44 protein-coding genes and 3 tRNA genes (1 of these 47 only partly in view) are annotated in these 57,671 nt (G+C 72.2%); 18 read left to right on the forward strand and 29 right to left on the reverse strand.

Going from position 1 to position 57,671, the window contains the following annotated elements; translation table 11 throughout:
• From ACFO4E_RS13375 to ACFO4E_RS13405, 7 genes are all read left to right on the forward strand, one after another.
• Nucleotides 1-317: the final stretch of a TIGR04141 family sporadically distributed protein gene (locus ACFO4E_RS13375; protein ID WP_378574397.1), read on the forward strand. It extends 1,363 nt beyond the left edge of the window; 317 of the gene's 1,680 nt are visible here — the last part of the coding sequence; the start codon falls outside the window, past its left edge; the stop codon is at nucleotides 315-317.
• A gap of 152 nt (nucleotides 318-469) precedes the next feature.
• Nucleotides 470-2,587 carry an AAA family ATPase gene (locus ACFO4E_RS13380; protein WP_378574399.1) on the forward strand — a complete coding sequence of 706 codons (2,118 nt, stop codon included), beginning with the start codon at nucleotides 470-472 and terminating at the stop codon, nucleotides 2,585-2,587.
• Nucleotides 2,584-3,816: an McrC family protein gene (locus ACFO4E_RS13385; protein WP_378574400.1), complete on the forward strand. Its 1,233-nt coding sequence runs from the start codon at nucleotides 2,584-2,586 to the stop codon at nucleotides 3,814-3,816. The genes ACFO4E_RS13380 and ACFO4E_RS13385 overlap by 4 nt, the downstream gene beginning before the upstream one ends.
• A 259-nt stretch (nucleotides 3,817-4,075) precedes the next feature.
• Complete coding sequence (locus tag ACFO4E_RS13390) at nucleotides 4,076-5,599, forward strand: TIGR02677 family protein (protein ID WP_378574403.1); 1,524 nt, start codon at nucleotides 4,076-4,078, stop codon at nucleotides 5,597-5,599.
• Nucleotides 5,596-6,840 carry a TIGR02678 family protein gene (locus ACFO4E_RS13395; RefSeq protein WP_378574405.1) on the forward strand — a complete coding sequence of 415 codons (1,245 nt, stop codon included), beginning with the start codon at nucleotides 5,596-5,598 and terminating at the stop codon, nucleotides 6,838-6,840. Before ACFO4E_RS13390 ends, ACFO4E_RS13395 begins: the two co-directional genes overlap by 4 nt.
• On the forward strand, nucleotides 6,837-10,880 hold the full coding sequence (locus tag ACFO4E_RS13400; protein WP_378574406.1) for a TIGR02680 family protein: 4,044 nt from the start codon (nucleotides 6,837-6,839) through the stop codon (nucleotides 10,878-10,880). The genes ACFO4E_RS13395 and ACFO4E_RS13400 overlap by 4 nt, the downstream gene beginning before the upstream one ends.
• Nucleotides 10,877-12,193, forward strand: coding sequence for a TIGR02679 family protein (locus ACFO4E_RS13405; protein ID WP_378574408.1), 1,317 nt, complete (start codon nucleotides 10,877-10,879; stop codon nucleotides 12,191-12,193). Before ACFO4E_RS13400 ends, ACFO4E_RS13405 begins: the two co-directional genes overlap by 4 nt.
• On the opposite strand, the gene ACFO4E_RS13410 is transcribed toward ACFO4E_RS13405, so the two are convergent.
• Both ACFO4E_RS13410 and ACFO4E_RS13415 read right to left on the reverse strand, forming a co-directional pair.
• On the reverse strand, nucleotides 12,142-12,546 hold the full coding sequence (locus tag ACFO4E_RS13410; RefSeq protein ID WP_378574409.1) for a hypothetical protein: 405 nt from the start codon (nucleotides 12,544-12,546) through the stop codon (nucleotides 12,142-12,144). The genes ACFO4E_RS13405 and ACFO4E_RS13410 overlap by 52 nt on opposite strands.
• Before the next feature lie 192 nt (nucleotides 12,547-12,738).
• Nucleotides 12,739-13,794 (reverse strand): type IV toxin-antitoxin system AbiEi family antitoxin domain-containing protein, encoded by a 1,056-nt coding sequence (locus tag ACFO4E_RS13415; RefSeq protein ID WP_378574411.1) that lies wholly within the window; start codon nucleotides 13,792-13,794, stop codon nucleotides 12,739-12,741.
• Nucleotides 13,795-14,056: 262 nt separating this feature from the next.
• Here ACFO4E_RS13415 and ACFO4E_RS13420 point away from each other — a divergent pair, with 262 nt between their 5' ends.
• The gene (locus ACFO4E_RS13420) at nucleotides 14,057-15,055 is read left to right on the forward strand and encodes an EI24 domain-containing protein (protein WP_378574413.1); all 999 of its coding nucleotides are present in this window, start codon (nucleotides 14,057-14,059) and stop codon (nucleotides 15,053-15,055) included.
• A 62-nt stretch (nucleotides 15,056-15,117) separates the two neighbouring features.
• Here ACFO4E_RS13420 and ACFO4E_RS13425 read toward each other — a convergent pair whose 3' ends face one another.
• The 4 genes from ACFO4E_RS13425 to ACFO4E_RS13440 form a co-directional block, all read right to left on the reverse strand.
• Nucleotides 15,118-16,236, reverse strand: a complete 1,119-nt coding sequence (locus ACFO4E_RS13425) for a D-alanine--D-alanine ligase family protein (protein WP_378574415.1) — start codon at nucleotides 16,234-16,236, stop codon at nucleotides 15,118-15,120.
• A gap of 65 nt (nucleotides 16,237-16,301) precedes the next feature.
• Nucleotides 16,302-17,576, reverse strand: coding sequence for a trans-sulfuration enzyme family protein (locus ACFO4E_RS13430; protein WP_378574417.1), 1,275 nt, complete (start codon nucleotides 17,574-17,576; stop codon nucleotides 16,302-16,304).
• A 108-nt stretch (nucleotides 17,577-17,684) separates the two neighbouring features.
• Nucleotides 17,685-18,677, reverse strand: a complete 993-nt coding sequence (locus tag ACFO4E_RS13435) for an NAD(P)H-dependent glycerol-3-phosphate dehydrogenase (protein WP_378574551.1) — start codon at nucleotides 18,675-18,677, stop codon at nucleotides 17,685-17,687.
• A gap of 142 nt (nucleotides 18,678-18,819) precedes the next feature.
• A complete protein-coding gene (locus ACFO4E_RS13440; protein WP_378574419.1) occupies nucleotides 18,820-19,629 on the reverse strand; it encodes a lysophospholipid acyltransferase family protein in 810 nt (269 codons plus the stop codon).
• 285 nt (nucleotides 19,630-19,914) lie between these two features.
• Between ACFO4E_RS13440 and cofC the strand changes: the two genes are divergently transcribed.
• Entirely contained in the window at nucleotides 19,915-20,565 is a 651-nt protein-coding gene (cofC, locus tag ACFO4E_RS13445; protein WP_378574421.1) for a 2-phospho-L-lactate guanylyltransferase, read from the forward strand.
• Between the two features lie 177 nt (nucleotides 20,566-20,742).
• On the opposite strand, the gene ACFO4E_RS13450 is transcribed toward cofC, so the two are convergent.
• The 4 genes from ACFO4E_RS13450 to leuC form a co-directional block, all read right to left on the reverse strand.
• Nucleotides 20,743-21,024 (reverse strand): HU family DNA-binding protein, encoded by a 282-nt coding sequence (locus ACFO4E_RS13450; protein ID WP_378574423.1) that lies wholly within the window; start codon nucleotides 21,022-21,024, stop codon nucleotides 20,743-20,745.
• A gap of 79 nt (nucleotides 21,025-21,103) precedes the next feature.
• A complete protein-coding gene (locus ACFO4E_RS30175) occupies nucleotides 21,104-21,430 on the reverse strand; it encodes an SCO5555 family protein (RefSeq protein ID WP_465263132.1) in 327 nt (108 codons plus the stop codon).
• A complete protein-coding gene (leuD, locus tag ACFO4E_RS13455; RefSeq protein ID WP_378574425.1) occupies nucleotides 21,322-21,912 on the reverse strand; it encodes a 3-isopropylmalate dehydratase small subunit in 591 nt (196 codons plus the stop codon). The genes ACFO4E_RS30175 and leuD overlap by 109 nt, the downstream gene beginning before the upstream one ends.
• A 30-nt stretch (nucleotides 21,913-21,942) precedes the next feature.
• Nucleotides 21,943-23,340: a 3-isopropylmalate dehydratase large subunit gene (gene leuC, locus ACFO4E_RS13460; RefSeq protein WP_378574427.1), complete on the reverse strand. Its 1,398-nt coding sequence runs from the start codon at nucleotides 23,338-23,340 to the stop codon at nucleotides 21,943-21,945.
• A 246-nt stretch (nucleotides 23,341-23,586) separates the two neighbouring features.
• Here leuC and ACFO4E_RS13465 point away from each other — a divergent pair, with 246 nt between their 5' ends.
• On the forward strand, nucleotides 23,587-24,270 hold the full coding sequence (locus ACFO4E_RS13465) for an IclR family transcriptional regulator (RefSeq protein ID WP_378574553.1): 684 nt from the start codon (nucleotides 23,587-23,589) through the stop codon (nucleotides 24,268-24,270).
• A 141-nt stretch (nucleotides 24,271-24,411) separates the two neighbouring features.
• Here the strand turns inward: ACFO4E_RS13465 and ACFO4E_RS13470 are convergent, their stop codons facing one another.
• The 6 genes from ACFO4E_RS13470 to ACFO4E_RS13495 all read right to left on the reverse strand — a co-directional run bounded on the left by ACFO4E_RS13470 (nucleotide 24,412) and on the right by ACFO4E_RS13495 (nucleotide 28,552).
• Nucleotides 24,412-25,539, reverse strand: coding sequence for a PQQ-dependent sugar dehydrogenase (locus ACFO4E_RS13470; protein ID WP_378574428.1), 1,128 nt, complete (start codon nucleotides 25,537-25,539; stop codon nucleotides 24,412-24,414).
• A 144-nt stretch (nucleotides 25,540-25,683) separates the two neighbouring features.
• Nucleotides 25,684-25,756: transfer RNA gene (locus ACFO4E_RS13475), tRNA-Glu, on the reverse strand.
• 126 nt (nucleotides 25,757-25,882) lie between these two features.
• A tRNA-Glu gene (locus ACFO4E_RS13480) sits at nucleotides 25,883-25,955 on the reverse strand.
• 66 nt (nucleotides 25,956-26,021) lie between these two features.
• Nucleotides 26,022-26,096, reverse strand: a tRNA-Gln gene (locus ACFO4E_RS13485).
• Nucleotides 26,097-26,223: 127 nt separating this feature from the next.
• A complete protein-coding gene (gene gltX / locus ACFO4E_RS13490) occupies nucleotides 26,224-27,675 on the reverse strand; it encodes a glutamate--tRNA ligase (protein WP_378574430.1) in 1,452 nt (483 codons plus the stop codon).
• Nucleotides 27,676-27,751: 76 nt separating this feature from the next.
• Nucleotides 27,752-28,552, reverse strand: coding sequence for a fumarylacetoacetate hydrolase family protein (locus tag ACFO4E_RS13495; RefSeq protein ID WP_378574432.1), 801 nt, complete (start codon nucleotides 28,550-28,552; stop codon nucleotides 27,752-27,754).
• 485 nt (nucleotides 28,553-29,037) lie between these two features.
• Between ACFO4E_RS13495 and ACFO4E_RS13500 the strand changes: the two genes are divergently transcribed.
• From ACFO4E_RS13500 to ACFO4E_RS13515, 4 genes are all read left to right on the forward strand, one after another.
• Complete coding sequence (locus ACFO4E_RS13500) at nucleotides 29,038-29,469, forward strand: SRPBCC family protein (RefSeq protein ID WP_378574434.1); 432 nt, start codon at nucleotides 29,038-29,040, stop codon at nucleotides 29,467-29,469.
• 137 nt (nucleotides 29,470-29,606) lie between these two features.
• Nucleotides 29,607-30,035 (forward strand): SRPBCC family protein, encoded by a 429-nt coding sequence (locus ACFO4E_RS13505; protein WP_378574436.1) that lies wholly within the window; start codon nucleotides 29,607-29,609, stop codon nucleotides 30,033-30,035.
• Between the two features lie 244 nt (nucleotides 30,036-30,279).
• Entirely contained in the window at nucleotides 30,280-30,741 is a 462-nt protein-coding gene (locus ACFO4E_RS13510; protein WP_378574437.1) for an SRPBCC family protein, read from the forward strand.
• Between the two features lie 47 nt (nucleotides 30,742-30,788).
• Complete coding sequence (locus tag ACFO4E_RS13515) at nucleotides 30,789-31,160, forward strand: antibiotic biosynthesis monooxygenase family protein (protein WP_378574439.1); 372 nt, start codon at nucleotides 30,789-30,791, stop codon at nucleotides 31,158-31,160.
• A 63-nt stretch (nucleotides 31,161-31,223) separates the two neighbouring features.
• Here the strand turns inward: ACFO4E_RS13515 and ACFO4E_RS13520 are convergent, their stop codons facing one another.
• Complete coding sequence (locus tag ACFO4E_RS13520) at nucleotides 31,224-31,694, reverse strand: hypothetical protein (RefSeq protein WP_378574440.1); 471 nt, start codon at nucleotides 31,692-31,694, stop codon at nucleotides 31,224-31,226.
• A 5-nt stretch (nucleotides 31,695-31,699) separates the two neighbouring features.
• Between ACFO4E_RS13520 and ACFO4E_RS13525 the strand changes: the two genes are divergently transcribed.
• On the forward strand, nucleotides 31,700-32,473 hold the full coding sequence (locus ACFO4E_RS13525; RefSeq protein ID WP_378574442.1) for a DUF3152 domain-containing protein: 774 nt from the start codon (nucleotides 31,700-31,702) through the stop codon (nucleotides 32,471-32,473).
• Nucleotides 32,474-32,501: 28 nt separating this feature from the next.
• On the opposite strand, the gene cimA is transcribed toward ACFO4E_RS13525, so the two are convergent.
• The 9 genes from cimA to gatB form a co-directional block, all read right to left on the reverse strand.
• Nucleotides 32,502-34,085 carry a citramalate synthase gene (gene cimA / locus ACFO4E_RS13530; RefSeq protein ID WP_378574444.1) on the reverse strand — a complete coding sequence of 528 codons (1,584 nt, stop codon included), beginning with the start codon at nucleotides 34,083-34,085 and terminating at the stop codon, nucleotides 32,502-32,504.
• A 349-nt stretch (nucleotides 34,086-34,434) separates the two neighbouring features.
• A complete protein-coding gene (locus ACFO4E_RS13535; RefSeq protein WP_378574445.1) occupies nucleotides 34,435-35,553 on the reverse strand; it encodes a branched-chain amino acid aminotransferase in 1,119 nt (372 codons plus the stop codon).
• A gap of 269 nt (nucleotides 35,554-35,822) precedes the next feature.
• On the reverse strand, nucleotides 35,823-36,887 hold the full coding sequence (locus tag ACFO4E_RS13540) for a 3-isopropylmalate dehydrogenase (RefSeq protein WP_378574447.1): 1,065 nt from the start codon (nucleotides 36,885-36,887) through the stop codon (nucleotides 35,823-35,825).
• A gap of 734 nt (nucleotides 36,888-37,621) precedes the next feature.
• Nucleotides 37,622-39,208 carry a phosphoglycerate dehydrogenase gene (gene serA / locus ACFO4E_RS13545; RefSeq protein ID WP_378574449.1) on the reverse strand — a complete coding sequence of 529 codons (1,587 nt, stop codon included), beginning with the start codon at nucleotides 39,206-39,208 and terminating at the stop codon, nucleotides 37,622-37,624.
• A 196-nt stretch (nucleotides 39,209-39,404) separates the two neighbouring features.
• A complete protein-coding gene (gene ilvC, locus ACFO4E_RS13550; RefSeq protein ID WP_378574451.1) occupies nucleotides 39,405-40,400 on the reverse strand; it encodes a ketol-acid reductoisomerase in 996 nt (331 codons plus the stop codon).
• Between the two features lie 99 nt (nucleotides 40,401-40,499).
• On the reverse strand, nucleotides 40,500-41,024 hold the full coding sequence (gene ilvN / locus ACFO4E_RS13555; RefSeq protein ID WP_378574453.1) for an acetolactate synthase small subunit: 525 nt from the start codon (nucleotides 41,022-41,024) through the stop codon (nucleotides 40,500-40,502).
• Between the two features lie 32 nt (nucleotides 41,025-41,056).
• Nucleotides 41,057-42,817 carry an acetolactate synthase large subunit gene (locus tag ACFO4E_RS13560; RefSeq protein ID WP_378574455.1) on the reverse strand — a complete coding sequence of 587 codons (1,761 nt, stop codon included), beginning with the start codon at nucleotides 42,815-42,817 and terminating at the stop codon, nucleotides 41,057-41,059.
• Nucleotides 42,818-43,236: 419 nt separating this feature from the next.
• Nucleotides 43,237-45,939: a putative bifunctional diguanylate cyclase/phosphodiesterase gene (locus tag ACFO4E_RS13565; protein ID WP_378574457.1), complete on the reverse strand. Its 2,703-nt coding sequence runs from the start codon at nucleotides 45,937-45,939 to the stop codon at nucleotides 43,237-43,239.
• Between the two features lie 929 nt (nucleotides 45,940-46,868).
• Complete coding sequence (gene gatB, locus ACFO4E_RS13570) at nucleotides 46,869-48,416, reverse strand: Asp-tRNA(Asn)/Glu-tRNA(Gln) amidotransferase subunit GatB (protein WP_378574459.1); 1,548 nt, start codon at nucleotides 48,414-48,416, stop codon at nucleotides 46,869-46,871.
• A gap of 341 nt (nucleotides 48,417-48,757) precedes the next feature.
• On the opposite strand from gatB, the gene ACFO4E_RS13575 reads away from it, so the two are divergent.
• Together ACFO4E_RS13575 and ACFO4E_RS13580 are read left to right on the forward strand one after the other, a co-directional pair.
• The gene (locus ACFO4E_RS13575; protein WP_378574460.1) at nucleotides 48,758-49,927 is read left to right on the forward strand and encodes a thioester domain-containing protein; all 1,170 of its coding nucleotides are present in this window, start codon (nucleotides 48,758-48,760) and stop codon (nucleotides 49,925-49,927) included.
• Between the two features lie 457 nt (nucleotides 49,928-50,384).
• Complete coding sequence (locus ACFO4E_RS13580) at nucleotides 50,385-51,593, forward strand: thioester domain-containing protein (RefSeq protein WP_378574462.1); 1,209 nt, start codon at nucleotides 50,385-50,387, stop codon at nucleotides 51,591-51,593.
• A 251-nt stretch (nucleotides 51,594-51,844) separates the two neighbouring features.
• Here the strand turns inward: ACFO4E_RS13580 and gatA are convergent, their stop codons facing one another.
• Together gatA and gatC are read right to left on the reverse strand one after the other, a co-directional pair.
• Complete coding sequence (gene gatA, locus ACFO4E_RS13585) at nucleotides 51,845-53,347, reverse strand: Asp-tRNA(Asn)/Glu-tRNA(Gln) amidotransferase subunit GatA (protein WP_378574464.1); 1,503 nt, start codon at nucleotides 53,345-53,347, stop codon at nucleotides 51,845-51,847.
• A complete protein-coding gene (gatC, locus tag ACFO4E_RS13590) occupies nucleotides 53,344-53,643 on the reverse strand; it encodes an Asp-tRNA(Asn)/Glu-tRNA(Gln) amidotransferase subunit GatC (RefSeq protein WP_378574466.1) in 300 nt (99 codons plus the stop codon). Before gatC ends, gatA begins: the two co-directional genes overlap by 4 nt.
• Before the next feature lie 334 nt (nucleotides 53,644-53,977).
• On the opposite strand from gatC, the gene ACFO4E_RS13595 reads away from it, so the two are divergent.
• Complete coding sequence (locus ACFO4E_RS13595; protein ID WP_378574468.1) at nucleotides 53,978-55,513, forward strand: FAD-binding oxidoreductase; 1,536 nt, start codon at nucleotides 53,978-53,980, stop codon at nucleotides 55,511-55,513.
• A gap of 48 nt (nucleotides 55,514-55,561) precedes the next feature.
• On the opposite strand, the gene ACFO4E_RS13600 is transcribed toward ACFO4E_RS13595, so the two are convergent.
• Entirely contained in the window at nucleotides 55,562-57,628 is a 2,067-nt protein-coding gene (locus tag ACFO4E_RS13600) for a putative bifunctional diguanylate cyclase/phosphodiesterase (RefSeq protein ID WP_378574470.1), read from the reverse strand.
• Nucleotides 57,629-57,671: the final 43 nt, after the last annotated feature.

Below are 57,671 nucleotides of genomic sequence, written 5' to 3' on the forward strand. Positions count from 1 at the left end.
GCCATCTCTTCAGCCAGGCGCTTGTCGCCATTCAGACCCTCCAGTACTCCTCAGAGGGCATGAAGCTGTTCGCCGAGAAGGTAGCCGAGGTCCGCAAGGGACATGGGCTACCCGAAGGCTTCCAGCCCGCCAAGGTCGTCTTCGCGATCTTGCTGAAGGAGGGCGCCGAACTTACCGCCGACACCCTCTTTCCCTTCTCCCAGGTGACCTTGGTGCATGCCGCCAAAACTCTCGAACAATGGCGTGTCGAGGTCGAGGTCGTCGGTGTCGACGCCGTACCCGCCGTTCACACCGGTAGCCGTGGCCTGGCTGCCTAATCAGAGCCCCCTTCCTTACCCGCTATCGTCGCCGTAATTCGTCCACCCTGGAACCGCCGCGTCGGCCACGGGCACTTCCGCCGCAAAAAGTCGCTACTCGCAGGCATCATGGTGGTAGCGGAGTCCCCCACACCTCAAGGAGAATCCCCGGCATGCCCACGCGTAAAGAACTCAGCCGCCAGAGCCTCTACACGGGGGCGACGATCTTGGCGCGCCACCCCAAGGGCATGCACATCAAAAAGCTGTGGTATGAGGTCACCCGAGATCTGCCTTCCCTGACGGAAGAGTGGGCGATCCATGTCAACGACAAGCTCGGGCCAGAGCGTCATTTTCGCTGGCGGTCGGCGGAACTGGTGAAAATCGGCTGGTTGCGCAAGGACGGCAATGGCATCTGGTACCTGACCGGTCCCGGCTATTGGTCGCTTACCGCCTACCCCGAAATGGGCGAGTGGTTCGATCGAGGAACGAAGCGATACGCGTTCCTCTACCGCCGGTCCGCGCAGGTCGAGCAAGCTACCAAGGTTCTGGCCTTGATGCCTGAGGCTGCCTGGGTGAAGGACGACGACCTCGCCGAAGCGGTGGAGCTGCCCACCGACTTCATCGTGCAGCATCTGTACGGGACCCGCCCGGAGGGATGGTACCGGGTGCTCGACGGCACGGGCGCTCCTTCGCGTCATGCTCATCTCACCAATGAAGAACGCGCGCAGTTGGAGGGGCTGCTGGAGCAGGAGGGCATCCTCGGTCCCGACGGGCGGGGTCTCCCGGCGAACCGGATCACCTCCGATGACCTCACGGACTACCTCGCTGACGCCGTTCCGACCGACGACGAGGAGGAGGACGACTCCCAACGCCGGGCCTGGCTGGTCCGCGGATCCAACGTGCACGGCGAGAACCTGGTGCGCTCGTTCTGGCTCCCGAGCGGGATGTGCTCGCTCGACGCCGCCCGGCTGCCGGAAATGGAGCCTGGAGCGCCCCGGGGCGCCGTGGGTGCGGCGGTCGCCGCCGGATACGACCACTTGGGCCCCCTGGAACGGGGGCGGATCACCCGCGAGTTCCACGCCTTCCTGAGCCGGATGCGGGTCGGGGACATCGTCCTCACCAACGACGGCACCTCGGTCTACATCGGTGTGGTCGACGGCCCCGCCGCCTTCACGGCGAGCAGCGGCGGCCGGGCCAACATGCAGCGACGCGTGCGCTGGCACAACCCCGCCGCCCCGCTGGACTACGTCGACGATCTGCCCCCCGAAGCCGCCAATCGCCTCGCCAACCCCGACGCAGCGCTGATCGACCTGACCGAGTTCGCCGGCGACCTGGAACGGCTCCTCGGCGACGAGCCGGAACAGCCGGTGACCGCGCGTTCCTTCGAACTGCCCGATGCCGACGCCCGCCTCGCGGACAAGGTCCACTTCGAGGTCGACTGGCTCCAGGAATGCGTCGAACTCCTGCGCGACCGGCCCCAACTCATCTTCCACGGGCCGCCCGGCACCGGGAAGACCTACGTGGCACAGGCCCTGGCCGACCATCTCACCGGGGGCAAGCCGGAGAACGTGCAGCTGGTGCAGTTTCATCCGGCCTACTCCTACGAGGACTTCTTCGAAGGGTTCCGGCCGCGGCGCAGCGACGCCACGGGCGGCGTCGGATTCGAGCTCACCCCCGGTCCGCTGCGCAAGCTCGCCGACGCCGCCCGCAAGCGGCTCGACGAGCGCTTCGTCCTCATCATCGATGAGATCAACCGGGGCAATCTGGCCAAGATCTTCGGTGAGCTCTACTTCCTGCTGGAGTACCGGGACCGGTCGGTGGAGCTGCTCTACAGGTCCGAGTCCGGGATCAGTTTCACCCTCCCCAAGAACCTCGTTCTGCTCGCGACCATGAACACCGCCGACCGGTCCATCGCGCTCATGGACGCCGCCATGCGCCGGCGATTCTGGTTCGTCGCCCTGCGCCCCAGCGCGTCCGTGGACGGTTCCGTTCTCCAACGCTGGCTGGAGAACGGCGGGTTCCCCGACGATGCCGCCCGTCTGCTCACCGAACTGAACACGCGGATCGGCGACCCCGAGTTCGAGATCGGCCACTCCTACCTCATGCGGGAGGCTCTGTACGAGAAGGACGCGAAGGGGTTGGAACGGGTGTGGCAACACCAGATCCTGCCCCTCTTGGAGGAGCACCACTACGGCGACGGTACGGACGCGGCCGAGCGCTACGGGCTGGCGTCGCTACGCGCGCACCTCGGGCTGGTCGCTCCCTCTGAAGCGGATGAGGCCGCCCAGTGAGAAGGGTCGAACTCATCGAGTACGGCGAGGCCGAAGAGTGCCCCGGACTCAGTGAGGCACAGTGGGCGACCCTTCGCGACTGCCGACTCGTCAAAGTCGAGCAGAAGGGGAAGGCACTGCGGCGGGTCAAAGCCTCCACCAGCCGTATCGGTGCGACCGTGGTCGGCTCCGGGGCAGGCGCGGTCGAACTGCGCATCAGGCCGAAGCTGCCGATCAAGCGCATCCTGTTCATGGCCGGCTACGCCTACAGCCGGCTCCGGTGGCAGGACCACGAACTCCATGTCGAGGAGCACGAGGAGCTGCTGCCGGCACTCGCCGACGTCTTCGCTCGCATGGCGGAACGGACGCTGGCGAGGAACGTCCTCATGGGCTATCGCACCGTCGAACAGGCGCTTCCGGTGGTACGCGGTCAGATCCGAACATCGGACCAGGTCAACCGGCATTTCGGCATGGCCCTGCCGGTCGAGGTGAGTTATAGCGACCCCACGATCGACACACCGGAGAACCGCATCCTCCTCACGGCGGCGGAACGTCTGCTCGCCCTTCCCGACGTCGACACCACGACGAGGCGGCTCCTGCACCGTGTCGTCGGGCGGCTGCCGGGCGTCGCCCGGCTCCACCCCGGCGCCGCCGCTCCCAGGTGGATCGCCACGCGGCTGAACGCCGGCTACTGGTCGGTCCTGGGGCTCGCGGAGGTCGTGCTGCGCGGCAACTCCTTTGAAACGGCCGATGGGCAGATCCATTCGGTCGACGGGCTGCTCATGATCATGCACGACGTCTTCGAGGATTTCGTGACCAAAGCGCTCGCCGACGCGCTGCGCCCGTACGGCGGGAGCTGTCACCCCCAGGACACGCGCACCTACCTCGACCATGCACGGACCGTCCAGCTCATACCCGACCTCGTCTACGACGCCCCCGGCCCCAACGGCACCGAGTACCCCCGGGCCGTCGTGGACGCCAAGTACAAGGTCGGACGCGACTCCGGCGGGAACCCGACCGACCTCTATCAAGCCCTCGCCTACTGCACCGCGCTGGACCTCCGCTCAGGACACCTCGTCTACGCGTCCGGCGCGGGGGTGAGGGCGAAGGAGCACCGCTTCAACGGCAAGGAGGGCGTCGTGATCCACCAGCACGAGCTCGAGCTCGACCGGCCTCCCGCGGCGGTCCTGGCCCAGATCGACGTGATCGCGAAGATGATCGTCGCGCAGCCGCATTCACAGATGTCGTGAGCCGCGCACCGTCCCTCACCGAGGACCTTGTCCGGATTCGGCCATCACGGGGTTTCCAGGACCGGGGGGCATGCGGGGTGATGGCATACCGGTGAGGCGCACGCCTCTCACCTTGTGGCGGCCTCAGGCAGAGACCAGTGAGCGAAGGTATTCCGGTCTCCGGAGGATGCGGGACGGATGATCTCGTCGTCGTAGGCGGTGCCTGAAGCGGCGGCTACCGTGGCCGGTACGGCGAGAGAGGGGAGGGGCATCGGTCTCTATGGGCGACTTCGAGCGGCTACCGGGCGATGCGTTCCAGTTCAACGCCGGGTCGCGGCGTGATCTCTACTTCGCGGTTCTGCATGTGTTCAATGCTGCGAATGAACGCCTGGAAACGGCGTTGGTGGCCGAAGATGTGCACCGGCGGCTGGCCGATGTCGGGTTCCTCGACGTCGTCGGTGAGGACGACGTGGAAGCCGCGCTGCGGCACCTGAGCGGACATCTGCACCTGCTGGAGGCGTCCCAGAACTACGGCGCCTCCCACGGGACCGCGGTGGATTTCGAACGCAAGAACGTGCAGTACTCCCTCACCCCCCGCGGCGAGGCGGAGTTCGCCGGCGCCGTGCACATGCTGGCCCGGCTGAAGGAGAGCGGCGCGCTGCAGACCGCTGTCCTCGACGCGATCGCCGACCGCCTCGACGGACTGCACGCTCTTCTGAAGCGAGCCGACCCCACCGAAGACCCCCAGGTGTTCACTGCACTGCTCGAACTCGAAGGCCACCTCGACTCGCTGCGCGACAACACCAAGCGCTTCAACAATGAACTCCAGCGGCTGCTGCGCGTCGACAAGGTCGACTTCGCCACCTTCCACTCGGTGAAGGACTCCACGGTCGGCTATCTGAAGGAGTTCTTGGAGAACCTCGAAATGCGCGCCGGCAGGATCGGCGATGCGCTGGACCGCGTGGAGTCCCAGAGCACTCTCTCGCTGCGCATGCGTGCCCTGAACGGCGCGAACTTCCCGCCGGGGGCGTCGGAGCAGACGCGCACCGACTGGCTGGCCGCGCGGGGCAACAAGTGGGAGGGTCTGCGTTCCTGGTTCGCGGCCTCGCCCGATGGCCAGACCGGCGTGCGGCGGCTGCACGAGGTCGCACGTCAGGCGATCGTCTCGCTGCTCGAGACCCTGGACCGGATCGTCGATGCGCGGCGGCGCTCCTCCAGCGCCGCGGAGGACTTCCGGACCGCCGCCCGCTGGTTCGCCACCGCCGAGAGCGAAAGCGACCTGCACCGGCTGTGGGCGGCGGCCTTCGGGCTTTCCCCGGCACGGCACGCGCACCTCGGCCACGACGACGCCGAACTGATCGCCCCCGGCACGGAATGGGCCAAGGCCGACCCTGTCCACGTGTCGCCGAAGCTGCGCACGTCCGGTCGCGCCGAGCACATCGGGCGCACAGCGCGGGTGCGCGACGTCGGAGCGGTCCGGGCGGCGCGGCGCGCCGCCGCGCTGGAGGAGCGACGCCAGATCGAGGCCGCCTGGCGCTCACTGGCGACGGACGGCCCTGTGCGGTTGTCGACGTTCGCGACCCTGGAGCACACGCTCTTCGAACGGCTGCTCGACCTGCTCGGCCTCGCCCTCGCGGAACCACCCGCCTCCGATGGCATGCGGCGCGCCGGCACATCGGACGGGCGCTTCGAGATCGTCCTGTATCCGCCGCGCGACGAGAGCGAGGCGACCCTGCGCACCCCGCGCGGCACGTTCACCGGCCCCGACTATGTGGTGTCGGTCTCCGGGGGGATGCCTGCGTGAAGACCGCCAACCGCAAGGTCATCGATACCCATGACGACATGGCGAGGGCGATCCGGACGCTGCTGATCGTCCCGTTGCTGACACGGGAGGTCGACGACGCGGCGTTCACCCTCGTCCGGCGCAGGCGCACCGAACTCACCAGGTGGTTCGACTACTTCTGCGGCTGGCGGCTGACCGTCGAGCCGCGCCAGGGGTACGCGCGCCTGGCGAAGGTGCGCGCCGCGGATTCGCACCTGGACGTGCCGCGCCCCGCGCGGCGGGTCCGAGGGGCCAGGGAGGCGTTCGACCGGCGCCGCTACACGCTCCTGTGCCTGGCGGCGGCCGAACTCCTGACCGTCGGCCGCACGACCATCGGCCTGCTGGCCGAGCGGGTCGCACACGCCTGCGCCGCCGACGACGCCGTTCCCGGCTTCGATCCGTCGAGCCGCGCCGAGCGCTCCGCCTACGTCGACGCGCTCCTCTTGCTGGAGCGCTACGGCGCGATCACGGCCCTCGACGGAGTGACCGAGTCCTACCTCACCGAGACCGACGCCAAGGTGCTCTACCGCGCCGACGCCGTGCGGCTGACCCGTCTCCTCTGCGCCCCGGTGCCGCCCTCACGCGTTGCGTCGAACGGGCTCCAGGCCCCTGACCTGACGGCGCTGGTGCATGAGGAGCGCTACGGCCCGGCAAGGGCCGGCTCCGACGAGACCCAGGCGTCGCTGAACCAGCGCAACCTGTGGGCGCGGCACTCGGTGATGCGCCGCCTCCTCGACGACCCCGTGGTCTACCGTTCCGACCTCTCACCCGCCGAGGCGGAGTACGCCGCGACGGTGACCGGGAGATCGCTGATCCACCGCATGGCCCAAGAGGCGGGGTTCAGCCTGGAGGAGCGAGCGGAGGGCTACCTGCTCGTCGACACGGCGGCGGTCGCGACGGACACCCGGTTCCCCGGCGAGGGCGACACCGCTAAGCAGACCGCCCTTCTGCTCCTCGATGTGCTGCTGCACGCCGTCGAGCCCGTGCCCGCGACGGAGCTCGCCGCCGAAGTGGCGCGGCTGATGGAGCGCAGGCCCTCGTGGGCGAAGTCCTACCGGTCCGCCGGGGGCGCCACCGAGCTGGCCGACTCGGCCTCGGCCGTCCTGGTGGGCTTCGGCCTGGCCGCCTGGAGCGCCGGTCCGGGCGATCCGGCGCGCTTGTACGCCCTGCCAGCGGCCCATCGCTACGCCGTGGACGGCACGGCCTTCGAGGAGGAACCGTGATCACCGAGGCCCCCGAGCAGACACGCGACGGCCGCTGGATACCGACACGGGCGGGCATCCTCAACGTATGGCGCTACTACGACGAGGTCTTCACCTTCCATAACGGGCGACTGCTGCTGCGCGGACGCAACGGCACCGGGAAGTCGAAGGCGCTGGAGCTGCTGCTGCCGTTCCTCTTGGACGCCAGCCTGCGACCCAACCGGTTGTCCACGTTCGGCGGGAACGAACGGGTCATGCACTGGAACATGATCGGGCACGGCTATCCGGGCGCGAGCCGGGTCGGCTATGTGTGGCTGGAGTTCAAGCGCGTGGAGAACGGGGCGGAGCACTGGTTCACGTGTGGTGCGCGCCTCCAGGCGACTCGCGATACCCGGCAGGTGCATGCCGCCTACTTCACCTGTTCCGGCCGGGTCGGGCACGGTATCTCCCTGGTCACCGGCGACGGCGCCCCGCTCACGAGGGACGCGCTGCGCAAGGCCCTGGGCACGGCCGGCACCGTCCACTCGGGTCCGGACGACTACCGCGCCCGTGTACGCGGCATGCTCTACCCCTCGCTGAGCGAGGCCCGCTACGACTCGCTGATCACCGCGCTGCTCCAGCTACGCACGCCGAAGCTGTCGGAACGGCTGGACCCGGCCCTGCTGTCCGACCTGCTCTCCAGCGCCCTGCCTCCGCTGGGACGCGGGGAACTCGCCGATATCGCCGACGGCTTCGAGCGGTTGGACCGCCAGCGCGAAGAGCTCGCCGATCTCGCGGCGCAAGTGGAGGTGGCCGAGCGCCTCGCCGCACGGCAGCGCACCTACGCACGGCATGTCCTCCGCGCCGGTGCCGCACGGCTCATCTCGGCCACCACCGAGATGGACCGCCGCACCCGCGAAGAGACCGCCGCGAACGAGCAGAGGGCCGCCGCCACCACCGAGCTCGACGAACTGCAACGGCGCCAGGCGGCGCTGAAGCGGGAGACCGCGCAGGTCTCGGGGGAGATTTCGGGGCTGCGCGAAAGCGAAGCCTTCAAGGCGGGAGCGGACATCGACCGGCTGCGTGAGCAGGCCGAAGGCGCCCGCATCCGCGCGGAGTCTCTGCGCAGCGGGGCGACCAGGCGGAGCCGCCAGGCGGCCGGGCGCCGAACGACGGCCGACGAACTGCGCACCCACGCGCGGAGCCAGGAGCAGGCGGCGGTCGGCGCCTACGGGGCCGCGGCCCGTGCTGCCGAACGGATCGGGATGGACAACCGGCTCGCCCAAGCGCGCGATCATGCAGTCGGCGATGAGCAGGGCGTCCCACGCGCAAGGCGCTCGTTCCGTGCCGCGCTGGACAGCCGGTCGGTGCAGATCGCGGAGGTGCGCCAAGCGGTGGCCGACCACCGGGCCGAGTCGGTCCGCCTTGCGGATCTGGAGTCCGACCTCGCCGACGCATCCGACTCCATCGATGCGCTGGACGGCCAGAGGGAGGAGGCGGGCTCGGCCCTGGAGGCCGTCCGCACAAGGGTGTCCGAGTCGCTGGAGGCGTGGGCGCTGTCGTGCGTCGAGCTGCAACCGCTCGACACCGAGGCCCTGGAGTCGTCGATCGACGGGGACGCAGTGGGCGACCTCGTCGCCACCGCGCGCATGCGGGCGGCGGAGCGGCTCACCGCCGAGAGGACAGAACGGGCAAGGGACGTCACGGTCCTGAGGGCGGAACGCGACGAGCTGGCGGGGCGGCTCGCCGGTCTGCGCGACCAGGCCGAGGTGCTGCCGCCCGTGCCGTATGCGCGCGGAACGCACCGGGACTCCCTTCCCGGCGCCCCGTTGTGGCGCCTCGTCCGGTTCACGGATGGCGTGCAGGCCACGGCGCAGGCAGGGCTGGAGGCCGCCCTGGAAGCGTCGGGCCTGCTCGACGCCTGGATACTGCCCGATGGCACCGTCCGCGTCGCGGACGATGTCCACGACGTGTTCGGCGCCCCCACCGCAAGGGTTGCTCGCGGCCGCAGCCTGCTGGATGTGCTGGAGGTGGAGGACGACGCCGCCGTCCCCACCGCGGCGACCGCCGCGCTCCTCGCGTCGGTCGCGGTCCACGACACGATCCGCGACGCCGGCACGGACAGCGGTGACGTCGTCATCTGCCTGGACGGGGGGTGGCGCACGGGTCCGCTGTGGGGCCGCTGGGCCAAACCCGAGCCGAGCTATGTCGGCGCCGCCGCGCGCGAACGCGCCCGCCGCGCGGCGATCGGCGAACTGACCGCGGACATCGGCCGGGTGGAGAGCCGTATCGGCGAGCAGCAGGCGGCCCTCTCCGTGCTCGACGGCCGACGCGACGACTTGGCCGAAGAGGTGCGTCGCCGCCCGTCGACCACCCCGCTCGCCGAGGCGCGGCGCGCGGTGGAGCAGGCGGAGCGCGCTCTCGCGATCCTGCGCGACTCCGCGGCCCGATTGCGCACGCGGGTGCAGGAGCAGTCGCGGACCGCTAAGGCGGCGGCCGACACGTGCGATTCCCTGGCCTCCCACCACAGGCTGCCCGTCGAGGACTCCGCACTGAGCGGCCTGGCGTCCGAGCTGGACTCCGTGCGCGCGCTCGCCGACACCTGGCTGGACCGTGTCACCGAATCGCGCAGCCTGACACGGCAGGCCGAAGACGCCGAAGCACTGGCACGCGAGAGCGAGGAGGAGGCACACGAGAGCGCCGAAGCAGCCGTGGCCGGGGAGAACGAAGCCGCGCTCCTCGCCGAGAGGTTCTCCGCGGTCGAAAGCACCCTCGGGGTGGAGCATCGGGAGGTCGTCGAGCGGATCGGTGCGGCCGAGGCCCGGCTGCGCGCGCACCAGGACGAGGCGGGCTCCTTGCACACCGGGGAGGCGGAGATCCAGAGGCGGATCGGAAAACTGGAGCAGTCGGTCATCAGTCTCGGAGAGGCGCGGGCCGGCGCGGTCGAGCGACGTGACACCGAGGCGGAGCGGCTGCGCACCCTCATGGCGAAGTCCCTGCGCGACGACGCCGGAATCGCGGCGGAGCTCGCCGCTGAGGCGCCTGTGCGCGCGACACAGGAGGCTGCGCGCGCCATCGCCGCAGAGATTCACCAAGACACCACCGAGGAGAGGATCCGAGCCGCCTTCGGCAGGCTCAGCGGGGCCGTGTACGACGCACGGCAAACGCTGGCGGGGATCGAGTTGGAGCTGGACGCCTTCGAGGACGTCCACGTCCTGAGCGCCCGCGTGAACGGCCTGCGCATGGGAGCGGCCCGGCTGCGCGATTCCCTGCATACGGAGCAGCAGCAGCGCGCGACCGACCTGTCGGCCGAAGAGCGGGCACTGTTCGACCGGACCCTCACCGGCGATACCCGGCGCCACCTCGCCGACCGCATCCGCCAGGCCGACGCCCTCGTGGAGGGGATGAACCGCCGCCTCCAGCAGGTGCGTACCGCCTCGCGTATCTCGGTGCGCCTGCGCTGGCGCGTCGCACCCGACGCTCCCGAGGGCACTGCGCAGGTACGCGACCTCCTGCTGCGCAGCCCTCAGACGCTGGACGACGACGACCGCGACGCGCTGCACCGCTTCTTCCGCGATCGCATCGACGATGCCCGCTCGGCGGATACCACCACCGGGTGGGAGGAGCACCTCATGGAGGTCCTCGACTACACGAGGTGGCACCGCTTCACCGTCGAACTCGACAAGGCCGACGGCCGGGGATGGCAAGAGCTCACCCGGCGGGCTCACGGGCAGCTCTCGGGCGGGGAGAAGGCCATTGCGCTGCACCTCCCACTGTTCGCGGCGGTGGCCGCTCACTACGAGAGCGATCCGGCCGCGCCGAGGTTCATCCTGCTGGACGAGGTGTTCGTGGGAGTGGACACCACCAACCGCGGACAGGTGTTCGCGCTGCTGGGCGCGCTCGGCCTGGATCTGGTGCTGACCAGCGACCACGAGTGGTGCACCTACGCGGAGCTCGACGGTATCGCGATCCACCAGCTCATCCCGGGCGACGATGACGACGCAGTCACCAGCGCGCGATGGGTGTGGACCGGGGCAGATCTGGAAGCGGTCGAGGAGGACACCGGGGAGCGTGTCGCGTGAACGGGCCAGGGCGGCTGGAGAACCTGGATCACCTGCACGACCCCGGGCTGCTGCCGTTGTGGCGGGAGTTGCACCGAAAACTCTCCTCTGGGCGGCCAGTGCGAACGGTCCTCCTCGAAGGGCTGGATCTCCGCTCCCAGCAAGCGCTCGCGGATCTGTTGGGGCTGTCCTCGTATCCGGGGGCCTCGGTGCGCGTGCGCTTGGACCGGCTGGATCAGGCGCTGGCCTCCAGCGGCCTGGACACGCGGGCCGCTGTGGAGGCCCTCGTCGCGCCCATCGGCGACCGCGCCGCGGAGCGTGCGAAGCGGGCCAAGGACACCGATGAGCTTTGGGCCTGGTTGGCCGGGCATCCCGTGGTGACGGCCGAGCCGGCGCTGCACGCATGGGCCGACAAGGTGCGCGCCGATGGCGCGGGCGGCGACCACGAAGCCGTGCGCGCCATGGTGGACCAGGCTCTCGCCATCGTGGCCATGCTCCCGCTGGAGGATGGTCTCCCGCTGCCCGCTCTGGCACAGCGCGCAACGGGCGATCCCCACGCCCTCGACGGGACCGGACGGCTGCCTCTACTGGTACTGCGCGCGTTGGCCGCGCTGCGCGACCAGCCGCCGCCCGAGGATGCCGAGCAGAGGCGTGCGTTGTGGGCCGTATTCGGAGTGGACTGCGATGCCCACTCGACGAATGTGCTGGTGCTCGGGCTGCGCCCCACAGCCGATGATCCGTTGTCGACCACGCTGAGGGCGTGGTCTGCCGCCGGAACCGCCGCCATCGTCACACTCGACCAACTGCGCTCCTCCCCCGGCCCGGTCGTGGATGCGCGTGTGATCCACGTGGTGGAGAACCCATCGGTCCTGGCGCTCGCCCAGCGCCGGTTCGGTCCGAGTTGCCCGCCCTTGGTGTGCGTGTCGGGCTGGCCGAACAGTGCCGCTGTAGCACTGCTGCGCCGCCTGTCATCGAACGGAAGTGAGCTGCGCTACCACGGTGACTTCGACGGTGCCGGTGTGCGTATCGCGGCCTACGTGATGGCGAAGACGGGCGCCCGGCCGTGGCGCATGGCGACCGCGGATTACACAGTCGCGTGCGCTGGTCCGGCACCCGCGACACGGTTGTCGCCTGGTCGCATCACCGATGCTCCTTGGGACCCGGAACTGGCCGGGGCGATGCGCGAACACGCGGAGTCCGTGCCCGAAGAACGCGTGGCCCGGCTACTCCTCGATGATCTGGCCGAAGCGGCCGCCGGGCGTACCGAGGGTCGTTCCCGCACTCAGTCCCATTCGTTGAAGACGAGTGCGGCGAGGTCCGGCGGATCCCAGTAGGCGATCTGGGCGTGTTCGGCCGCGGCGAGGGCCGACAGGTCGATGGACGCCAAAGGGGTGGCGAGTTCGGCCGCCGTCAGGACACGCAGCCGGGAGACCGTGGTGAGGGCGGCGGCGAGGCGGGGTTCTGAGGCCGGGGTGAAAGTGGCGGCCTGCCGTGGGGCATACGACTCGCCGATGGCGGGCAAAGGGACCGTCGCATGGCAGGCGACCACGCGGTAGGTGCCGCGGCGTTCGAGACCGGCGCGATGGAAGCTCGGGGTGACCGATGCGGGGACCCAATCGGTGAGCCGCCACCCGGCCATCCGGGCGGCGGAATGGCAGATGCCGAGGTAGGCGTCTGCTGAGATCACCGGTAGAGGCACCCTCCCGGGGCCGTGGAAGCCGGTGACGGATCGAGGGGCGTGGAACACGGTCCGGCTCCTTGAGACGTCGGGGGCGTACCTGGCCAGCGGACACGGCCTGAAGGGGGGTGGCGGGTCCGGGAGCGAGGGGCGGCATGGTTCGCGCGCCGGAATCGCGGCGGCCCGCGCACGGTCGGGCGGCTACGTGGGGGGTTGGGCCCGACGTGGCGGTTGGGGATGCGGCACAGGCGATCCGCCGAGAGGCAGGGCTTCCTGCGATGGGGGTGGGTCGGCGGAGGACGGTGCCGCGGCAGGTGGGGTGGTTCCGGCCGGTGTGGCGCGGCTGTTCCGGGCATCGAGGATCATGGCGACTATTTCTTTGGGGTGGTGGAGGTCGCTCCAGGTGAAGCGGAGGAGGGTGAGGTGGTCGGGGGTGGTGACGATGGAGTTCTGGCGGCGGCGGTCGGTGTAGAGGGCTCCGGGGAGGCTGTGGGGGCCGTGGCCGTCGGCCTCGGCTACCACGCCCCAGCTGGGCCAGGCGAGGTCGGCGTGGCCGACCACGGTGCCGGTGGAGTCGTGGACCGGGTATTGCAGGGCTTCGGGCGGGATGCCGGCGTCGTGGCAGATGAGGCGGAGGCGGGTTTCCAGGGTGCTCTGGGCGCCGAAGGCGGCCAGCTCCCACCACGGGCGTGAGCGCGGGGCGCGGACGCGGCCGGTGTTGGCGGCGGCGAGGGCCGGGAGGTCGCCGGGGTCGACGAGTCCCTGGCTGAGGGCGGAGTCGATGACGCTGACGGCGGAGTCGCGGTCGGCGAGCAGGACGGTGTCGCGCAGCGTGCGGGCGGGCGTGGTGAGCCGGATCCCCTTGCGCAGGGTGACCTCGCCGGGTTCGACGTTCCAGCCGTGCAGCCGCAGTCCCGTGCTGACCGATCCGCCGCGGTCCGGGACCGTGAGGTGGACGTGGTCGTAGCCCGGGCCGCGCAGCAGCCCCTGCAGTCGCCAGAGCCGCGCGGCCGTGGGTCCGACGGCCACCGCCCGCGGGCCGTGGACGAGCTGGGCCGCCATGACGCGCGCCGCGAGCGCCGGCGGCGCGGGGTCGCGCCGGACGAGGTAGACGCCGGTGCGCAGCCGCCGCCATTCGCGCCGCCGGACGAGCCGGTCGACCTGCCCCGCGCTGAGCCCGCATTCCACCGCCTGCGCACGGGACACCACCCCGTGCTGGGAATCGGCGAGCGCCTGCACATGCGAGAGGTCCGGCATGGATCAAGGACACCGCAGGTGCGCCGGCGGCTGCAACGCGCGTCGTGAGGTTGTGGACAACCCCTCGGGGGCAGGAGTGCTCGGGCTTGAGACCGGCACGGGCTCAGGCGGCTCCCGCGCAGAAGTCATCAGGAGCCGGGGGCGACTCCCTCGCAAAGGCTCTCACGGCTGCACGCAACTCCCGCGTGAAAGGGCGTCAGGGTCAGGGCGACGCCGGTACGAGGGCCGAGAGTAGGCGGGTGATGCCATAGGGTCGGGCGTCGTGAGCACTCCTGTACGTGATGCCTTCTCTGGTGTCGGCATTCTGCTGCGTGGCTTCGGCATGGTCGTGCGACGGCCGAAGCTCTTCTTCCTCGGGGCCATCCCCCCTCTCATCACCTCCATTTTGTTCCTGGTGGCGTTCATCTCGCTGCTGGTGAACATCGAGTCGATCGTCGCGTGGATGACGCCGTTCGCCGACGGCTGGGCCGAAGGGTGGGCGACGACGCTGCGGGTGGCGGCGGGGGTCGTCCTGGTCGCCGCGACCGTGCTGATCATGGTCGTGGGCTTCACGGGGCTCACCCTCGCGCTCGGGTTCCCGCTCTACGACAAGATCGCCGAGGACGTCGAGGACGAGCTCGGCGACGCCCCGCCCGAGATCGACGACCCGATCGCGGCGTCGATCGCGCGCGCGGTGCGCCAATCGGTCACCATCATCCTCATCACGGCCCTGGTGACGCTGCCGATGTTCATCGCGGGGTTCATCCCCGTCGTGGGGCAGACGCTCGTTCCGGTGATCTCGGCGATCTTCGGCGGCTGGATGCTGTCCATGGAGCTGATCGGCACCGCGTTCGACCGGCGCGGGCTGCGCAGGCTGGGCGACCGCCGCAGCCACATGGCCGGCCACCGCATGCTGGTGCTGGGCTTCTCGGTCCCCACCTACCTGCTGCTGGCGATCCCGTTCGTGGCGGTCGTGGTGTTCCCGGCGGCAACGGCGGGGGGCACGATCCTGGCCCGGCGGCTGCTGGACTCTCCGGCTGGCAGGGCCGGGGTCGAGGGGCACTCCACGTCCGGCGCGCTGCCCCCTCCCGGAGGGCAGGGTGTGCCCGGTCATCCCGGTCCCCTAGGGCGTCCCGGCGATCCCGCACATCCCCATCCGGGTCCCCTCGGGCGTCCCGGCGATCCCGGGTATCCCGCACATCCCCATCCCGGTCATCCCGGCACTCCCGGATACCCGTCGCAGCAGGGGTATCCGCCGCCCTCGCCTCCTCCCCGGAGCTGACACCGAACGGCCACCGCGGTCCTCCGCGGTGGCCGTTCGTTCGCGGGTGGCCGCCCGTCCGGCTAGCGCAGCCGGCCCGGCTCGCGGCGCAGAGCCGTCTGGAGGATGCGGTCGATGAGGGACGGGTAGTCCACGCCGCTCGCCGCCCACATCTTCGGGAACGCCGACGTGGGGGTGAAGCCGGGCATGGTGTTGATCTCGTTGACGTAGACCTTGCCGTCGTCGCCGTAGAAGAAGTCCACCCGCGCCAGCCCTTCGCAGCCCACGGCCTCGAAGGTGCGGGCGGCCAGGCGGCGGACCTCCTCGACGGCGGCGGCCGGGAGGTCGGCCGGGATGGTCAGGCTGCTGGTCGAGAGGTACTTGGCCTCGAAGTCGTAGAAGTCGAAGCCGTCGGCGATGTGGATCTCGGCGGGCTGCGACACCTCGGGGGCGCCGCCGTCGAGGGCCTCCAGGACCCCGCACTCGATCTCGCGGCCGACGATGGCCTGCTCCACGATCACCTTGGGGTCGTGCTCGCGGGCCGCTTCCACGGCCGCGATCACGGTGTCGGTGTCGGTGGCGTCGTTCACCTTGGCGACCCCGACGCTGCTGCCGGCCCGGGCCGGCTTGACGAACACGGTGCCGCCCAGTTCGGCGATGTCGTCGAGCACGCGCTTGCGCTCGCGCAGCCACTGGCGGTCGGTGGCGGCCACGAAGCCGCACTGGCGGATGCCGTGCCCGGCGAGCAGGGCCTTGGACACGACCTTGTCCATCGACGCCGCGCTGGCCAGGACCCCGGCCCCGGCGTAGCGGGCGCCCATCATCTCGAAGAGCCCCTGGACCGTGCCGTCCTCGCCGAAGGGGCCGTGCAGCAGCGGGAGGACGACGTCGACCCGGCCGAGCCGTTCGGGGACCGCCCCGGGCTCGACGAGGAGCAGTTCGGAGGGGGCGTCGAAGGGCAGCGCCAGCCCCATGCCGGTGGCGTCGACGACCGGCAGCCGGCCGTCGGTGATCGCCAGGCGTTCGGTGTCGCCCGAGGTGAGGACCCAGTTGCCCTCGCGTGTGATGCCGATGGGCACGATCTCGTAGCGGTCGGTGTCGATCACCGACATCACCCCGCCCGCGGTGACGCAGGAGATCTCGTGCTCGGAACTGCGCCCGCCGAAGACGACGGCGACCCGGGTTTTACGCTGCTCGGCCATGATGCCTGACTTTATCCCGCGCCCTCGCTCCCATCAGGAAGCTGCGCGATCGTGTCCCGAATTCGTCACGGGCTCGTTCCCGGGTCCGCCTCCGCCTCCCTCGCCGACCGCCACTCCTCGGCGCAGCGGTCCAGCGACGCCAGCGCGTCGGCGATGAGGTCGGCCGGGTCCTCGAGGCCGATGGCGAACCGCACCGCCCCGGGCCCGATCCCCGATGTCAGCAGGGTGGCGTCGTCGAGCTGGCGGTGGGTGGTGGAGCCGACGTGGCCGACGAGCGTGTGCGTGCCGCCCAGCGAGGCGGCGATGGTGGCCAGGTGCAGCCCGTCGGCGAAGGCCATACCGGCGTCCCGCCCGCCGTACGGGGTGACCGTCACCGTCCCCCCGAACCGGCCGGAGTCGAACAGCCGGAGCGCCGTCTCGTGCCCCGGGTGGGCGGGCAGCCCCGGGTAGTCGACGCGCTCGACCGCCGGGTGGGCGGCGACGGCGGCCGCGAACTCCGCGGCCGTGGCGCACTGGCGGGCGACCCGCAGCGGCAGCGTCTCCAGCCCGCGGTGCAGCAGGAACGCCTCGTCGGGCGCCAGGCACGGCCCGAGGTCGACGCGGGCCGAGCGGATCGCGGCCACCGTGTCGGGGTCGCCGACGACGACGCCGCCGGTGGCGTCGCTGTGGCCGCCGATGTACTTGGTGGCGGAGTGCAGCACGATGTCGGCGCCGTGCTCCAGCGGCCGGCACACGGCCGGCGACGCGAACGTGGAGTCGACGACGAGCCGGGCGCCGGCCTCCGAGGCGATGCCGGCCAGCGCCGGCAGGTCGGAGACGGTCATCGTCGGGTTGGACAGCGTCTCGGTGAAGATGAGCGCGGTCTCGGGGCGAACCGCGGCGCGCACGGCCTCCAGGTCGGTGATGTCGACGAAGTCCGTCCGCACGCCGAAGCGGCGCAGCAGGCCGTCGAGGAGGGAGTAGGTGTTGCCGTAAATGGCCCGCGAGGCGACGATGTGGGAGCCGGCCGCGGTCAGCGCGAGGAACGTGGTGCTGATCGCCGCCATGCCGGAGGCGAACGCCTGCCCGCGCACCTCGCGGTCGAGGCCGGCCCCCTCCATGGCGGCGAGCGCGTGGGCGAACGCCTGCGCGGTGGGGGTGTCGATACGCGCGTAGGAGTAGCCCCCGCTCACCCCGTCGAGCACGTCGGCGTACTCCTGCGAGGTCGCGAACTCGTAGGTCGTGCTGCGGTGGACCGGGATGCGCACCGGCCGCTCGTTCACCGGGGGCCCGGTCGGCAGCCGCACGGCGCGCGTGTTCTCCCCCTGCTGGTGGCCGTCGTGGCCGTCGTGGCGATCCATCTCGTTCGTCCCCCTCGCATTCTTCCTGACGCCGCGGATCGGTGGCCGCACTCACCGGGTCGCCGCTCCTACTCCCGTCCGCCTTCACGGCGGCACCCCTCTGCGGGCTCAGACCCCGTAGCGCTCGGGCTTTGCCGTGCGGGACATGAAGGCCAGCAGCGCCTCGGCCGGGGAGAGGTCGTGGTGCATCATGCCCACGACCGCCGCGGTGATGGGTACGTCCACCCCGTGGCGCCGGGCCAGGGCGAGGATGGACTCCGAGGACTTCACGCCCTCGGCGGTCTGGCGGGTCTCCGCGATCACCTCGTCCAGGGTCATACCCGACCCGAGCCGTTCGCCGAAGGTGCGGTTGCGCGACAGCGGGGAGCTGCAGGTGGCCACGAGGTCCCCCATGCCGGCGAGCCCGGCCAGGGTGTGCTCGTCGGCGCCCAGGGACACCGCCAGCCGCACGGTCTCGGCCAGCCCGCGGGTGATGAGCGACGCCTTGGCGTTGTCGCCGAAGCCCATGCCCACCGCCACGCCCACGGCCAGTGCGATGACGTTCTTGACCGCACCGCCCAGCTCCGCGCCGATCACGTCGGTGGCGGTGTAGGGGCGGAAGTAGGCGGACTTGCAGATGTGCTGGAGCCGCACGGCGGTGGGCTCGTGGGCGCACGCCACGACGGCGGTGGCCGGCTGGCGCTCGGCGATCTCGCGGGCGAGGTTGGGGCCGGAGACGACCGCGACCTGCTCGGGCGGCAGCCCCAGCACCTCGGCGATCACCTCGCTCATGCGCAGGCAGGTGCCGAGTTCGATGCCCTTCATCAGGCTGACGACGACGGCGTCCGCCGGGATGTGCTCCTTCCACCGCGCGAGGTTGGCGCGCAGCGACTGGGAGGGCACGGCGATGACGATGACGTCGGCGCCCGCCAGCGCCTCGGCGGCGTCGCTCGTGGCGCCGAGGGCCGGGTTGAGCGCGATCCCCGGGAAGTAGTCCGGGTTCTCGTGGCGCTCCCGGACGGCCTCGGCGACGTCGGCGCGGCGGCCCCACATGACGACGTCGGCGGTGCCGGCGTCGGCCACCACGTTGGCGAAGGCCGTACCCCACGACCCGCTGCCCATGACCGCGACACGGCCGCGGCGGCCGGGAGCCGCCCCCGCCTGGTCCGGTCCCGCGCTGCGGTCGCGCCCGTCGGCCTGCGCCGCGTGGCCCATCGTCATCGTCGCCCTTCTCGTGGTGTAGGTCTCGCCGCGGTGCCGGTGGTCACGACGGCCGGCCGGAGCCGGTCCCGTCCCCGTCGCCCGGGCCGTCGGCTTCGGGGTCCGCGGGCGCCGCCGGCTCCGCGGTGAGCTTCTCCTGCCGGGCCTGGCGGGGGTCGAAGGGGACCGCCGGGGGCTCCTCGCCGCGGATGCCCGCCTGGAGCAGGGTGATGTCGCGCATGATGTCGGCGGTGGCGTCCTTGAGCAGCGTGGCCGTGATCGGCCGGTCGCGGTAGGCCGACAGGTCGACGGGCGGCCCGGCGACGATGCGCACGCGCTTGCGCGGGAACGGGCGGAGCCTGGCGGTGCCGTAGCGGAGCAGGTCCTGCTCGCCCCAGTGGGCGAGGGGGATGACGGGCACGCCGGTGGTCAGCGCCAGCCGCGCCACGCCGGTCTTGGCCGTCATGGGCCACAGGCCGGGGTCGCGCGTGCAGGTGCCCTCGGGGTAGATGATGACCGACGACCCGTCGCGGGTGAGCGCCTCCTCGGCGGCGTGCAGCGCCTTGATGGCGTCGGTGCTGCCGCGCTTGACCGGGATCTGCCCGGTGCTGCGGGCGACGGCGCCCACCACCGGGATGCGGAAGACGCCCTCCTTGGCGGTGAAGGTGGGCCAGCGCTTCCCGGCCACGTACAGGTAGTGCGCGATCGACATCGGGTCCGCCATCGACAGGTGGTTGGCGGCGAGGATCACGCCTCCGTCGCGCGGGATGTTCTCCTGCCCGCTCCACTCGGCCTTGGTCACGGCCGTCATGATCGGGCGGACGATGGAGGCCACGACCGCCTTCACCCACCGCGATTCCCGTTGCTGTGCCACTGGCTCCTCCGACTGCTCCCGATGCCGCCCTTGCGGGCGCGCCCGCCGGCCGTGTGCCGGGGGGACCGCGCGCGGTTCCCCCGGCCGCGTGCGGAAGGATCAGTCTAGGCCGAAGCGGTGATCACCGACGTCGCCGCCTCCCGCCGCGGGGCGGCCGGTACCGGCGCGACCGGCGCATTACGATGCTGCGCGGAGGCGCCGCGCGCTCCCGGGAATGCGCGCGTGCGTGCCCGCGCTATCACGTTCGCGCCCCGCGCCGGCGGGGTGGCCGAAAGGGTGGTGAGGGTGGTCGAACCGGATGCCCGGTGGGCGCTGGTGGTCCCGGTCAAGCGGCTCTCGGGGGCGAAGTCGCGGCTGGCGCGCCTGGCCGGCCCGCACCGCGCCGACCTCGCTCTGGCGATCGCCGCCGACACCGTGCTGGCCGCGGCGCGCTCCGCGCGCGTGGCGGCGGTGCTCGTCGTCACCGACGACCCGCGGGCCGCGGGCGCGCTGGGCGGCATGGGGGCGGGCGTCATCGGCGGCGAGCCCGGGACGGGGCTCAACCCCGCTCTCCTGCACGGCGCGGCCGAGGCCGCCCGGCGCCACCCCGGGCTGGGCGTGTGCGCGCTGTCGGCCGACCTGCCCGCTCTGCGTCCGGCCGAACTCGACCTGGTGCTGGCCGCGGCCGCCGGGCATGCCACGTCCTTCCTCGCCGACGCCCCCGGGATCGGCACGACGCTCTACGCCGCGTCGCCCGGTGCGGCGTTCGCGCCGGCGTTCGAGGGGGCGTCGCGGCGCCGGCACGCCGACGGCGGCGCCGCCGAACTGGCGGGGGCGGGGGTACCCAGTGTGCGGCGCGACGTCGACACCCCCGGCGACCTGCGCGAGGCGGTCGCCCTCGGCGTGGGCCCGCACACGGCCGAGCTGCTGCCGCGCCTGGGACCGGCGAAGGTGTGAGGGCGAGGCGGGGCGAAGCCGGGCCGGCGCGCTACGGCGGCCTTCCGCCCCCGCACCCGCCCTGAACGCCGCCACCGTCACGGTGCTCCCGCGTCGGCCGGCCCGCACCCGTCCGTACGCGCGCCGCCCGGGTCCTCTCGGGGGACCCGGGCGGCGTGCGGTGCGGTGTTCGTGCGCCTACTTCTTCTTCGTGTTCACCAGGGCCTTGAAGTCGGCCCCGGGACGGAACTTCGGCACGAAGCTCGCCGGGACGGCGATGCTCGCCCCGGTGGCGGGGTTGCGGGCCGTGCGAGCGGCGCGTTCGGACTTCTCGAACACACCGAACCCGGTGATGGCGACCTTGTCGCCCTTGGCGACGGTCTTCTGGATGGTCTCCAACACTGCGTTGACGGCCTCGGTGGCGGTCTTCTTGTCACCGAGCCGGTCGGAGATGGCGTCGATCAGGTCACGCTTGTTCATGTGGTTCCTCCGGTTCCCCCTTGCTCGCACGAAATTAGGGGACGTGGGTGCTCCTGCACAAACACAAACGCCTGAATCTTCAGCGTGTCGGGGGCTTCTCTACCTGCGGCGGGAGCTCTTCGAGCATCTTGTCGAGACGCTCCGACGCGCGCACAGGATCCCGTTTGACCGCTTCCGTGACCGTCAAAAGCCTACGTATGACGGGAATCCGGACACCCTCGGGGAGAGCGTTGGCGCGGCGGTGCGCGTCCCGCAGACGCCGCGCCAAATCCGAGTAAAATTCCGGGCTTTCCGGTTCTACTGGGTGACCGGAAGCCACGACTTGCGCCGCTGCTCGTAGCCGTCGATGTCCTCCGTGTGGCGGAGGGTGAGGGCGATGTCGTCCAGTCCCTCCATCAGCCGCCACCGCGTGTAGTCGTCCAGCTCGAACCGCTCGGTGACGCCCGGGGCGCGCACCTGGCGCTCGACGAGGTCGACCGTGATCTCCGTCTCAGGGTCGGCCTCGACCATCTCCCACAGCCGCCCGATGACCTCCTGGGGCAGCAGCACGGTCAGCAGCCCGCCCTTGAGCGAGTTGCCGCGGAAGATGTCGCCGAAGCGCGGGGCGAGCACGGCCTTGAACCCGTAGTCCTGGAGCGCCCACACGGCGTGCTCGCGGGAGGACCCGGTGCCGAAGTCGGGGCCGGCGATGAGCACGCTGCCCTCGGCGAACTCCGGCTTGTTCAGCACGAATTCGGGGTCGTTGGCGCGCCACGCGGCGAACAGGCCGTCCTCGAACCCGGTACGGGCGACCCGCTTGAGGTAGACGGCGGGGATGATCTGGTCGGTGTCCACGTTGCTGTGGCGCAGCGGCACGGCGCGGCCGGTGTGGACGGTGAACTTCTCCATGTCGGCGGTTCCCTCGTGGTCTCGGGCGGTCTAGAGGTCGGCGGGCGAGGACAGGGTGCCCCGGACCGCCGTCGCGGCGGCGACCAGCGGCGATACCAGGTGGGTGCGCCCGCCCTTGCCTTGGCGGCCCTCGAAGTTCCGGTTGGAGGTCGAGGCGCTGCGCTGGCCCGGCTTGAGCTGGTCGGGGTTCATCCCCAGGCACATCGAGCAGCCGGCCTCGCGCCACTCGGCGCCCGCGGCGGTGAAGACCTCGCCCAGCCCTTCGGCGTTGGCCTGCTCCTTGACCCGCATGGACCCGGGTACCACCAGCATGCGCACGCCGTCGGCCACCCGGCGGCCGCGGATGACCTCGGCGGCGGCGCGCAGGTCCTCGATCCGGCCGTTGGTGCACGAGCCCAGGAAGACGGTGTCGACCGGGACCTCGCGCAGCGGGGTGCCGGGACGCAGGTCCATGTAGGCCAGCGCCTTCTCGGCGGCGGCCCGCTGGCTGGGGTCGTCGAAGCCGGCGGGGTCGGGAACGGACGCGTCCAGCGGAGCGCCCTGGCCGGGGTTGGTGCCCCAGGTGACGAACGGGCTGAGCGCGTCGGCGTCGAGCACGACCTCCTTGTCGAAGACCGCGCCGTCGTCGCTGCGCAGGCCCTGCCAGTGCGCGACGGCGGCGTCCCATTCGACGCCCTCCGGCGCGTGCGGGCGGCCCTTGATGTAGTCGAAGGTGGTCTCGTCCGGCGCGATCATCCCGGCGCGCGCGCCGGCCTCGATCGACATGTTGCAGACGGTCATGCGGGCTTCCATCGACAGCCGCCGGATCGCCTCGCCGCGGTACTCGATGACGTAGCCCTGGCCGCCGCCGGTGCCGATCTCGGCGATCACCGCGAGGATGATGTCCTTGGCGGTCACACCGGGCTTGAGCTCGCCCTCGACCGTGACGGCCATGGTCTTGAACGGGGCCATGGGCAGCGTCTGGGTGGCGAGCACGTGCTCGACCTGGCTGGTGCCGATTCCGAAGGCCAGCGCCCCGAACGCGCCGTGGGTGCTGGTGTGGCTGTCGCCGCAGACGACGGTCATGCCCGGCTGGGTGAGCCCGAGCTGGGGCCCGACCACGTGCACGATGCCCTGGTCGATGTCGCCCATGGGGAAGAGCCGCACGCCGAACTCCGAGGCGTTCTTGCGCAGCGTCTCGATCTGCGTGCGCGAGACCTGGTCGGCGATCGGCCCGAGGATGTTCTCCGTGGGGACGTTGTGGTCCTCGGTCGCGACGGTGAGGTCGGGGCGGCGGACGGGGCGGCCGGCGAGCCGGAGCCCCTCGAACGCCTGCGGGCTGGTGACCTCGTGCACCAGGTGCAGGTCGATGTAGAGCAGGTCGGGCTCGCCATCCGCACGCCGGACGACGTGCTCCTCCCAGACCTTCTCGGCCATCGTGCGTGCCATGGACGACGCCTCCTCGCGTCTCGACTGCCATGCGGGTTTCTCGCCGCCGCGCACGCGCCACTCCGGTCGGCGGACCCGGTGCCGGCGGGACCGCTCCCGTCCGCCGAACGCGATCCGCGGACGTCCCTGGTGGCGCGCGTCCGCCGTGCGGGGCCGGACGGACTTGCATTCCAAATAGCGAGACGGCAATATCAAGCCATGGACAACTCTAGCTCATCCAGTGGCGTCGGTGTCCTGGACAAGACGATGTCCGTCCTGGACGCCCTGGAATCGGGCCCGGCCTCCCTCGCCCAGCTCGTGCGCATCACCGGCCTGGCGCGGCCGACCGCCCACCGCCTGGCCGTCGCCCTGGAGCGCCACCGCATGGTCACGCGCGACAGCCAGGGCCGCTTCGTCCTCGGCCCCCGCCTGGGCGAGCTGTCCATCGCCACCGGCGAGGACCGGCTGCTCGCCATCGCCACCCCGGTCCTGGTGCAGCTGCGCGACCTCACCGGCGAGAGCGCCCAGCTCTACCGCAGGCAGGGCGACGTCCGCGTCTGCGTGGCCGCGGCCGAGCGCGCCAGCGGGCTCCGCGACACCGTGCCCGTGGGCACCGAACTGCCCATGAACGCCGGGTCGGCCGCGCAGGTCCTGCTGGCCTGGGAGGACACCGACCGCATCCGCCGCTCGCTGCGCGGCGCGCACTTCACCTCCGCCAGCCTGACCCAGGTGCGCCGGCGCCGCTGGGCGCAGAGCGTCGGCGAGCGCGAGCAGGGGGTGGCGTCGGTGTCCGCCCCGATCAATGGGCCGGGCGGGCGCGTCATCGCCGCCGTCTCGGTGTCGGGGCCGCTGGAGCGCCTCACCCGCTCCCCCGGCCGCCTGCACGCCCAGGCCGTCACCTCGGCCGCGGAGAAGATCAACGAGTCCCTGCACAGCGACAACGGGGGCTGATACCGGCCGGCCGGACCCGGCCGGGCCCGCCGTGACCGGGGCGCTCCGCGCGGCTCCCCCGCCCACGCACGGCCCCGCCGCCCCACGCCGGGGACGTCCACCGCACCGCCGACGCGGCTTCGGCCCGCTCCGCCCGCCTGCTCAGTCGCCCATGGGGACGGCGAGGATGCGGTCGTCGCCGTCGCGCGGATCGCCGCGGCCGTCGGTGTTGCTGGTGCCCACCCAGATGGCGGTGCCGCCGGGGACGGCGGCGACCGCGCGCAGGCGGCCGTAGGCCCCGGTGAAGAGCGCCTCGGGCTCGCCCACCGGGTTCGCGGAGTCGCCGGTCAGCGGCACCCGCCACAGGCGTTCGCCGCGCAGTGCCGCCACCCACAGCGAGTCCCCGGCCACGGCCGCGCCGCTCGGCGACGCCTCGTCGGTGGTCCAGGTGACCACCGGGTCGATGTAGCCCGCGCGGTCGCCCACCCCTTCGACTTCGGGCCAGCCGTAGTTGCCGCCCGGCACGATCACGTTGACCTCGTCGTAGGTGTCCTGGCCGAACTCGGTGGCGTAGAACACGCCGTCGTCGTCCCAGGCCAGGCCCTGGACGTTGCGGTGCCCGTAGCTGTAGACGAGGTTGTCGAACGGGTTGTCGGGCACGGGGCCGCCGTCGGGGGTCATCCGCAGGATCTTGCCGCCGAGCTCGTCGACCCGCTGGGACAGCGACTCGTCGCCGGCGTCGCCCGTGGCCGCGTACAGCATGCCGTCGGGCCCGAAGGCGAGCCGGCCCCCGTTGTGGACGCCCGCCCGGGGGATGCCGTCGACCAGCACCTCCGGGGCGCCGAGCCCGGTCCGCGGGTCGTAGCTCATCCGGGCGATCCGGTTGTCGGCCTCGGCCGTGTAGTACACGTAGACGTCGGGGGTGTCGCCGCCGCCCGGCCGCACGGCGAGGCCGAGCAGCCCGCCCTCGCCGCGGGCGACGACGCCGTCGACCGTGCCCACCGGGGTGGTCTCGCCGTCGGGCCGGACCCGCACGATCCGCCCGGAGTCGCGTTCGGTGACCAGCGCGGCGCCGTCGGGCAGGAAGCCGATGGCCCAGGGCACCTCAAGGCCGGTGGCGACGTCGGCCGGCTCCCCCGGCGGCGCAAGCCGCGCCATGGGCGTGGGCGTGGTCTCGGTGCCGCCGCCGCGCGCCCCCTCCGCGGAGCCGCCGTCCGAGCAGGCGGTCGCGAGCAGAGCGACGGCGATCACGGCGGCGCCCGCGCGCGCCCGGCCCCGGTATCTCAGCATGGTCTGATCCTGCCCAGTTCCACCGCGTTCCCAACCGGGCACGGACGGCGACCGCGCCCGGCGACGGGCGGTGGCGGCGTTCCCGCAGGCCGGGCGCTGAGGCGGCATGGAAAAAGGCCCCACCCTGACGGGTGGGGCCTTCGGTACCCCCGAGCGGATTCGAACCGCCGTTACCGCCTTGAGAGGGCGGCGTCCTAGGCCACTAGACGACGGGGGCGCATGGGAAATGCGGTGGGGCGATCTTATCGGAGCATGCCGACCGGTTCGTCCCATTCGGATACCGGACCGGAGTCCGGATCCCAGAAAAATGGATCCCGGAAATATGGGAGCCTCTCCCTGTGCGTACCCCCGAGCGGATTCGAACCGCCGTTACCGCCTTGAGAGGGCGGCGTCCTAGGCCACTAGACGACGGGGGCCTGCTGATCGCCTGAACGATCGGACCGGCGAACCGGACCGCAACGGAATCCACCAGGGGAAACCGATGGCTGGGGTACCAGGACTCGAACCTAGACTAACTGAACCAGAATCAGTCGTGCTGCCGATTACACCATACCCCAGTGCTTTATCAGGGCCGGTTCCGTGTGGTCCCGTGCCCCTCGGCGCAGGCATAACTTTAGCGGACATCCGGAGTGCTCGCGAACCGGTTGCCGCGGCGGCCGGGCCCCGCCCGGCCGCCGCCACCGTCTACTCCGACGCGCCGGCCGCGGCCTCACGGGCGGTCAGCTCGGCGAGCGCGGCCGCCAGGCGCGCCCGGACGCGCTCGCGGCCCAGCAGCTCCAGGGACTCGAACAGCGGAAGCCCGACCGTGCGCCCGGTGACGGCGACGCGGATCGGGGCCTGCGCCTTGCCGAGCTTCAGCCCGAGGCCGGTGCCGACCTCCTCCAGGGCGGCCTTGAGCGGTTCGGCCTCCCACGCCAGCCCGGGGTCGGCGAACCGCTCCAGCGCGGCCGTCAGCATCTCGGCGCCGACACCGGGCTTCATCGCCTTGGACCAGCTCTTCTCGTCCTCGACCGGCGCGTCCAGGAAGAGGAAGTCCACGTTGGGCACGATCTCGGAGAGCACGGTCACCCGGCTCTGCGCCAGCGGCGCGATCGCGCGGAACACGGCGTCGTCGTAGTTCTCCGCCGGCCACGGCGCGGTGCCGGGCGCCAGCCACGGCCGGCAGCGCTCGGCGAACTCGTCGGCGCTCAGCGCGCGGATGTACTCGCCGTTGAACGCCCGCAGCTTCTTCTCGTCGAAGAACGCGCTGGAGCTGTTCACCTCGGAGATCCGGAACAGGGGTTCCATCTCTGACCACGGCATGATCTCGCGGTCCTCGCCCGGCGCCCAGCCCAGCAGCATGAGGTAGTTCACCATCGCCTCGGGCAGGTACCCCTCGCCCTGGTAGGACTCCAGGGCCACCTTGTCGCGGCGCTTGGACAGCTTCTGCCGCTTCTCGTTGACGATCACCGGCAGGTGCGCCCACCCGGGCGGGGTGTGGCCGAGCGCCTCCCACAGCAGCTGCTGCTTGGGGGTGTTGGACAGGTGCTCCTCGCCGCGGATCACCTCGTTGATGCCCATCTCGACGTCGTCCACCACGTTGGCCAGGACGAACAGCGGCGAGCCGTCGGCGCGGGCGATCACGAAGTCCTCGATCGAGGCGTTGTCGAACTCGACCCTGCCGCGGATCTGGTCGTCGACGACGGTCGGCCCGCCGTCGGGCACCCGGAAGCGCAGCGCGCGGCCGGGACCCGGCTCCAGGCCGCGGTCGCGGCAGAAGCCGTCGTAGCCCAGGTGCGGGTTGTCGCGACGCTCCTGCACCTGCTCGCGCGTGCAGTCGCAGAAGTACGCCTTGCCGTCCTTGTACAGCCGCTCGGCGGTCTCGCGGTGCTTGTCGGCGTAGGCGGACTGGAAGTAGGGGCCCTCGAAGTGGGGGTCGGCCTCGCTGATGCCCAGCCAGGCCAGCGCCCTGATGATGCCCTCGGTCCACTCCGGTTTGTTGCGGGCCGCGTCGGTGTCCTCGATGCGGAGCACGAACTCGCCGCCGGATCGCTGTCGGGCCAGGGCCCAGTTGAAGAGCGCGGACCGCGCGCCGCCAACGTGGAACATGCCGGTCGGGGACGGCGCGAAGCGCACGCGAATCGGAGTCTCAGTCACGCTCTCCAGCCTACCGACGCCGCCACCCGCCCACGTGGCCGAACTCCGGCGGCCCGCCCGGCACCGCGGCGGCGGCTCAGTCGCGCGTGACGACGCGGTTGGTGAGGTCGCCGATGCGTTCGATGGAGACGGTGACCTGGGACCCCACGCTCATCGGGCCCACTCCGGCCGGGGTGCCGGTGAGGAGGACGTCGCCGGGGAGAAGGGTCATGAACGAGGTCACGTAGGCGATCAGCGCGGGGATGTCGTGAATGAGCGACGACGTCCGGCCGTCCTGCCTGAGCTCGCCGTCGAGGGTGGCGGTCACCCGCAGGTCCGACGCCTCTTCCAGGGTGAGGCCGGTCTCGATCCAGGGGCCGATCGGGCAGAAGGAGTCGAAGCCCTTCGCGCGGGTCCACTGCTTGTCGCTCTTCTGGAGGTCGCGCGCGGTGACGTCGTTGGCGCAGGTGTAGCCGAAGATGACGTCCTTGGCGCGTTCGGGCGGCACCTCGCGGCAGACGCGTCCGATGACGATGGCCAGCTCGGCCTCGAAGTCGACCCGCTCGGAGATCGCGGGGCGGAACACGGGGTCGCCGGGGCCGGCCACGGCGGTCGACGGCTTGAGGAAGACCACGGGCTCCTCGGTGGAGGCCCCGGTGATGTCCTGCATCTCCGCGACGTGGTCGGCGTAGTTCTTCCCGATGCACACGACCTTGCTCGGCAGGACCGGCGACAGCAGGCGGACGTCGTCCAGCTTCGCGCGCTCGCCGGCGAGCCGGATGTCGCCCATGAGCGGGTGGCCGCTGATCCGGGAGACGAACAGCTCCCCGCTGTCGTCGTCCGTATCGATCAGACCGAACCCGACCTCGTCACCGGACGAGAATCTCGCGATGCGCACGTTGTCCCCTAGCTGTCCACTGCGGAATCCGACGGCCCCAGGCTACCGAGGGCGGTGACGGCGCCGCGGACAGGCCGGGCGCAACGTTAGACCCCCGTCCGCGCCGGGTAGCGGGGCGGCGACGGCGCGGACGGTCCGCGCGCGGTCCGGCCGAAGGGGGGCGGCGATGGCGCGCTCCAGCGGTGGGCGGGACCGTGAGCCCCTCGGCCATGAACCGGAGCGGACACACGACCGCCGGTTCGCGCCGGTCCTCCGCCCCACGGGCGGCGGCGACCGCCCGGACGAGGCCGGGGTACACCCTCCGGGGCGCAAGGTGACCGGAACGGGTGTGCCCACATCGGTGCCCGCCGACGCCGACACCGATGTGCGCTCCCCCGACGAGGGCCCGGCGCCCGGCACCTCCGCGCACGAGAACGAACCCCGGCCGTGACGGCGCGGCGCCCCTTGCCCGGCGCCGGCGCGGGAGGGGGTACGGAGGTGCGGACATGGCCGATGTGACCGTGGCGATCGACGTCGACGTCCCGTGCCGCGCCGCCTACGACCAGTGGACCCGGTTCGAGGAGTTCCCCGACTTCATGCCCAACCTGCTGCGCCTGGAGCGGCCGGACGACACGCACATCCGCTGGGTGATCAACCTCTACGGCGAACCGATGACGTTCGACGACGTGATCACCCAGCAGGTCCCGGGCGACCGGATCGCCTGGCGCACCGCCGACGGCGACACCGGCCACACGGCGCTGGTGACCTTCCGCCCGATCGGGGAGTCGGCGTGCCGGATCACCTTCTCGCTGACCACCTATCCCGAGGGAGCCGCCGAGCAGTTCGGCGACCAGCCGGGTGTCGAGAAGGGCCGGGCGATGGGGGTCCTGCGCAGCTTCAAGAAGCACATGGAGGCCACGTGGACGCCCCCCGCGTGACGGGGCCCCCGGCGTCCCGCCGCCGGGCGGGAACGTTACCCGGCCCGGCTCGCGGGTAGCCGTAGGTCCGGCGAACGGAGCGCGACCCGGCACCGGTGCCGCCGCCCGGCCGACCACCGCGACGAGGAGGTACCCGCGTGGCCGACGTGAGTGTCGCCGTCGATGCGGCCGTACCGGCCCGGGTCGCCTACGACCAGTGGACCCGGTTCGAGGAGTTCCCCGACTTCATGCCCACGGTGCTCGCGTTCGACCACCCTGACGAGCTCAGCCTGAAGTGGACCCTCCTCGACGCCACCGGCCGGAGGCAGACGATGGAGGCCGAGATCACCGAGCAGGTCCCCGGTGAGCGGATCTCCTGGCGCGGCACGAACGGCGACTTCGCCGGAATCGTGACCTTCCGGCCGACCGGCGATGCGACGTGCCGGATCACCCTCCAGCACAGCACGTTCCCCGAGGGCGACATGGGGCAGTTCGGCGACCAGCCGGGGCTGGAGAAGGAGCGCACCAGGGACAACCTGGTGAGCTTCAAGAAGCACGTCGAGGCCGCGTGGACGACGCCGGACTGACGCCGCCCCCTCCGAGCAGGCTCGGCGTCCGCGGACGCCGTCCGCGGACGCGGTGGACGTTATCCGGCACCGCCGGGGGGTAGCCGCACCGCCGAGGGCGCGGCGTATCCGCGAGGACGGCGCCCCGGGACAACGGGGCGACAGCGGTGGACCCCCACCCCTTCCCGTCGCGCGACGGCCCCGTTCCGGCGGACCGCCGCTGCCCGGCACATGCCGCGAAGAAGCGACGACGGAGGTTAAGGACATGTCCGACGTGATGGCGACGATCGATGTCGACGTGCCGGTCCGGACGGCCTACGACCAGTGGACCCAGTTCGAGGAGTTCCCCGAGTACATGGGCGGCGTCTCGGAGGTGGTGCAGCGCGACGACACCCACCTCAGCTGGCTGATCGACATCGCCGGACAGAAGCGGACGTTCGACGCCGAGATCACCGAGCAGGTGCCCGACGAGCGCATCGCCTGGCGCACCACCGACGGCACCACCCACGCCGGGGTGGTGACCTTCCACCGGACCGGCCCGGACACGAGCCGGGTCACGCTCCAGCTGACCACGGTCCCCGAGGGCGCGGTGGAGCAGCTCGGCGACAAGCTCGGTCTGGTGCAGAACCGCGCGAAGAACGACATGCGGCGCTTCAAGGACCACATCGAGTCGCGGCGCATGCCTTCGGGCGCCTGGCGGGGCGAGGTCCCGCGGTCCGAACCGTGAGCCGGGGGCGGCACCCGCCCTCGGCGGACGTGGGCCAGACTGGTCCCATGAGCATCGTGAAGTTCAACGTCCTGACGGTTCCCGAGGACGCCCGGGCGACGCTGGAAGAGCGGTTCGCCGGGCGGGCCGGGCTGGTCGAGAACCAGCCCGGGTTCGAGGAGTTCCAGCTGCTGCGGCCGGTCGAGGGGACCGACCGCTACCTCGTCTACACCCGCTGGCGCGACGAGGAATCGTTCCAGAACTGGCTGAAGAGCGACGCGTTCCGGCGCGGGCACGCCCAGGCCGCCGAAGGCCGTTCCGAGGGCTCCGCGCCCGCCGGCCACGGCCATGGGCACGGGCACGGGCACGGCGGCCCGGCCGCCGCCTCCAGCGAGCTGTGGGGCTTCGAGGTCGTGGAGCACGTGTCGGCCCAGGGCTGAGGACCGCCTTCGAGGGGGCCGGGCGCGGCGCGCTGAACCCGCCGCGCCCGGCCCCCGATGCGGTCACCCGGTCTTGGGCGCGCAGCCCATGCCGATGTAGGCGCAGCCGGTGCCGTCCGGCAGGGCGGAGAACACCACGGGCATCCAGTCCTCGCTGAAGGCCCCGGCGCCGGAGGCGGCGAACACGCTCTCCGACACCGGCAGCAGGTCGGCCACGAGCGGCGGGGACAGCTCCTTCATGCCGCCGACGAACTCGTACACCAGGTGCGGGGTGCCGTCGCGCTCGCCGACGGTGATGACGACGCCTTCGCGCGTGTAGGTGCCGGCGAACGGGGCGATGTCGACGGCCGGCGGCGGGTCGGCCGGAGCGAAGGGCGCGGGCATCCGCACCCCGGCCAGTCCGCTGAGCAGCGCGGAGTCCTCGGCCGCCGGGGCCGCGGGGCGGGCCGGTCCGCCCTCCGGAGTGTCCCCCTCCCCGGCGGGCCCTGATTCTGGGATGCTGTTACCACGCAGTACCCCGGACCAGAAAGGCATTCCGGTTGCCCACGCCCGAGCCCGATACGGCACGACAACGGCGTCCGCGGGGGCGCCATCGACGCCGCTGGTCACTGGAGTCCCTGCTCGGGCTCGCCGTCATCACGGCGGCCGTCGGGCTGCTGGTGCTCGAACGGGCCGATCCCGAACCCCGGGCGGACGCGTCCGGGGAGCGCGCCACCGCCACCGGGCCCGGAGCGCCCGGCGCGCCACCGGCCGACCCCCCGGTCCTGCTCCGCTCCGTCGTCGACGAGGTGAGCGGCGGCAGCGGCGAACTCGAGGTCGTCGACGGCGAGGGCGAGGCCGTCGGCGACGGCGTCCTTCGGCGCTACCTCGTGGAGGTCGAACAGGGCCTGCCGGGCGACTCCCGCGACTTCGCGGCCGCCGTCGAGCAGATCCTCGGCGACGGCGAGCGCGGCTGGGCCGCCGACGAGGGCGTGGCGCTCCAGCGGGTCGACGCCGAGCCGGTGGCCTTCCGCGTCACCCTGGCGGCCCCGGAGACCGTTGACGAGATGTGCGCCCCGCTCCGGACCGGCGGTGCCCTCTCCTGCTCCCGGGACGGCCGGGCCATCATCAACCAGAACCGCTGGGTGAGCGGGGTGGAGCACTTCGACGGCGACCTCGAGACCTACCGGATCTACGTGATCAACCACGAGGTGGGCCACGCGCTGGGCCACGGCCACGTGAACTGCACCGGCCGCGGCGCTCCCGCGCCCGTCATGCAGCAGCAGACGTTCGCCCTGAACGGCTGCGAGCCCAACGGCTGGCCGAACCCCTGACCGCGCCGCGCCCCCGCGCCGGGCGGCCTCACCCCTCGGGCCGCTCCCCGCGGAGCAGGCCGTAGGTGAACGCCTGCTCCAGCGCGATCCACGACGCGTCGATGACGTTCTCCCCCACCCCGACCGTGGTCCACTCGCCGCGCCCGTCGCCGAACGTGATGAGGATGCGGGTGATCGCGTCGGTTCCCGACGCGCCTTCGAGGATGCGGACCTTGTAATCGGTCAGCTCGAACCCGCTCAGCGCCGGGTGGGCGCCCTCGGCCGCCGCGCGAAGGGCGCGGTCCAGCGCGTTGACGGGGCCGTTGCCCTCGGCGGTGGCGATGACGCGGTCGCCGCCCACGTCCAGCTTCACCGTCGCCTCGGTGATGCCGCCGCCGTCGGCCCGCCGTTCGGTGATCACCCGCCAGGACTCCGCGGTGAAGTACCGCGCCGGCCGGCCCAGCTCGGCGCGCAGCAGCAGCTCCAGCGACGCGTCGGCCGCCTCGAAGCTGTAGCCGTCCTGCTCCATGCGCTTGACCCGGTCGACGACGCGCCCCAGCAGCTCGCGGTCGCCGCCGAGGTCGACCCCCAGCTCCTTGGCCTTCAGCTCCACCGAAGCGCGCCCGGCCATGTCGGACACCAGCATCCGCATGTCGTTGCCCACCAGGGCCGGGTCGATGTGCTGGTAGAGGTCGGGGTCGACCTTGATGGCCGAGGCGTGCAGGCCCGCCTTGTGGGCGAACGCGGACACGCCGACGTAGGGCTGGTGCGTGGCGGGGGCGATGTTCACCAGCTCGGCGATGGCCTGGGAGACCCGGGTGGTCTCGGCCAGGCAGCCCGCGGGCAGGACGTCGCGGCCGTGCTTGAGGGCCAGCGCCGCGACGACGGAGAACAGGTCGGCGTTGCCCACGCGTTCGCCGTAGCCGTTGGCGGTGCACTGCACGTGGGTGGCCCCGGCGTCGACCGCGGCGAGGGTGTTGGCGACGGCGCACCCGCTGTCGTCCTGGGCGTGGATGCCCACGCGCGCGCCGGTCGCCGCGCGCACCTCGGCGACGATGCGGCCGATCCGCTCCGGGAGCATGCCCCCGTTGGTATCGCACAGCACCACGACGTCGGCGCCCGCCTCGGCTGCGGTGCGCACCACCGCGGTGGCGTAGCCGGGGTCGTACAGGTGGCCGTCGAAGAAGTGCTCGCAGTCGACGAAGACGCGCTGCCCGTGGGCGCGCAGATGGGCGACGGTGTCGGCGATCATCGCCAGGTTCTCCTCGCCGGTGGTGCGCAGGGCGCGCTCGACGTGCCGGCCGTCGCTCTTGGCGACCAGGGTGACGACCGGCGCGCCGGAGTCGCGCAGAGCGGCGACCTGCGGGTCATCGGCCGCCCGCACACCGGGACGGCGGGTCGCGCCGAACGCGGTGAGCCGCGCGTGCTTCAGCGCGAGCTCTCGTGAAGCCCGCTCGAAGAACTCGGTGTCCTTGGGGTTCGCGCCCGGCCAGCCGCCCTCGATGAAGCCGACACCGTACGCGTCGAGCAGGCGCGCGATCGCGATCTTGTCGGCGACGGTGAGGGTGATGCCCTCACGCTGGGCGCCGTCGCGCAGGGTGGTGTCGAAGACGTGGAAACCGTCGTCTGGCATGGCCGGAACTCCCGGGTGGACGAAGGGTGTGGTCGCTGGTGTGCTGTCGCCGGTGCCGCTGACGGCCCGCCGGGCAATAAAAAAGACCCCTCGTGGACACGAGAGGTCGGCGCGCCGGCGGGGTCCGTGATCAGCCGGCGCGCCTCACGATAATCGTCAGCTGAGACGGCACGGCGCCAGTCTGCCACAGGGCGTCGGCGAAGTACGAGTTCAGGGGGCATGCGTCTCGCATGCTGATACCGCGGGCACGCGAATTGGGACAGTCGGTGCACACCGGGCGGGGCCCGGCGCGGAGCGGCCCGCCGGGGAACCGGACGGGCCGCGGGCCGTCACCGGGCCGCCGCCGGGGTCACCCCATGCGGCGCACCCAGCCGTGGTGGTCGGTGCGGGTGCCGTACTGGAGGGCGACGAGCTCCTCGCGCAGGCGCATGGTCACCGGGCCGGGCGAGCCGTCGCCGATCGGGTATTCGCCGTGGGAGCTCTTGACGTGGCCGACCGGGGTGATGACGGCCGCGGTACCGCAGGCGAAGACCTCGGTGAGCTCGCCGGATTCGGCGGCCGAGCGCCACTGGTCGATGGACAGGCGGCCCTCCTCGACCGGATAGCCCAGCTCGGGGGCGAGTCCGAGCAGGGAGTCGCGCGTGATGCCGGGGAGCAGGGTTCCGGTCAGCGCGGGTGTGAGCAGGCGCGCGGAGTCGCCCGAGCCGAAGACGAAGAACAGGTTCATCCCGCCCATCTCCTCGACCCAGCGGTGCTCGACGGCGTCGAGCCAGACGACCTGGTCGCAGCCCTGCTCGACCGCCTGGGCCTGGGCGAGGAAGCTCGCGGCGTAGTTGCCGGCGAACTTGGCCTCGCCGGTGCCGCCGGGCGCGGCACGGGTGTAGTCCTCGCCGAGCCAGACCGTGACCGGCCGGACGCCGCCGGAGAAGTAGGCCCCCGAGGGGGAGGCGATGAGGACGAACAGGTAGCTGCGCGACGGGTTGTTGACGCCGAGGCCGACATCGGTGGCGAACATGAACGGCCGCAGGTACAGGCTGCTGTTGTCCTGCGTGGGGACCCATGCGGAGTCGTGTTCGAGCAGGGTGGTGATGGCGCCGAGGAAGAGGTCCTCGGGCAGCTCCGGCATCGCCATGCGCCGCGCGCTGCGGTTGAACCGCGCCGCGTTGGCGTCGGGCCGGAAGACGGCGACGGAGCCGTCGGGGTGGCGGTAGGCCTTCAGGCCCTCGAAGATCTCCTGCGCGTAGTGGAGCGCGGCGGTGGCGGGGTCGAGCGTGATCGGGCCGTAGGGCTCCAGGCGGGGGTCGTACCAGCCCTTGCCCTCGGCGTAGCGGATGGTGACCATGTGGTCGGTGAACACGGTGCCGAACCCGGGACTGTCCAAGAGCTCCGCTCGCTCCTGCGGGGTCTTCCGCTGGGCTGAGAGCCGGATGTCGAACGTCAACCCGCTTGTGGTGGTGCTGCTGTCCATGGGTGGTCAAGTCCTCTCGGGTGCATCAGGTCGGCAGCGCCGCCGACCTGCGATCTAGTTTGACTGAAGGGGCGCACCCGCGGATAGGCCGTGTTCGCCCCTGTGGACGGACGCGGCCGGTCCGGCCTCTGCGGCCGGAGAGCGGACAGCGGGCGCGCCGCGGTGTGCTCCGCGCCCGCTGCGGTACGCCCGCCGCCCATCAGTCCCCATGACAGCGGTGTCCGCCCCGGCCGCGCCGTGGTGTGCCGGCAGGGCCGAGGCGTCGTGGCTCAGCCCTGCTCGGCTACTCGGCGGGCGATGTCGTCGCCGATCCGTGGGGTGGAGCGCTCGCCGCCGTCCTTGGCGCGGGCCTGGAGGTCCTCGGCGACGGCGCGCTCGATGCGGCCGGCGGCGTCGGGCAGGCCCAGGTGGTCCAGCAGCAGCGCCGAGGAGAGGATGGTGGCGGTGGGGTCGGCGACGCCCCGGCCGGCGATGTCGGGGGCCGATCCGTGGACGGGCTCGAACATGCTGGGGAAGGCGTTCTCGGGGTTGATGTTGCCGCTGGCGGCCAGTCCGATGCCGCCCGCCACGGCCGCGCCGAGGTCGGTGAGGATGTCGCCGAACAGGTTGTCGGTGACCACGACGTCGAAGCGCCCCGGCTGGGTCACGAAGAACATGGTGGCGGCGTCGACGTGCAGGTAGTCGACGGCGACCTGGGGGTACTCCGCGCCGACCTCGCGCACCACGCGCTGCCAGAGCTCCCCGGCGAAGGTGAGCACGTTGTCCTTGTGCACCAGGGTGAGCTTCTTGCGCGGGCGCTGCGCCGCCTTGGCGAAGGCGTAGCGGACCACGCGCTCGACGCCGAAGCGGGTGTTGACGCTGTCCTGGGTGGCGATCTCGCCGGGCGTGCCCTTGCGCATCACGCCGCCCATGCCGGCGTAGGGCCCCTCGGTGCCCTCGCGGACGACGAGCATGTCGATGTCCTCGGGGACGGTGCCGGCCAGCGGGGTGGCCACCCCCGGGTAGAGGCGCACCGGGCGCAGGTTGACGTAGTGGGCGAAGGAGAAGCGCAGGCGCAGCAGCAGGCCGCGTTCCAGGACCCCGCTGGGCACGGTGGGGTCGCCCACGGCGCCGAGGAGGATGGCCTCGTGGCCGCGCAGCTCCTCCTCGACGGAGTCGGGCAGGGTCTCGCCGGTGGCGTGCCACCGCTTGGCGCCCAGCTCGTATTCGGTGGTCTCCAGCGCGAGATCGTGCGCGGGGGCGGCGGCGGAAAGGACCTTCAGCCCTTCGGCGACGACTTCGGGCCCGATGCCGTCGCCGGGGATGACGGCCAACTTCACGGTGCGCTCAGCCATATAAGCCCAGCCTCTACTTCGGTGGTGGTCTCGGTGGCGCCCGGCGCCCAGGAGGCGGGCACCGGGTCGGCCGGCCCCTGACGTCTCACATCTCACATTATGAGACCAGAGGGAACGGTTTATGAGACAATTCTAGCGGCCCGCTGCGGCGCGCACCCCGCCGACCGGCGCATCCGCGCACGGCACGGCGGCCGCGCGGCACCGGAAGGGCGGCGGGTCAGCGGTCGATGCCCGCGGGCCCGCCGCCGTTGTCGCGGCGGTCCAGGGCGTCCTGGAGCGCGCGGGCGGTCTCGTCGTCGGCGTCGTTGCGGGACGGGGTGAGGTCGTACACGGGATCCCCCTTGGAGTCGAGGCGCGGCCCCGGGTACGGCGGACGGGCACGGGCCGGTCGCCGTTGCGGATGAAGCCGCGATGTGCGGCCGCGGGACGCGGTGGCGCGGCCCGTCGGCGCGGTACGGGAACGGATGCGCGCGGGGCCCGGTGGGATCGCCGTACCGGGCGGCGCCCGCCGCGCCGGGCGGTGCGCCGGCGGCGGGGCGGGTGCGCGGGCGCGTCCCCGCCCCCCGGCCCGCGGGTTCGGCGGTCCGGCGGCACGGGCCAGCGTGATCGCTGCGCGCCCATCTCCTAGGACACCAGAATATCGGATGTCCGACTATGTGTCGGCGGTTGCGCGAAACGCGCGGGGCCGCCCGCACTGACGTGCGCGGACGGCCCCGGTGTCGCGATCGGCGGTGCTAGTCCAGGTCCACCTGGCGGGTGGTCTCGGCGGAGATCTCGGTGGAGATCGCGCCGAGCGTGGCCTCGGGGATGCGGGAGTCGACGGTCAGCGTGATCAGCGCCTTGCCGCCCTCCTGGTCCCGGCTGACCTGCATGCCCGCGATGTTGACGCCGGCGTCGCCGAGCAGCGCGCCCACGGTCCCGACGATGCCGGGGCGGTCGTCGTAGGACAGGAACGCCATGTGCTCGCTGAGGGTGATCTCCATGGTGTAGCCGTTGAGCCCGACCAGCTTCTCGGTGTGCCGCGGCCCCGACAGCGTGCCCGATACCGAGACGTTCTGGCCGTCGGGAAGCACCCCGCGCACCGTGATCAGGTTCCGCCAGTCGGAGTGGTCCTCGCTGGTGACGAGGTTGACCTCGACCCCGCGGTCCTTGGCCAGCAGCGGAGCGTTGACGAAGGTCACGGCCTCCTCGACCACGTCGCCGAACACGCCCTTGAGCGCGGCCAGCTCCACGACCTTGACGTCGTGCACCGCGATCTCACCGCGGACCTCGACGTCGATGCTGCTGGCCACACCGCCGGCGAGGGCGGTGAAGATGCGGCCGAGCTTCTCGGTCAGCGGGAGCCCCGGCTTGATCTCCTCGGCCACCGCGCCGCCCTGCACGTTCACGGCGTCGGGGACGAACTCGCCGGACAGCGCCAGCTTCACCGAGCGCGCCACCTGCGTGCCGGCCTTCTCCTGCGCCTCGTGGGTGCTGGCCCCCAGGTGGGGGGCGACCACGACGTTCTCGAACTCGAACAGCGGGCTGTCGGTGCAGGGCTCCTTGGCCCATACGTCGATGCCGGCGCCGCCGACGCGCCCCTCCTTGAGGGCGCGGTAGAGCGCGTCCTCGTCGAGGATCCCGCCGCGCGCGGCGTTGATGATCCGCACGTCCGGCTTGACCTTGCCCAGCGCGTCGTCGCCGATGAGGCCGACGGTGTCCTTGTTCTTGGGCAGGTGGATGGTGATGAAGTCGCTGCGCTCCAGCAGCTCGTCCAGGGTGACCATCTCGACGCCGATCTGCGCGGCGCGCGCGGGCTGCACGAACGGGTCGTAGGAGATCAGCCGGGTGCCGAACGCCGAGAGCCGCTGGGCGACCAGGGCGCCGATGCGGCCCAGGCCCACCACGCCCACGGTCTTGTCGTACAGCTCCACACCGGTGTACTTCGAGCGCTTCCACTCGCCGTTGATGAGGGCGTTGTGCGCCGGCGCGGTGTTGCGCGCCGAGGCCAGCAGCAGGTTGACGGCCTGCTCGGCCGCGCTGACGATGTTGGAGGTCGGGGCGTTCACGACCAGCACGCCGGCCTTGGTGGACGCCTCGACGTCGACGTTGTCCAGGCCGACGCCGGCGCGTGCCACCACCTTGAGCCGGGGGGCGGCGGCCAGGGCCTCGGCGTCGACCCGGGTCGCGCTGCGCACGATCAGGGCGTCGACGTCGGCGAGGGCCGGCAGCAGCTGGGACCGGTCGGCACCGTTGGTGTGGCGGACCTCGAAGTCCCCCTCCAACAGGGCGAGGCCGGCGGGCGAGAGTTCTTCGGCGACGAGTACGGCGGGCTTGGGCACAGCGAGATCCTTATACGGGTTGCGACGCGGACGCACCGGGGGCGGCCCCACGGCGGGGCCCGGTGGACTGTCCCCGGAAGTCTAGTGCGGTGGTGGGGAACGCGAGCGGAAAGGGTGGGGGTGGCCGTGCCGCCGCGCACGCCGTGGACCTGCGGCCGGCGGTCCGCCCCGCGGGGAGGCGGACCGCCGGGAGGGCTCAGCCCTTCAGCCAGCTCATGAGCGGGCGCAGCTCGGCGCCCACCTTCTCGATCGGCTCGTTCTGCTCGGCCTCGCGGCGCTTGAGGAAGTTGGGCCGGCCGGCGTCGAACTCGGCCACCAGCTCACGGGCGTAGCTGCCGTCGCGGATCTCGCCGAGGATGCGGCGCATCTCCTCGCGGGTCTGCTCGGTGACCACGCGCGGGCCGCGCGTGTAGCCGCCGTACTCGGCGTTGTCCGACACCGACCAGTTCATCTTGGAGATGCCGCCCTCGTACATGAGGTCGACGATCAGCTTCACCTCGTGCAGGCACTCGAAGTAGGCGACCTCGGGCTGGTAGCCGGCCTCGGTGAGGGTGGTGAACCCGGCCTTGATCAGCTCGGACAGGCCGCCGCAGAGCACGGCCTGCTCGCCGAACAGGTCGGTCTCGGTCTCCTCGGTGAAGGTGGTCTTCAGCGCGCCGGCGCGGGTGCCGCCGATGCCCTTGGCGTAGGACAGCGCGAGGTCCCAGGCGCCGCCGGTGGGGTTCTGCTCCACCGCGACCAGGACGGGCACGCCGCGCCCCTCCTCGAACTGGCGGCGGACCAGGTGGCCGGGGCCCTTGGGGGCGACCATCGCGACGTCGACGTCGGCCGGCGGCGTGATGAGGTCGTAGCGGATGCTGAAGCCGTGGCCGAAGAAGAGGGCGTCGCCGGCCTTGAGGTGGGGGGCGATCTCGTTGGCGTAGAGGTCGCGGTGGATGTGGTCGGGGACCAGGATCATGATCAGGTCGGCTTCCTGGGCCGCCACCGCGGGGGTGACGACGCGCAGGCCGGCCTCCTCGGCCTTGGCGCGGCTGCCCGAGCCCTCGGCGAGGCCCACGCGGACGTCCACGCCGGAGTCCCGCAGCGACAGCGCGTGCGCGTGCCCCTGGCTGCCGTAACCGATCACGGCGACCTTGCGTCCCTGGATGATGCTCAGGTCGGCGTTGTCGTCGTAGTACATCTCTGCTGCCACTTCGGCTTACTCCTTGTCGATGGGCGGGCTGTGGCCGGTCCGGCAGGGCGGCCGGGCCGGCGGTGGGTGGTCGGCGGTGGGACCGGGCGGCCGGAGCGCTCAGGCGCTCCGGTCGATGGCGCGCAACGAGCGGTCGGTGATCGACCTCGGCCCGCGGCCCAGCGCGACCAGCCCGGATTTGACCAGTTCCTTGATCCCGAACGGTTCGAGGTTGCGGATCAGCGCGTCGAGCTTCTCGGGCTTGCCGGTGGCCTCGATGACGACGACGTCGGGTCCGACGTCGACGACGTGCGCCCGGAACAGCTCCGCGGTCTGGATGACGTGCGGTCGGCTGCCGGCGTCGGCCTTGACCTTCGCGAGCAGGAGTTCCCTGCGCACGGAGGCGTCGTTGTCCATCTCGACGATCTTGATGACGTTGACCAGCTTGTTGAGCTGCTTGGTCACCTGCTCCAAGGGGTGGCGGTCGCAGTTGACCACGATCGTCATGCGGGACAGGCCCTCGTATTCGGTGGTGCTGACACTGAGGGAGTTGATGTTGAATCCGCGGCGGGAGAACAGCGCCGAGGCCCTGGCGAGGATGCCCGGGGTGTCTTCCACGAGGACGGAGAGCGTGTGCTGGGTCATGCGAGAGTCCGTTGCCCTTCCCTAGAGGCCCGTCAGTCCTCGTCGTCCCAGTCGGGCGCCATTTCGCGCGCGTACTGGATGCTGTCGTTGCTGGTGCCCGGGCCGACCATCGGCCAGACCATCGCGTCGTGGTTGACGGTGAAGTCGACGACCACCGGGGCGTCGTCGACGGCCATGGCCTTTTCGATGGTGGCGTCGATGTCCTCGGCCCGCTCGCAGCGCAGGCCGACACAACCGTACGCCTCGGCCAGGCGGACGAAGTCCGGGATGCGGACCTTCTCGTCCCTGGGCGCGGTCTGGAGGTCGGTGTTGGAGTAGCGGCCCTCGTAGAAGAGCGTCTGCCACTGGCGCACCATGCCGAGGTTGCCGTTGTTGACGACCGCGACCTTGATCGGGATGCCCTCGACGGCGCAGGTGGCGAGCTCCTGATTGGTCATCTGGAAGCAGCCGTCGCCGTCGATCGACCACACGGTCCGGCCGGGGTCGCCGACCTTGGCTCCGAGCGCAGCGGGCACCGAGAAGCCCATAGTGCCGAGGCCACCGGAGTTGATGAACGAACCGGGCTTCTCGTAGCCGATGAACTGGGCCGCCCACATCTGGTGCTGGCCGACCCCCGCGACGTAGGCGGCGTCGGGTCCGACGATCTCGCCCAGGCGCTGGATCACCTGCTGCGGGGCGAGACTACCGTCATCGGGCGCGTCATAGCCCAGCGGGTAGGTCTCGCGCAGCCGGTTGAGCTGTGACCACCAGGCGGCGTAGTCGCCCTGCCGGCCGGCGGTCTGGTCGTGGCGGACCGCCACGACGAGGTCGGCGATGACCTCGCGGCAGTCGCCGACGATCGGGACGTCGGCGTGACGGTTCTTGGAGATCTCGGCGGGGTCGATGTCGGCGTGGACGATCTTGGCGTCGGGCGCGAAGCTGTCGAGCCTCCCGGTGACGCGGTCGTCGAACCGGGCCCCGAGGGCGACGATCAGGTCGGCCTTCTGCAGCGCGCCCACGGCCGAGACGCTGCCGTGCATCCCGGGCATCCCCAGGTGCTGGGGGTGGCTGTCGGGGAAGACGCCGCGGGCCATGAGCGTGGTCACGACGGGCAGGCCGGTGAGTTCGGCCAGGACGCGCAGCTCCTGGCTGGCGCCGGCCCGCAGCACCCCGCCGCCGACGTAGAGCACGGGGCGGCGCGCGTCGGCGATCATCCGCGCGGCCTCGCGGACCTGCTTGCCGTGGGGCTTGCTCACGGGGCGGTAGCCGGGCAGGTCCAGGCGCTGGGGCCAGGTGTAGGCGGTCGTCGCCTGGAGCGCGTCCTTGGCGATGTCGACGAGGACCGGCCCGGGGCGGCCGGTGGAGGCGATGTGGAACGCCTCGGCGATGGTCCGGGGGATGTCGGCGGCATCGCGGACCAGGTAGTTGTGCTTGGTGACGGGCTGGGTGATGCCGCAGATGTCGGCTTCCTGGAAGGCATCGGTGCCGATGGAGGGGGTGGCGACCTGTCCGGTGATCGCGACCATCGGCACGGAGTCCATGTGGGCGTCGGCGAGCGGGGTGACCAGGTTGGTCGCTCCGGGCCCGCTGGTGGCCATGCAGACCCCGGGGCGGCCGGTGGCATAGGCGTACCCCTCGGCCGCGTGCCCGGCGCCCTGCTCATGGCGCATGAGGATGTGCCGCACAGCGGCGGAATCGTAGAGGGGGTCGTAGGCCGGGAGGATCGCACCGCCGGGGATCCCGAAAACCACGTCGACACCGGCATGCTCCAGTGACCTGATGAGCGATTGGGCTCCGGTCATCTGCTCGGTCATCACAAGATCCTTTGGAGGGTCGTCGTCGGGTGTGCCTGGCAACAAAAAACCCCCCACCGCCGGGATGCGGTTGAGGGGAGCGCGCAGCGAATGACCCGGTCAGACGGCTGCGCGCCGACCAAGTACGAGAATGAGGAAGAAGTTGCTCTGCACGCTGTCAACTCTGGCCGAGGACGGGTCACCCGTCAACTGAAACATCACTTTGTCTCACGTTGTGAGATGTGACGCTCAACATACGATTTCCGCGCAGGTCGCGCGGAGCAGGCGAACACCCTTGTCGCACGCCTGAAACACGGGGATCCGCCGGACACCGGTTCGGCGGGCCGTGGACCGCATACCGTACACCGGACCTGACCACGGGATTCCCGCCGCCCCCGCCCGGGACCGGCGGGGGCCGCGGTGCGACCCCTAGCCGCCCCCTACAGCGCGATCTCCGCCTCGCCGCCCACCAGCGCCTCGACGCCGCCGGCGACCATCGGGCGCGCCACCAGGAAGCCCTGGCCGTAGCCGCAGCCCATGGAGCGCAGCTGTTCCAGCTGCTCGGCGCGCTCGATGCCCTCGGCGATGACCTGCATCCCGAGGTCCTGGCCCAGCCGGATGATGGTGTGGGTGAGCAGGGTGACCGTGCCGTCGGTGCCGAGGTCGCGGATGAAGGACGGGTCGATCTTGATCGCGTCGACCCGGAGCTGGCGCAGGTGCGCCAGCGACGCGTAGCCCATGCCGAAGTCGTCGATCGCCAGCCGGACCCCCAGGCGGCGCAGCTCGGACAGGCGCTCGACGGCCTCGCCCGGGTTCTCCAGCAGCACCTCCTCGTCGACCTCCATGGTCAGCACCCCGGCCGGCAGGCCGCTCTCGGCCAGGACGCCGGCGACGGTCTCGACGAACCGCGGTTGCAGCACCTGCTTGACCGACAGGTTCACCGACAGCGCGATGTCCCAGTCGGAGGCGCGCCACAGCGCCACCTTCGCGCACGCCTCGCGCAGGATCCACTCGCCCAGCGGCACGATCAGGCCCGACTGCTCGGCCGGGCCGATGAACACGTCCGGCATCACCAGCTCGCCGCCGCGCCGCCAGCGCACCAGCGCCTCGACCGCGGTGACCTGGGAGCTCTCCAGGTCCACGACCGGCTGGTACTCCAGCAGGAAGTCGCCGTTGGCCAGCGCCTGGCGCAGCTCGGTCTGCAGCTCCAGGCGGCTCACGACCTGGGCGTGCATGTCGGCGGCGTAGATCTCCAGGCGCCCGCCGCCGCCCTGCTCCTTGGCGCGCGCCATGGCCATGTCGGCGTTGCGCAGCAGCTCGCCGCTGTCGATGCCCCGCTCGGCGAACGCGACCCCGGCGCTCGCGGTCAGCACGACCTCGCGGTCGGCCACCTGGAAGGGCTCGGCGCTGATGACGCGGGCCAGCCGCTCCGCGAGGTCGACGACCTGCTGGGCGTGGGCGCTCTCCTCGATCAGCACGGCGAACTCGTCGCCGCCCCACCTGGCCAGCGTGACACCGGAGTCGGTCGTGGCGCGCAGCCGCCGGGCCGCCTGCGCCAGCAGGTAGTCGCCGAAGGTGTGGCCGGCGGAGTCGTTGACGGCGGTGAAGCCGTCGAGGTCCAGGAAGATGGCGGCGACCTCGTGCGCGCCGCCGATGTGCTCGCGCCGCGCCAGCACCTCGCGCGCCCGCTCCTCCAGGTAGGCGCGGTTGGGCAGGCCGGTGATGCCGTCGTGGAAGGTCAAGTGGTTGACCTGGTCCTCCAGCGCCACCTGCGCGCTGATGTCGCGGGTGGTCACCAGCAGCCGGTCGGGCTCGCCCGGCTGCTCGTAGAGCGAGGCGGTGGACTCGGTGTGCCGCCAGGTGCCGTCGCCGGAGCGCACGCGCACGCGCAGGTGGATCCCCTGCCCGGCCCCGCGCCCGAAGTCCGACATCGCGGCACGGATCTGCGGCAGGTCCTCGGGGTGCACGATCGCGGTCACGGGCTCGGCCAGGACGTCGTCGAGCCGGTAGCCGAAGGCTTCGGCCGCGCCGGGGCTGACATAGAAGATCCGGGCGTCGAAGTCGAGGATGAGGATGACGTCGCCGCTGTTGTGGGCGAGCTCGTGGAAGTGGCGCTCGCGGGTGAGCACCATGCGGCTCAGCGTGGCGTTCTCCTCCAGGACCCCGCTCACCCGCACCAGCAGCACGACCACCGCCGACCCCGCCGCCAGCGGGAGCACCGGCGCGACGCCCTCCAGGCGCAGCCCGCCGATGGTCAGCACGACCGCCGCCACGGCGAGCGCCCCGGCCGCCGCGATCTCGGGCGCGAACCGGTACAGCCCGCGGCCGGTGATCCGGCGCGGCTGCGCGCCCGCGCGGTCGCGGATCAGCCACGGCAGGCTGCCGAGCAGCGCGAACCCCAGCAGCCGCACCGGGTACTCGATGCCGCCGGCCGGCGCGACCCCGGTCAGCCGGCTGACCGCGCCGATGAGGTCGGCGCCGCAGATGATCACGAACGCGCCGATCGCCAGCAGGACCGCGCGCCGGGTGCTGTGCGGCGAGGTGGCCACCAACGGCGCCAGCAGGCACAGCACGACGATGTCGGCCACCGGGTAGACCAGGGCGAACGCGAGGAACCCGGCGCCCTCCCCCAGCTCGCTGTAGAGCGGGGCGAACAGCAGCAGCCACACCACCGAGAACACCGCGGCCGCGCAGACGTAGCAGTCGGTGAAGTGCCGGACCGCCGGCCGCACGCCGCGCGGCAGCGGGGCGAACCGCATGAAGCCGAGGACGAACAGCGGCAGGGCGAAGAGCATGAACAGGTCGCCGAAGGTCAGCGTGACCGCGGCGTTGGCGCTGAGCAGGCCCGTGACCGCATAGGTGAGCGACCCGGCGAACCAGGCCAGCGCGGCGAACCCCAGGAAGCGCAGCGCCGCCGCGCCGTCGGCGCCGTCGGCGTTGGCCTCGCCGTCGGCCGCCGAGGCGGCGCGGGTGCGGGCGGAGTAGAAGAGGGAGACGGCGGCCGCCCCCGCCGCGATGGTGGTCGGCCAGTTGCCGAGGCGCTCGGTCAGCGACAGGCCGCCGTCGCCGGTGAGCGTGCCCAGGGCGTAGAGGAGTGTGAGGGCGACGATGCCCCCGAGCCAGACACGGGAGTCGATCTTCATCGCGTGCCTCCCCAAGGGGAGGCGGAGCACCCGTGGGCGGCGATGGCCCGGTGCCCCGTGCCCGCCGCCTCCCGCGCGGGGCGCGGGAGCGCCGCGCGGCACCGCGGGCCCGGACGGCGCGGTTCGCTCCGGCGGCCGACCGCGCCGCGGCGCGCCGGCGGGTCCTGCTCCGTCCGTTCCGCGCGCGCGGGCACCCCGCGGCGCCGGACCCGGACGGTCCCGGCGGCCCCCGCGGTACCGGGGCCTCCCGGTACCGCGCCCGCTCGGGCGCGCCCACGGGGCCCGCGCGGCTTACAGGGCGCTCCCACTGCGGCGGCTTCCCTCGTCACACACCCCTCCCTCGCTCCTCGGCCGGACCGTGTCGCCCGCTCCGTCTCCGGGGCGCCCGCACGGCGACGGCTCTCTTCGCCACGGCCCCTCCCTCGCTCCTCGATCGGGCGCCGCGTCTCGGTCCGGTCACCGCCGCACCCCGGGGGTGCGCACGGTTCGGTCGTCCGCTCGGCCCGCGGGACGCCGTCACGGCGACGGCCTCCCTCCGGCTCGGCCGGCCCGCGGCGGACGCGCCCGCCGGACGCTGGGGCCGGAGGGCGGGCCTCCGCCTCAGGCCGGGGACGCGCCCCCGGCGCGAACGCGGTCACGGTAGGTCGCCGGGGCCGTGCCGGGCAAAGCCGGCCGGCGTGTATGTGGGGTGTCCGGGGCGGGCGACGGCCGGTCCGCCCGTGGATGTCGTGGCCATCGAAGTGCACCTCCTCAGCCTGGAGGAAGCGGGGCGTCCAGGGACCGGAGCGTCGTCGGCCGACCCTTCGCGACACCTCAAGATCCGCCCGGCCAGGCTATTCACCCAATGTCACGCGGAGATAGAGATGGGGCAGAGACATGGTGACGACGCGATCACCCAGCGTATCCACCTCGTGGTGCTCCGCGGTGGCTCACCCGGCGGCGAGCCGCTCCAGGATCAGCTCGCGCGCCCGGCCGGCGTCGGCCTGGCCCCGCGTGGCCTTCATCACCGCGCCCACGAGCGCGCCGGCCGCGGCGACCTTGCCGCCGCGGACCTTGTCCGCGATGTCGGGGTTGTCGGCGATGGCCTGGTCCACGGCGGAGCCGAGGGCGGAGTCGTCGCTGACGACCTTGAGCCCGCGGGCCTCCACCACGTCATCGGGCTCGCCCTCGCCGTTGAGCACGCCCTCGATCACCTGGCGTGCGAGCTTGTTGGTGAGCGTGCCCTCGGCCACCAGCGCCACGATCCGCGCCACCTGAGCGGGGGTGACCGGCAGCTCGGCCAGCGCGACCTCGGTCTCGGTCGCGCGCCGCGACAGCTCGTTCAGCCACCACTTGCGGGCGTCGGCGGGGGCGGCCCCGGCGTCGACGGTGGCGGCCACCAGTTCGATGGCGTCGGCGTTGACGAGGTCGCGCAGCTCCTCGTCGGACAGGCTCCACTCGGCCCTGACGCGGATGCGCTGGGCCGCGGGCAGCTCCGGGAGGGCGGCGCGCAGCTCCTCCACCCATTCGGCCGAGGGGGCGACGGGCACCAGGTCGGGGTCGGGGAAGTAGCGGTAGTCCTGCGCCTCCTCCTTGCTCCGCCCCGAGATCGTGCTCCCGGTGTTCTCCTGGAAGTGCCGGGTCTCCTGCACGACGCGCCCGCCGGCGTCGAGCACGCCGGCCTGCCGCTCGATCTCGGAGCGGACGGCGCGCTCGACCGAGCGCAGGGAGTTGACGTTCTTGGTCTCGCTGCGGGTCCCCCACACGCTGGTCCCGCGGGCCATCAGCGAGACGTTGACGTCGCAGCGCAGCGAGCCCTCCTCCATGCGCACATCGGAGATCCCGAGCGCGCGGACGAGGTCGCGCAGCTCCGCGACGTAGGCCCGGGCCACCAGCGGGGCGAGGTCGCCGGTGTGCTCGATCGGCTTGGTGACGATCTCCAGCAGCGGGATGCCGGCGCGGTTGTAGTCGACGAGGGAGTAGTCGGCGCCGTGGATACGGCCGGTCGCGCCGCCCACGTGGCTGGTCTTGCCGGTGTCCTCTTCCATGTGCACGCGCTCGATGTGGACGCGGAACTCGCGGGGCCCCTTGCGGGTGTCGACCGTGACGTCGAGGTACCCGTTCTCGCACAGGGGCTCGTCGTACTGCGAGATCTGGTAGTTCTTCGGCATGTCCGGGTAGAAGTAGTTCTTCCGGGCGAACCGGCACCACGACGCGATCGAGCAGTTCAGCGCCAGGCCCAGGCGGATCGCGCTCTCGACCGCGGTGCCGTTGACCACCGGGAGCGACCCGGGCAGCGCGAGGCACACCGGGCAGACCTGGGTGTTGGGGGCGGCGCCGAACGCGGTGGCGCACGAGCAGAACATCTTCGAGGCGGTGCCCAGCTCGATGTGGGTCTCCAGGCCGAGCACGGGCTCGTACCTGTGCATGGCGTCGTCGAACGCCACCGGGGACGTGGCCCCGCTCGTGGCAGGGCTATTCGTTACCGCGCCAACCATCGCCGCACAACCCGTTTCCGTGTCCGAAGAGCCCCGCCGCGCTCTGCCCGGCGGCGTGGGCGTCGAAGTCAGTTGAGACGCGTGCCCCGCTGATCGGCAGGCGGCGGGGACACACCCCGAAGCCTACCGATGCCCGGACGGGCCCGGGGACGGACCCGGCCGCGGCCCCGTGACGAGGGATGTTCCGCTCAGCGCACTCGCCAGGTCACAGCACGCACACGATTCGACGTCGCTCGCGCTCCGGCGCCCGGGCTTTCGGGCATCGGCGGTTAACCTGGAAGCCGCATCCCTGATCCGGCCGCCTCCCCCTTCCGCACTCTCACCAGGAGAGCTGTACCACCATGCCCGGCTTCGTGCGGCGCTGGACCGCGGTGCTCTGTACCGCGGCGGCCATCGGCACGGGGGTCGCGCCAGCGACCGCCGCCGACGGCATTTCACGGGTCGACCCCGCGCCCGTCGCGGGCGCCACCGTGCGCCTCGCCGACGGCGAGGCCGCCGAGACCTCGCTGTACCGGATCGTCATCGACGACGGCGTCTCCATCTCCGCCTACTCCGCCGACATCAGCGCCGTCGTCGACCCGCGGGTGCCCTATGTCGAAGGGCCCCTGGCCGGGGCCGACGGCATCCCCGACGGCGCCGCCGAGCCGCTCAACTGGATCGTGCGCAACTCCTACCCGCTCGTGGACCTCGACCGCCTCGGGACCGAGAGCGGGGTGCCCGGCCTCGACGAGGAGCGGGCGATCGCCGCCACGCAGGCCGCCGTGTGGCACCACACCAACGGCGCCGACCTCGCGGCGCGGCCCGGCGGGCGCGGCGGCAACCATCCGGCCGTGGGCGCCCTGTACCGGTACCTGGTCGACGCCGCCGAGCACGGCGCGCTGCCCGCCCCCCGGCCCGCGCTGGACGTCACCCCCGCGCGCCTGGAGGGCGGCGACCCCGCGCAGCCGCTGGGGCCGCTGACCGTGCACACGACCGACACCGGGCCGGTCGAGCTGTCGGTCAAGGGGGCGTCGGCCCTGCGGCTGGCCGACGCCGACGGGGCCACGATCACCCGGGCCTCCGACGGCGAGGAGTTCTTCCTGCACGTCGACCCCGCCGCCCCCGCCGGGGTGGCGACCGTCTACGCGCAGGCCGACGACGCCACGGTGGAGCCGGGACGGCTGTTCACCGGCCGCGACGGCGTGCCGACACAGCCGCTGCTCGGCGCCGAGCCGGCGGTCTCCCCGAGCACGGCGACGGCGAAGGTCGACTGGAGCAGCTCACCGCCGGCCCCGGTGGAGGAGGAGCCGCCCCCGCCCGCTCCCGAGGAGCCGGCCGCTTCCCCGCCCTCCCCCTCGGCCCCCGATCCGTCGCCGTCGCCGTCCCCTGCCGTCGAGGCGGAGGACCGGGACCCCGACCGCGATCTGGCGTTCACGGGGACCTGGGCCGGCGCGCTCATCGCCATCGGCGCCGGGCTGCTGGTCGCGGGCGCGCTGGCGATGTACGCGACCAGGTCCCGGAAGCGTCGCTGACACCATTTCCGCAGGTCGTTACGGACAATGTCGGGACCGTTTACCGACGCATCCGAATTGCGGGCGATCGGAGGGCGGATCCCCCGCACCACGGGGCCCGCGCCCCCTTCCGGGCAACGAAGATCATTTGTGCCCGCGCCGAGGTTCCGGGAAACCGACACGGCGCAACAGATTCGTGTGAATTCCACGAACCATGTTGGAACCCCGGATTCGGGTCGCTAGTATCTGGCGGTGCGGTAGTTGAGATTCGTCACCGCGGCCCCCCGCTGCCGCGGATTCGCGACAACCAGACGCGCCCCTCAAGCGTCCGATATTCGATCGGCCGAACCACCGCACCGGATCCCGCGAGCACACTGCGCACCAGTGGGTGCCCGCGCCGGTCGGCCGCAGCTGACACCGCCGCGAACTGGCGTGACAGCAATGTCCGGTTCTCCTAAAAAACTCACCGGGACACAATTTGATCCACACTGAACTCCCCCACACCGCCAAGCGCCGCGGCCGGGTCCTGGCCGCCGTCGCCGCCACTGCGGCGGCCTCGCTGGCCTTCGGCTTCTCCGCCGCCCCGGCCCTCGCCGACGGCGCTCGCGGCAGCTACACGGGCAACGCCCTCGACGGCATCACGGTCAAGACCGACCAGGGCAACGTCGGCACCACGCTGTTCAACCTCACCCTCGAAGACGGCACGGTCCTGCAGACCTACTGCATCGACTTCGAGACCAGCATCCGCCGCGACGCGGACTACCAAGAGGACGACTGGGCGAACTACCCCGGCCAGGGCGACTTCAGCGAGCCGGCCAAGGTCCACTGGATCCTGCAGAACTCCTTCCCGCGCCTGAGCGTCGCCGACCTCGCCGAGGCCAGCGGTGTCGAGGGCCTGAACGACAAGCAGGCGCTGGCCGGCACCCAGGCCGCCATCTGGCACTTCAGCAACGGGATCGAGCTCTCCGACGGCAACGACGGCAACGTCGCGGCCCTCTACGAGTACCTCACCACCAACGCCGAGGACCTGCCGCAGACCGGCGAGCCCGACGTCTCCCTGCGGATCACCCCCGGCTCGGCCGAGGGCACCGCCGGCAGCACCATCGGCGAGTTCACCGTCGAGACCAGCGCCGACTCCGTGCCGCTCACCATCGACGCGCCCGAGGGCGTGGAGCTGGTCGACCTGGAGAGCGGCGAGCCCATCGACACCGCCTCCAACGGCACCACCTTCGGCTTCGAGGTCCCCGAGGGCACCGAGCCCGGCGAGGCATCCGTGTCGTCCTCGGTCTCCACCGAGGTGCACGCCGGCCGCCTGTTCCAGGGCGTCGAGGGCCAGGACCCGACCCAGACCCTCATCACCGCCGAGGGCGGCGAGGCCGAGGTCGACGCCGGGGCCACCGTCACCTGGACCGAGGGCGAGGCCCCCCAGCCGAGCCCGTCGCCCAGCGAGGAGGCCCCGTCGCCGGAGCCCACCCCGAGCGAAGAGGCCCCCAGCCCGTCGCCGAGCCCGAGCACCCCGGACGAGCGTCCGACCCCGCCGAGCTCCGGCGATGACCTGCCGCTGACCGGTGCCGCCATCGGCGGCCTGGTCGCCGCGGGCGTTGCCGCCCTGGGCGCCGGTGGCGCCGCGATGTACTTCAGCCGCAAGCGGAAGAACGCCGCCGCGGCCGACGAGATCGACGGCTAACGCCACCACCGCCTCCCCCGCGAGGGGAAAGGCGAACGCCCGCCGCCGTAGGAATACGGCGGCGGGCGTTTTCCGTGTTCAGTGTTTCCCGCTCAGCCTCCGGGGGCGCTTCAAGGCACCGGCTTCCCTCGTCGCCGGGCGCTCCCTCGTACCTCGGTCGCACCCGCCTCCTCAGTCCAGCCGGCGCCGCGCCCCCTACGGCTCGCTCACTGTTCCTCCCCCGCTCGACCTGAGAGACCTGCGCGCGGCCCCTAAACGGCGTAGGCGCTGCGGGAGAGCAGCGGGCCGCCGTCGCGGTCGGCGAGGGCGGCCTCGACCGCCGCACCCACCCGGTAGGTGCGGTCGTCGGCCAGCGCCGGGGCCATGATCTGCAGCCCCACCGGCAGGCCGTCCTCGGGGGCGAGCCCGCACGGCACCGACAGGGCGGCGTTGCCCGCGAGGTTGGCCGGGATCGTGCAGAGGTCGGCCAGGTACATGGACATGGGGTCGTCGCTGCGCTCGCCGAGCGGGAAGGCCGTGGTGGGCGTGGTGGGCGAGACCAGGACGTCGACGTTGTCGAACGCGGCGTCGAAGTCGCGCTTGATCAGCGTGCGCACCTGCTGCGCCGACCCGTAGTAGGCGTCGTAGTAACCGCTGGACAACGCGTAGGTGCCCAGGATGATCCGCCGCTTGACCTCGGGCCCGAACCCCTCGGCGCGGGTCAGCGCCATGACCTCTTCAGCGCTGCGGGAGTCGTCGTCGCCGACGCGCAGCCCGTAGCGCATGGCGTCGAACCGGGCCAGGTTCGAGGAGCACTCGCTCGGCGCGATCAGGTAGTAGGCGGCCAGCGCGGCGTCGAAGTTGGGGCAGGAGACCTCGACGACCTTGGCGCCCAGCGACTCCAGCAGCTCGACCGCCTCGGTGAAGCGCTGGAGGACACCGGGCTGGTAGCCCTCGCCGCCCAGTTCCTTGACGACGCCGATCCGCAGTCCCTCGACGTCGGCGCGGCGGGCCGCGTCGACCACCGGGGGGACGGGGGCGTCGATGGAGGTGGAGTCGCGGGGGTCGTGCCCGGAGAACGCCTCGTGCAGCAGCGCGGCGTCGAGCACGTTGCGGGCGAAGGGGCCGGGGGTGTCCAGCGACGACGCGAAGGCGATCATGCCGTAGCGGGAGGAGCCGCCGTAGGTGGGCTTGGCGCCGACCAGGCCGCACACCGCCGCGGGCTGGCGGATCGATCCGCCGGTGTCGGTGCCGGTGGCCAGGGGCGCCTCGAAGGCGGCCACGGCGGCCGAGGACCCGCCCGACGACCCGCCGGGGATGCGGCTGAGGTCCCAGGGGTTGCGGGTGACGCCGTAGGCGGAGTTCTCGGTGGAGGACCCCATGGCGAACTCGTCCATGTTGGTCTTGCCCAGGATGACGAGCCCGGCCTCGCGCAGCCGCGCGGTCACCGTGGCGTCGTAGGGGGGCCGCCAGCCCTCCAGGATCTTGGAGGCTGCGGTGGTGGGCATGTCGGAGGTGGAGAACACGTCCTTGTGCGCGACCGGGACGCCGGCGAGCGGGCCCAGCTCCTCGCCCGCGGCGCGGCGGGCGTCGACCCGGCGCGCCTGCTCCACCGCGGTGGAGCGGTCGACGTGCAGGAACGCGTGGATATCGCCGTCGACGCCGTCGATGCGGTCCAGATAGGCCTCGGTGGCCTCGACCGACGAGGTGGCGCCGGAGCGGATGGCGGCGCCCAGCTCGGCCGCGCCCATCCGGACGAGGTCGGTGCCCGTCATTCTTCCTCCCCCAGGATCTGCGGGACGCGGAACCGCTGATCCTCGACCGCGGGCGCGCCCGCCAGCGCCTGGTCGGGGGTCAGTCCCGGCCGGGCCTCGTCGGTGCGGTAGACGTTGGTCAGCGGCAGGGCGTGCGAGGTCGGCGGGATGTCGCCCTTGGCGACCTCCTGCACCTTGGCCACAGCGGAGATGATCTCCCCGAGCTGGGCGGCGAGCTGGTCGAGCTCGTCCTCGTGCAGCGCCAGCCGCGACAGCCGGGCGAGGTGAGCGACCTCATCGCGGGTGATGGCGGACATGTTCGGCAAACCGTTTCTTCGGTGGGTGCGGACGCCCCAATCCTATTGGGGAGCGGGACGGGACGTCGTCGGGTGCGCGACGCCGGGCGCACGCCGGCGCGATCGCCGCGGGACCGGGTGCCGGGGCCGGCCCACACGGCCCCGCGGGGAAATCGTGTATCACATATCACAGTTGTGGCTGATGATGTTCCGGCAGGCACGGAGCGTGGTGGTGGTATCACCACCACGCACACACGACTTGGCCTTATTACCTCGCCTCTTCACGCCCCGTAAGTTGACGGCGACGCCGAGCACCTTCCCCCATGACCCCACGATCCAAGGGAAAGGCCGAGCCATGAGCCAGCTCACCTACCAGGTCCCCGACCACGTGCACTCCCCCACGCCCGTGCGCGTCGGGCCGGACGACCCCCGCTACGACCACCTGGTGACCCGCGGCGCGAGCAACCGCTTCAACGGCGAGCCCGACCAGGTCTACGTGGTGGGCTCGACCCAGCAGGTGATCAGCGCCGTCCAAGAGGCGGTCGCCTCCGGGAAGCGGATCGCCCCCCGCAGCGGCGGGTGCTGTTTCGAGAACCTGGTCGACAACCCGCAGGTGCGCGCGGTCATCGACCTGTCCGACATGACGGGGGTCTACTTCGACCCCGACCTGCGCGCCTTCGCGGTCGAGGCCGGGGCCACGCTCGCCGAGGCCTACCGGCGCCTGTACCTGGGGTGGGGCGTGACCATTCCGGCGGGCTACTGCCCGGAGGTCGGCGCGGGCGGGCACGTGGTCGGCGGCGGGTACGGGCCGCTGTGCAGGCTGCTCGGCCTGGTGGTCGACCACCTGTACGCGGTCGAGGTCGTCGTGGTCGACGCCGACGGGCGGGCGCGCGGCGTCATCGCCACCCGTGAGGAGTCCGACCCGAACCGGGAGCTGTGGTGGGCCCACACCGGCGGGGGCGGCGGCAACTTCGGCGTGGTCACCCGCTACTGGTTCCGCTCGCCCGATGCCGACCCCGGCCTGCCCCCGGAGCGGCTGCTCCCGGCCCCGCCGGCCACGGTGCTGACGTTCACCGCCGAGTGGAGCTGGGACGGCATGGACGAGGCCGCCTTCACCCGCATGGTGCGCAACCACGGGGAGTGGGCCGAGAAGCACAGCGGTGCCGGCGACGAGGCGGCCGGGCTCTACAGCGAGTTCGTGCTGCTGCGCCGCGCCGCGGGCGTGCACATGATCGTCGGGCAGGTCGCGGCGGAGCCCGGCGAGGACGAACGGCTCCTCGGCGAGCACATCGACGCGATCGGGGCCGGGGTGGCCGCCCCGAGCGAGCTGCGGACGAAGCGGCTGCCGTGGCTGACCGCCGCGCTCAAGGGGCCCGGCGACAGCGTCGGCGACTGGCACCTGAAGATCAAGGCGGCGCACCTGCGCCGCCGCTTCACCGACCGCCAGATCGCGACCCTGTACCACCACCTCACCCGGACCGACACCGACGTCATCGGCGGCAGCGTGTCGCTGAACACCTTCGGCGGCCGGGTCAACGAGGTCGCACCGGAGGCGACCGCCATCCCGTCGCGCGACTCCATGCTGAAGCTGTCGTACCTGGTGTCGTGGAAGGAGCCGGAGGACGCGCCCCGCCACCTGGCGTGGATCCGCGAGTGCTACCAGGACATGTACGCCGACACCGGCGGCGTGCCGCTGCCCGACGAGGTGAACGGCGGGGCCTTCATCAACTACCCCGACACCGACCTCGCCGACCCCGAGCGCAACACCTCGGGCCGGCCCTGGTCGACGCTCTACTACGAGGACAACTACCCGCGGCTGCAAGAGGTCAAGGCCGCGTGGGACCCCCGCGGGGTGTTCCGGCACGCGCTGTCCATCGAGCCCGCGGGCTGATCCCCCGGCCGGCCGCCGGGAACGGGGCGGGTGCGGGGGCCCGCCCCGTCAGACCGACCCGGTGTGCTCCTGCGGGGACCGGTCCTGGCCGCCGCGGCGGTCGTTGCGCAGCAGCCAGGCCGACACGTCGCCGGCCTCCAGCGGCGGGGCGAAGAACCGGCCCTGGGCGGCGTAGCAGCCCATGGCGCGCATGGCCGCGGCGACGGCCTCGGTCTCGACGCCTTCGGCCACTGCGTGCATGCCCAGCGTGCCCACCAGGTCGACGGCGGACTCCACGATCACCCGGCCGTCGGGGTCGGCGACGCTGCGCCGGACGAAGGACTCGTCGATCTTGATCTCCTCGACGGGCAGGCCCTTGAGCCGGGCGAGGGTGAAGTAGCCGGTGCCGAAGTCGTCCAGGGACAGCGAGACCCCCAGGTCGGCCAGCGCCAGGATGGTGGGGGTGACGGCGTCGGCCTCGGCCACCATCACGCGCTCGCTGATCTCCAGGCGCAGGCGGTCGGGGCGCACGCCGTGGCGGCGCAGCCCCGCGGCGACGATGTCGGGCAGCGTGGGGTCGAGGAGTTCGCGGGCGGACAGGTTGACGGAGACGGGGACGTCGAATCCCTCGGCCCCCCAGGCCGCGATGCGCGGCAGGGTCTGCTCCAGCACCTCGTGGGTGAAGCTGCGCATCAGGTAGGACTGCTCCACCATGGGGACGAACTCCTCGGGCGGCAGCACCCCGCGCTGCGGGTGCCGCCAGCGCACCAGGGCCTCCAGCCCCACCGCCCGGCGGTCGGCCAGGCGCACCTTGGGCTGGTAGAACATCTCCAGCTCGTCCTCGACCAGGGCGCGGCGCAGCTCGCCGAACAGGCTCAGCCGCGCGGTGGAGTTGCGGTCCTTGTGCGGCGCGTACAGCTCGACCCCGGTGCGGTGCTCCTTGGCGACGTACATCGCGACGTCGGCGCGCTGCATGAGGAGTTCGAAGTCGGGGGCGTGGTTGGGGTAGAGCGCGATGCCCACGCTCGCCTCCAAGTCGAAATCCATGCCGTCGAGCCGCATGGGCTCGGCCAGCGACACCCGCAGCCGGGTGGCGACCTCGCGGGCGGAGGCGGAGTCGCGCACCTGGGGCAGCAGCACGGCGAACTCGTCGCCGCCCAGGCGTGCGACGAGGTCGCCGGGCCGCACGCTGTGGGTGAGGCGGCGGGCGACGGTCTGGAGCAGGCGGTCGCCGGTGGGGTGGCCCAGGGTGTCGTTGACCTCCTTGAACCGGTCCAGGTCGAGCAGCAGGAGGCCGACGCGCTGTTTGCGCTGCTGGGCCTCTGCCAGGGCCTCCTGGGTGCGGACGATGAGCAGCTTGCGGTTGGCCAGGCCGGTGAGTTCGTCGTGGTTGGCCTGGTGCTCGCGCTTCACCGAGAGGGTGGCGCTGGTGTAGAGGGCGATCAGCGGCAGCGAGAACAGCGGCACCAGCCAGACCGAGTGCGCCATGGCGACCACGACCAGCGGCGCGAGGCTGAGCAGCACCCCGTTGACGAAGAGGCGCTGGCCTATGTCCTTGCCCATCATGGCGTGCAGCGGGGCGCGCTCGTGCATGGCGACCGCACACTCCACCAGCACCATGTTGGTGATGAAGTAGGCCGCACCGGCGAGGGCGACGGCCAGGAGCTCGGCCCCCTGCGGGACCCACGGCGCGGGGACGGGGCCGGGCATGAGCAGGCGCAGGACGGCGTCGGCGCCGCCGAAGCTCAGGACGTACTGGGCGAGGTTGAACGCGGTGCGGTGGGGGGCGTGGCGCCGGGCCACCCCGGCGATGATGGTGGCGACGGCCTGGACGAGCCCGGCCACGGGCAGGCCGTAGGCGATCAGAAGCGCGAAGGAGAACGGCATCGAGGTGGGCGCGCCGTTGTCGGAGGGCGTGCTGGGGGTGGCGATGGGGCGCAGCTCGCCCAGGATGACCATGCACAGGACGACCCACAGCAGCGGCTTGCGGGCGAGCGCCACCAGGGCGTCGAGGCCGAAGACGTAGGCGGACACGCCGAGCAGTGCGCAGCCCGCCACCGTGGTGCTGGCGAGGTAGAGCCACAGCGGGGTCCCGACCCGCGGCCCGACATCCCGGGTGCTCGTGGGATCCAACATAGACGTCCTCAGGGGTGCTTCACGGAGCCCGGCGCCGAAACCT

This window comes from Nocardiopsis mangrovi (assembly GCF_042653925.1).
Classification (GTDB): domain Bacteria; phylum Actinomycetota; class Actinomycetes; order Streptosporangiales; family Streptosporangiaceae; genus Nocardiopsis_B; species Nocardiopsis_B mangrovi.

Excerpts from the sequence above, each read along its gene's own strand:
- ACFO4E_RS13380 (WP_378574399.1), top strand. The coding sequence starts at position 470 with ATGCCCACGCGTAAAGAACTCAGCCGCCAGAGCCTCTACACGGGGGCG.
- ACFO4E_RS13390 (WP_378574403.1), top strand. The coding sequence starts at position 4,076 with ATGGGCGACTTCGAGCGGCTACCGGGCGATGCGTTCCAGTTCAACGCC.
- ACFO4E_RS13415 (WP_378574411.1), bottom strand. The coding sequence starts at position 13,794 with ATGCCGGACCTCTCGCATGTGCAGGCGCTCGCCGATTCCCAGCACGGG.
- ACFO4E_RS13425 (WP_378574415.1), bottom strand. The coding sequence starts at position 16,236 with ATGGCCGAGCAGCGTAAAACCCGGGTCGCCGTCGTCTTCGGCGGGCGC.
- ACFO4E_RS13430 (WP_378574417.1), bottom strand. The coding sequence starts at position 17,576 with ATGGATCGCCACGACGGCCACGACGGCCACCAGCAGGGGGAGAACACG.
- ACFO4E_RS13435 (WP_378574551.1), bottom strand. The coding sequence starts at position 18,677 with ATGGGCAGCGGGTCGTGGGGTACGGCCTTCGCCAACGTGGTGGCCGAC.
- ACFO4E_RS13450 (WP_378574423.1), bottom strand. The coding sequence starts at position 21,024 with ATGAACAAGCGTGACCTGATCGACGCCATCTCCGACCGGCTCGGTGAC.
- leuD (WP_378574425.1), bottom strand. The coding sequence starts at position 21,912 with ATGGAGAAGTTCACCGTCCACACCGGCCGCGCCGTGCCGCTGCGCCAC.
- leuC (WP_378574427.1), bottom strand. The coding sequence starts at position 23,340 with ATGGCACGCACGATGGCCGAGAAGGTCTGGGAGGAGCACGTCGTCCGG.
- ACFO4E_RS13465 (WP_378574553.1), top strand. The coding sequence starts at position 23,587 with ATGTCCGTCCTGGACGCCCTGGAATCGGGCCCGGCCTCCCTCGCCCAG.
- ACFO4E_RS13470 (WP_378574428.1), bottom strand. The coding sequence starts at position 25,539 with ATGCTGAGATACCGGGGCCGGGCGCGCGCGGGCGCCGCCGTGATCGCC.
- ACFO4E_RS13500 (WP_378574434.1), top strand. The coding sequence starts at position 29,038 with ATGGCCGATGTGACCGTGGCGATCGACGTCGACGTCCCGTGCCGCGCC.
- ACFO4E_RS13510 (WP_378574437.1), top strand. The coding sequence starts at position 30,280 with ATGTCCGACGTGATGGCGACGATCGATGTCGACGTGCCGGTCCGGACG.
- ACFO4E_RS13515 (WP_378574439.1), top strand. The coding sequence starts at position 30,789 with ATGAGCATCGTGAAGTTCAACGTCCTGACGGTTCCCGAGGACGCCCGG.
- ACFO4E_RS13520 (WP_378574440.1), bottom strand. The coding sequence starts at position 31,694 with ATGCCTTTCTGGTCCGGGGTACTGCGTGGTAACAGCATCCCAGAATCA.
- cimA (WP_378574444.1), bottom strand. The coding sequence starts at position 34,085 with ATGCCAGACGACGGTTTCCACGTCTTCGACACCACCCTGCGCGACGGC.
- ACFO4E_RS13535 (WP_378574445.1), bottom strand. The coding sequence starts at position 35,553 with ATGGACAGCAGCACCACCACAAGCGGGTTGACGTTCGACATCCGGCTC.
- ACFO4E_RS13540 (WP_378574447.1), bottom strand. The coding sequence starts at position 36,887 with ATGGCTGAGCGCACCGTGAAGTTGGCCGTCATCCCCGGCGACGGCATC.
- ilvN (WP_378574453.1), bottom strand. The coding sequence starts at position 41,024 with ATGACCCAGCACACGCTCTCCGTCCTCGTGGAAGACACCCCGGGCATC.
- ACFO4E_RS13560 (WP_378574455.1), bottom strand. The coding sequence starts at position 42,817 with ATGACCGAGCAGATGACCGGAGCCCAATCGCTCATCAGGTCACTGGAG.
- ACFO4E_RS13565 (WP_378574457.1), bottom strand. The coding sequence starts at position 45,939 with ATGAAGATCGACTCCCGTGTCTGGCTCGGGGGCATCGTCGCCCTCACA.
- gatB (WP_378574459.1), bottom strand. The coding sequence starts at position 48,416 with ATGGTTGGCGCGGTAACGAATAGCCCTGCCACGAGCGGGGCCACGTCC.
- ACFO4E_RS13575 (WP_378574460.1), top strand. The coding sequence starts at position 48,758 with ATGCCCGGCTTCGTGCGGCGCTGGACCGCGGTGCTCTGTACCGCGGCG.
- gatA (WP_378574464.1), bottom strand. The coding sequence starts at position 53,347 with ATGACGGGCACCGACCTCGTCCGGATGGGCGCGGCCGAGCTGGGCGCC.
- gatC (WP_378574466.1), bottom strand. The coding sequence starts at position 53,643 with ATGTCCGCCATCACCCGCGATGAGGTCGCTCACCTCGCCCGGCTGTCG.
- ACFO4E_RS13595 (WP_378574468.1), top strand. The coding sequence starts at position 53,978 with ATGAGCCAGCTCACCTACCAGGTCCCCGACCACGTGCACTCCCCCACG.
- ACFO4E_RS13600 (WP_378574470.1), bottom strand. The coding sequence starts at position 57,628 with ATGTTGGATCCCACGAGCACCCGGGATGTCGGGCCGCGGGTCGGGACC.